Raw genomic sequence first — 57,671 nt, 5'->3', positions numbered from 1 at the left:
ACGAGGACGCGGAGGCGGGCCTCACCAATTTCGTCGACTGCCTGGCGTTGGAGATGCGCCTGCTGATCAGCTCGTTGGGCAAGTACCGGGTAGCGGAAGTGAGTGCCGAGGACATCTGGACCGAAGCGCGTTCCGGGGAGGCGTACGTCCCTCGGAACGGGTGACCGACCCACCGCCCAGGGGCGGGTGCCACCGGTCAACTCCCCGGTCGCACCCGCCCGTACGGCGTCCCGGCGCCCCGGCGACGCGACCGTCAGTGGCCGCGCACCCCGATCTCCTCCAGCAGGCTCGCCACGCGCGGCACCGGGACCGCGTGCAGCCCGGCGGCCCTCAGCACCGCCCCTCCGATCGCGTCCGTCTCCAGCGGTCGGCCGGCCTCGGCGTCGCGCTGCATGGACGACTTCGCCGCGGCGGGGAAGGCGTCGTACAGCCGCACCGTGCCGGCGGTGTCGCTCGGCGCACCGCAGGCACGGCTCACCGCGGCCACCTCCTCCACCAGAGCCAGCAGTTCGTCACGGTGCTCGGTGCGGATCTGGCCGATCGGAAGCCGGTAGCGCGTCGTGAGCAGGGCGAAGGGGGCCAGGAACGCCAACTTCCCCCACAGCGCACCGGACTCGTCGTCGCGCACCCGGGTGGTGATTCCGGCGTCCGCGAGCACACCGGCCAGCTCGTCGAGGCGTTCGCGATCCGCCGTGGCGCTCGCCAGATCGATCTCCGTGAACGGGCTGCCGTGCACGATCCGGCCCGGTGCCTGCCGGCTCGATTCGACGCGTATCACTCCCGGCACCACGAGCTCCGCCGAGTAGCGCTTGCGGAGCGTGGCGGGGTGCTCGATCCCGTTCAGGAGCGGCACGACGAGGCCGTCGCCCAGAACCTCCGACGGCACTCGGTCGAGCGCCGCCGCCAGCGCCGTTTGCTTCACCGTCACCAGGCACAGGTCGACCGGCTGCCGCAGTTCGGTGTCCGCGTCGACCCTTGCGGTGAAGGCGCCGAACTGGCCGCTGCTCACCTGGATGCCGTCACGGCGCAGAGCCTGCACGGTCTCCTCACCGGCCAGACAGGTCACCCGGTGGCCGGCTCGTGCCAGCAGGGCGGCGAGCAGCCCGCCGACGCCCCCGGGTCCGAGTACCGCCACGCTCAGGGAACGGCTGTCGGTCATCGTATTGCCTTTCGTTGGGGCAGCGCGGACGGATCCGACGGATCGCGGGTCGAGCCGGATGCGCTGCACGGAAGATCCCAGGGGCTGGTTGTCCCACGCGGAAGGGCCGCACCGTTCGGTCCGCCCTACGACGGGGCGTCAGGGCGGGTCGGGGGAATCGGGCAAGGGTGCGCGGGGTGTGGTCACGCCTCCTGGTCGAGAGTGCATGCCGGTCGTTGGTTGCCGGGCGGAGCGGTGAAAGCGCAGGTCGACGGTCGAGTGGCCGCCTGCTGGGGCCCCTCGTACCGACCGGCGCGGGGCCGCGGCGGTGGGAGCGGGTACCCGGCGCCGCTCCCAGAATGATCTTAGGAGCGGAGCCGGGGCGTGACGCGGCCGCCCGGTGTGAGTTCCGCTACAAGGCGTGTCGGAGCCGCCCAGGCACGCCGCGCCGTGCTCCGTGGGGTGTGATGTACTCCAGTCGATCAGGGTCCTCGGTAGCGTGATCACCTACTGCGTGGAGAGTGACCATGCGCCCGGTTGGCCCGTACGAGGATGCCGGCGGAAAGTAGCGAGGTTGCGATGGGTGAACTGACGAAGCCCGAGGTCGAACTTCCGGAGGGTGACGCTCCGCAGGAGCTGACGATCCGGGACCTGGTCGTCGGGGACGGCCCCGAGGCGAAGCCGGGCAGGGTCGTCCGGGTTCACTACGTCGGGGTCACCTTCGAGTCCGGAACGGAGTTCGACGCCTCCTGGGACCGGGGCGAGCCGTTCAAGTTCGCCGTGGGTGGTGGCAGGGTCATCAAGGGCTGGGACCGGGGGCTCAGGGGGATGAAGGTCGGCGGTCGGCGCGAGATCATCGTTCCCCCGCGGCTCGGCTACGGCAACCAGTCCCCCTCGCCGTTGATCCCGGCGGGTTCCACGCTCGTCTTCGTGGTGGACCTCCTCTCAGTGGTCTGAGCGGGGCCTGCTGCTCCCCGACCTCCGTGTTCGGAGCCGAAGCCGGGCAGCACCGGCCCGACGGCATCCGCGACCGACCCGGCGGGTTCGTAAGGTTCATCCTTCAAGAGGTCCTCGCGAACGATGGTGCAGGTGCACACCGTGGTGGGAGACCCGGAACGAACGGTCGGGTCACACCGCCCTAGGGCGGCGTGCGAAGGTTCGCGCCCCCACCCAAGGTCCCAAGATGCACACGCACAGCCATCACCCTAGTGTGGTTTTGGGGGAGTCATCGCACTCCGGGGGCTATTCGTGGCCGCAGCAGCCACTGCACTCCAGGGAGTACAGCATGGCCAAGCAACGCGCTGCCCGCCGTCCGGCTTCGGTCTACGCCCTGGCCGGCATCCGGCTCTTCAACGGCATCACCGGGCTACTCGCTCCCACCGTGCTCGTCCGGCGCCTCGACCCCGATCGTGACGTCAGTCCCGCGGCCGTCTACGCATTCCGGCTCTTCGGGATCCGTACCGTCCTGCTCGGTCTCGATCTGCTCACCAACCACGGCCAGCGGCTCCAGGAAGACCTTCGAGAGGGCGTGCTGATCCACGCCAGTGACACCGCCACTGCCGCCTTGCTCGGCCTCCGCGGCCAACTGCCGCCCCGCACCGCTGCCCTGACCACGCTCATCTCAGCCGTCAACACGACCCTGGCCGCCAGTGCGGCCGACTTCGGGAAGAGGAAAGGATAGTGACCGCGGAGTCCGGCGCTCCACCGGCCGAAACGGGCTTCGACTTCGTCGTCGTCGGCGCGGGCGCCGGCGGTGGCCCCTTGGCGGCCACCCTCGCGGCCTCGGGCATGCGCGTCCTCCTCCTCGACGCAGGGGGTGCCGAGGAGAACGACGACTACCTGGTTCCCGCCTTCCACGCCGACGCCTCCGAAGACCCCGTCCAGCGCTGGGACTACTTCGTACGGCATTACGCGGACGAGGAGCAGCACCGGCGCGACCGCAAGCTCGTACCGGGCAAGGGCATCCTCTATCCGCGGGCCGGGACGGTCGGCGGCTGCACCGCGCACCACGCGCTGATCACCGTCTATCCCTACAACCGCGACTGGGACGACATCGCGCACGAGACCGCGGACGCGTCGTGGCGCAGCACCGCCATGCGCCGGTACTTCGAGCGGCTGGAGCGCTGTACTTACCGCCCCCGCCCCAAGGAGCCGCCCGCCAATCGGTGGTTGGCGGCCTTGCTGGAGCTCCTTCCCTTCGCCGCTGCCCGGTACCGCAACGACTCGCGTCACGGGTTCGACGGTTGGCTGCCGACCGATCTCGCCGACCCCGAACTAGTCGTACGGGACGAGCAGTTGTTGAAGGTCATCCTGTCCGCCGCGCAGGACACGCTCGCCGACTTCATCGGCCGGCCGCTCTCCCCTCTGGAGGGGCTCGGGTCGTTCGTCGATCCCAATGACTGGCGCGTACAGACCGAGGGCCTGCAGGGGCTGTGGCAGATCCCGATCTCAACGGCTGCCGGCCGGCGCAGTGCCGCCCGCGAACGCGTGCGGGCCGTACAGCGCAGCCACCCGGACAACCTGGTCGTCCGGACGCACTCGTTGGTGACGCGGATCGTGCTGGACGCGGACGGAGCGGCGACGGGCGTCGACTACGTGCACCAGCCGCACGCCTACCGGGCCGACCCCGGGACCCAGGACGTTCGCGCGCTGCCGGTCGCGCGCAGGGTGCTCGCTGCCCGTGAGGTGATCCTGGCCGCAGGGGCTTTCAACACGCCTCAACTGCTGATGCTCTCGGGCATCGGGCCGCGTGAGGAGCTGGAACGGCACGGCATTCCCGTACGCGTCCCCCTCCAAGGCGTGGGCGCCAACCTGCAGGACCGCTACGAAATCGGCGTGGTGAGCCAGATGGACCGCGAGTTCCCGGTCATCGAGGACTGCGACTTCCACGCGCCGGAGCCCGGAGCTGTGCCGGACCCCTGCTACCGGGCCTGGCAGCTCGGCGACGGGCCGTACACGACGAACGGCGCCGTCGTCGGGATCACCCGCAAGTCCCGCCCGTCGCTGGACTCCCCCGACCTGTTCATCTTCGGCGGCCCCTTCGACTTCCGCGGCTACCACCCCGGCTACTCGCTCGACCTGACGCGTCACCGGGACCGCTTCACGTGGGTCATCCTCAAGAGCCGCACCCACAACACCAACGGCCGGGTGCAACTGCGCTCCGCCGACCCCCGGGACACCCCGTTGGTGACCTTCCACTACTTCACCGAGGGCACGGACGAGCACGGAAGGGACCTCGCCGCCGTGGTCTCCGCCGTGCAGTTCGTGCGCAGCATGAACCGCAGTGCCGGTTCCGTGATCCGCACGGAGCTGTGGCCGGGCGAGCAGGTCGGTGACCCCGAGAGCGTCCGCCGCTTCGTACAGGACGAGGCGTGGGGCCATCACGCTTCCTGCAGTTGCAAAATGGGCCGGGTCGACGATCCGTCGGCCGTCGTGGACAGCCGCTTCCGGGTACGTGGCGTGAACCGCCTGCGGATCGTCGACGCCTCGGTCTTCCCCCGCATTCCCGGCTTCTTCATCGCCGTTCCGATCTACATGATCAGCGAGAAGGCGAGCGACGTGATCCTCGGCGATGCATCGCGCACGCGACCCGTCCCGGCCGCCCCGCGGCACCCGACCTGACCCGGGAACCGATCCTGAGGAGCAGCACGATGAGCATGCAACGACGCCCCGTCCCCCGACGATCCGGCTCCGGATACCGCTCCTCCCTACCGTGGCGGATCATCACCCGCATCGCCGAGTTCGTCGACCGCCGCACCGGTTGGGACCGCCTGGCGGTCACGCCCGGTCTGCTGACCCTCTTCGGGCTGCGGGTCAAACTCCGTCAGGAGAACCTCCACGACACGTCGCGGCTGCCTTCCGTCGGCCTCCCGACCCCTGCGCCGCCCTCCGACGGGCACCGGGTCAACCGGACCGCCGACGGCAGCCACAACGACCTCGACGAGCCGCGCATGGGCATGGCGGGAACGCGCTTCGGCCGGAACATCCCGCTGGACAAGATCGCCCCGGCCACGCCCGAGAGCGTTCTTTCGCGGCCGAACCCGCGCGAGGTCAGCCGAGTCCTGCTCACCCGCCGGACACTGATCCCGGCCGAGTCGGTCAACTCCCTGGTCGCCGCCTGGCTGCAGTTCATGGTCCGCGACTGGTTCAGTCACGGAACCAGTCCCACGGAGCGGCCCTGGGAAGTTCCGCTCCTGGACGACGATCCGTGGCCCGAACGCCCGATGCGGATCATGCGGACGCCGGACGACCCGACGCGGGACCCCCGGTCGCCCGCGGGGACTCCCGACACCCGCGTCAACGTCTCGTCCCACTGGTGGGACGCATCCCAGATCTACGGCACGAACGAGGCGGAACAGTGCCGGGTGCGCACCGGCAAGACGGGCAAACTGCACCTCTTCGGCGACGAGGCGACCCCGCTCCCCTCCGACCCCGCCCGCGATCCCTCGCGCGTTCCCGGCTTCTGGCTGGGCCTCGTCATGATGCAGAACCTGTTCGCCCAGGAGCACAACTCGATCTGCGACCACCTGCACGCCGTGTACCCGTCGTGGGACGACGAGGAGTTGTTCCAGCGGGCCCGCCTCGTTAATGCCGCGCTCCTCGCCAAGATCCATACGGTGGAGTGGACGCCCGCCGTGATCAGCCACCCCACCACCGTCAAAGCCCTGCGGTCCAACTGGTGGGGCATCGCGGGTGAACGCGTCCACAACTTCTACGGCCGGCTCACGGAGAGCGAGACCGTCAGTGGCATCCCCGGCAGCAAGACGGACCACTACGGCGTCCCGTACTCCCTCACCGAGGAGTTCGTGGCCGTCTACCGCATGCACCCGCTCGTCCGCGACGACTGGCACCTGCGCTCCGCCGCCGACGACTCCACCCTCAGCGACTGCACCTTCCGCGACATCGCCGGACCTGCGGCGCTCAACGTGCTGAAGACCAAGGGAATGGCCAACCTGCTGTACAGCTTCGGCACCCTCCACCCGGGGCTCGTGACCCTGCACAACTTCCCCCGCTTCCTCCAGGACTTCGAGCGCCCCGATGGGGGGCGACAGGACCTCGCTGCCACGGACATCCTGCGCAACCGGGAACTGGGGATCCCCCGCTACAACGAATTCCGGCGGCTGCTGCGGCTGAAGCCCGCGGCGAGCTTCGAGGACCTGACGGACAACCCCGTGTGGGCCAAGGAGATGGAGCGGCTCTACGACGACGTCGAAGACGTCGACCTGACGGTCGGAATGTATGCGGAGAAGCTTCCGACCGGATTCGCCTTCAGCGACACGGCGTTCCGCATCTTCATCCTGATGGCCTCGCGCCGACTGAACAGCGACCGCTTCTTCACCGAGTACTACACACCGGAGGTGTACTCCAAGGCCGGCATGGCTTGGATCGACGACAACAGCATGGTCACCGTGTTGCTGCGGCACTATCCGGAGCTGCGTACGTCTCTCGCGGGACTCAAGAACGCCTTCGTGCCCTGGCACGTCGCCAGCGGCAGCGGGCCTTCCTGAGGGGCGACGGCCGCCAGGTGGGCCGAGAGGGAGAGGGGCTCCGAAGGAGGTGTCGCGGCCCGGCCTCGCCCCGTGCGGAGCGGGCGCTTACGATGCCGGTATGGATCAGCAGGCGACGCGCGCAATGAAGCCGCTCGGGCTGCGTTCCCCTCTCCTGCTGGTCCTGGCCGTGTTGGTGGGCCTCGTGGGCATGCACGGCCTGGGGCCGGGCGCCGTTCCGGTGTCCGCCGCCGCACCCGGGTGCGCAGCCGCCCACGGGACGGCCCCCGCGCACGGCACGCCTGCAGCCGGCGAGCACGCGGTGCAGCACGGCGGCGCCGCGCGGGCCGATGAACCGGCCGGCGACGGAAGCGGCGGGCACGCCCAACACGCGGATGCGACCTGCGCCGCCGCGGGCACCTCGGGCGCCCCCGTCCTGCCCTGCCCGGCCGCCGCCCCCAGCGGCGTTGCGGCCGTCCCGGTCGCCGGTACCGGGATCGACGTGAGCGGTGCGGTCGGCGGACGCGCGCCACCGTCACTGAGCGAATTGCAGCTCCTGCGCATATAGGGCGGTCCGAGCACTCGGACCGTTCCCTACCCCGGCACGCCCCGACGCGCGCGTGCCCTCACCGCAGGAGCAACAGCATGACCAGCAAGCGTTCCCCGATCCGCCGTGCCACGGCCGTGGCCGCGGCCGTCACCGCCACACTCGTCCTCGCCGCCTGCGGCGGCAACGGCGGCGATTCCGGCTCGGCCCACGACGGACACGGCTCCTCCGCCTCGCCGTCCACCCCTGCCCCGGCACGGCAGGGCGACCACAACACCGCCGACGCGGTCTTCGCCCGGGGGATGATCCCCCACCACCGGCAGGCCGTCGAGATGGCGGACCTCGCCGCGGCCCGCGCGGAGTCCGCAGAGGTCAAGAAGCTCGCGGAGGAGGTCAAGAAGGCCCAGGATCCGGAGATCAAGACCCTCTCCGGCTGGCTGACCTCCTGGGGCGAGAAGGTCCCGGCCACGGACGAGGACCACGGTGGACACACCATGTCCGGCATGATGACCGCCGAGGAGATGCAGCGGCTCACGGCCGCCTCCGGCAAGGCGTTCGACACCGCCTTCCTCCAGATGATGGTCGAGCACCACGAAGGCGCCGTCGCCATGGCCGAGACCGAGCAGGCCGAAGGCACGTACGGGCCCGCCAAGGACATGGCCGCAGCGATCATCACCTCCCAGAGCGCGGAGATCGCCCGGATGAACACCCTTCTCGGCAAGAGCTGACCGGCACCAGCGGCTCCGGTGCGGGCAGTCGGCCTCGGCTGCCCGCGCCCCGCTGCTGACCGCTACGGGCCCTTCAGTGCGGCGGACGGTCATCGGGCGGGGACCGGCACGACTCGGGGCGCGGCTCCATCCGGGCCACCACCTCCGCGAGCCGGCCGCAGAGCTGCTTGATCTCCTCGTACGTCCGGTCGCGTTCGGTGATGACGGCCGCGAGGAGGAGGGCCGTCAGTGCGGTCGTACCGTTGAAGGCCTGCAGCGTCACCATGTTGGCGAAGACGTCGTCGCCGACGAACGGGCCCCTGTCGCCGGCGGCCGCCAGGATCGCCAGGACCACCACGGCGAGCGCACACGGCGCCGCGCCGGCCAGCCGGAAGCGGAAGGCCGCCCAGATCAGGAACGGCGAGACGAGGAAGAGCAGGCTCGAGTCCCGCGTGCGCGTCGCCAGGAGCGTGACGAAGAGCGTGCCGAACGCCAGCGCCGCCGCCTCGAACCATCGCCCCGGGCCGGCCCCGGACGGCCACCGGGCCTTGCGCAGCACGAGCAGGAAGGGTGTGACGACGAGGATTCCCATCGCGTCGCCGGTCCACCACACCGACCACGTGGGCCAGAAGTCGCCGGCGTCCAGTGCTCCGGAGAGGACCAGTACCCCGGCGCCGATGGTCGCACTGATCGACATCCCGGCGAGCGCACCGAGGAAGACCAGTGCCAGTACGTCCCGCAGGCGGTCCAGCTCGTTCCTGAACCCGGCTCTGTGCAGCATCAGGGCGGCGCAGACCGGCGCGAGGGTGTTGCCCGCGGTGATGGCCAGGACGGAGAGCAACGACGGCCCGAGGAACACGTTGGCCAAGAACGCGCCCAGCGCGATGCCCGGCCAGACCCTGAGTCCCATGATGAGCAGCGCGGCCAGCGCGACGCCGGTCGGCGGCCACAGGGGGGTGACCTGGTCGCGCACCAGCTGCTGGAGGAGGCCGATCCGTGCGGCCGCGTAGTAGACGGCGGCGACGGCGAGGATGCGCAGCGCGGTGGACCCGAGACGTCCCATCTCCGCACTGCTCACGACAGCAGTCTGCGCTCAGATCCCGCCACCGGCGACCCCAGTGGCCCCCGTGGCCCCGTCCGTCAGCCCGGCTCCCGGGGGCCGTCGTAGCGGACGACGAGGACCGCGGCGTCGTCGCGGTGTCCCGTCAGGTCGGCCACTTTGACGACGGCGGAGGCCAGCACATCGGGGTCGGCGTCGAACCCCGCCCGCACCAGTCTGACCACCTCGGCCAGACCGGACTCCATCGGGTAGTTCGGACCCTCCACCACCCCGTCGGTGAGCAGCACGAGCACCCCGGCCTCCGTCAGACGCCGGTGGGTCACCGGGTAGCGCTCGCCCGACACGATGCCGAGCGGCGGCCCACCGCGGTCGAGTGCGATCCCGTGACCGCCTCCGGCCGTGGCCCAGACCATCGGGACGTGGCCGGCCCTGGAGACCGTCAGATCGCGGCTGACCGGGTCGAAGCGAAGGAAGCAGCACGTCGCGAAGAGGCCGCACCCCATGGCGATCAGCAGATCGTTGGCGCGGCCCAGCACCTCGCGGGTGTCGCTCGTCGTCTGTGCGAGGGCGCGCAGACTGGTCCGCACCTGTCCCATGAAGGCGATGGCCTCCACGTCATGACCCTGCACGTCGCCGACCGTGAGCCCCAGTGACCCGTCGTGCATGACGAACGCGTCGTACCAGTCGCCGCCCACCTCCAGACCGCCCCGCGAGGGCGCGTACCTGGCGGCCAGACGCAGCCCGGGCAGCTGCGGCAGCCCGGGCGGGAGCATGTGGCGTTGCAGGGCCACGGCCAGTTCGACCCTGGCCCGCTGGTACTCGATCCGGTCCAGGGCCTGATCGACGAGCTGCCCGAGAGCGACCAGGAGTTCTTGCACGTCGTCGGGCGGCTCGGGGCGGTGTCCGCGCATCACGGGCTCCTGGCTCTCCCCCGGCCTCTTCACCTCACCCTAGCCGCTGCCCCGGCATGCCTCCACAGCGGTGGATCGCGGTGAAACAGCAGGCCGGAGGCAGGTGCCGGGCCCTCGAGGGGAACTCGGGGCGTCAGGGGCCGATCTCAAACTCGGGTGCCTCGAGACCCTTCAGGCATGCGGTCTTCGGCGCAGCCGGGTCGTCGAAGAACGAGACGGTGATCTCCTGGGCGCACTTCGAGGTGGCGAACACCACGTGGGGCTCGTAGGGGACCGTGACGACCTTGGCCTTGCCCAGCGTGCTGGCGACGTACGGCCCGTTGTCGGCCCCGGTCTGGGAGTCGAACCCGCCCGACAGGGCGAGGGTCGGGATGTCACCGCGCGTGGCGTCCCGGATCGAGGGCGACGCCGCAGGGACGTTCCAGGCGTCGCAGTCCGGGTGGAGGAAGGCGAGCTGCGGGGCCTGGGCCTGTACCGAGCGGGGGAAGGACGGGAACGTCGCCCGTCCGCCCTGCAGCGCCGCGTCCTCGCTCTCGTACGGTGTCCACGCGCTGCAGAAGACGCCGTAGGAGAGGCCGTGCGCGACCCTGCCGATGGCTTGGGGGCTGAGCTTGCCGCCCGCCCACTGCTGGGCGATCCGCTGCGGCTTGCCGTGCGCCAGCTCGTCGAGGGCGGCGGGCACCTGGGGCGCCACATGGGTGGCGGAGGTCATCCAGTTGACCAGGGCTCCGCCGTCCAGGACGACCTTCACCGGCTTGTCGCTGCCGGGGAGGGTGACGGTGGTGGTGACCGGCTTGGCTTCGAGTTCGCGCACGAGCCGGTCGAAGGTGGCCGACAGATTCGGATAGCGCTCGTTGCACGCCGGCTGGTCCGCGCAGGCCTTGAACAGGCCGTCGAAGCCCTGCCGGGCGCTGCTCCAGGTCGCGGCCGACCCGGCCTTGGACGGCGGCAGTATGCCGTCGATGCCCACCGAGCGGAGCCCCTCGGGGTGCAGCCGCATGTAGGCCAGCGCCAGGTGGGTGCCGTAGGAGATCCCGAACAGGTTCCACTGCTCGATGCCCAGCGCCTTGCGCAGGTCCTCGTAGTCGGCGGCGCTCTCGGTGTCGTTGTAGGCGCCGAGGTCGATCCCGCGGGCCGCCAGTCGGTCGCGGCAGGCCTTGGTGGCCTCGACGTGCAGGCGTTCGGTGGACGGGGCGTCGTAGACGAGGCCGACGGAGCGTGCGTTGAACTCGTCGATGTTGGGGCAGAGGAGGTTCGGCTCGGCCGAGTACGTACCGCGCTGGGACATGAAGATCACGTCACGGTCGCGGTTCAAGCCGCCGTCGATCGCCATCTTCGCCTCCCCCACGGCGTCGTCACCGGGGCCGCCCGCGAGCCACACGATGGGGTCGGGTTTCGGCTCGTCGGTGGCGGCGGGCACGATCGCGACGCCGAGCTCGATCGTCCGGCCGCTCGGTTCGGCGCGGTTCTCGGGCACGGTGAGCGTTCCGCAGCGGGCGCCGTCGAGCGCTTCGATCGGTTCCGGCGTCTTCGGGCAGGGGCCCGGTTCGAAGCGGGCGTCGCCCACCGCGCGGGCGACCGTACCGATCGGCGCGTCGGGGCCGGTGCTGGCATCGGTAGGGGGCTGCGCCGGGGCAGGCGCTGCGAGCAGGCCGGTGACGAGGAGACCGGTCACCGTGCCGGCGGCCGTCGTCAGGAGGCGTCGTGCGGTGCGGCGCCGACGGTGCGCCGGGTGGAGTGCCATCTGCCCTCCCGGTCATTTCGGAATGATCGTGAATGGTTCGGGCTTCAAGTCGTTCACGCAGCTGGTGTCGGGGGCGGTCGGGCGAGCGAGGAACGATGCCAGGACGCGTTGGGCGCAGGGCGACTGCGGGACCACCCAGTGGCCGATCCCGGGGACCTGCACGGCGGTCGAACGGGACAGGTCGCGGGCCACGCCCTTCGCCCAGCTCGCCCCGGTCTTCGCGTCGAACGTGCCGGAGACGAGGAGCGCCGGCACCGGGCTGACCGTGGCCACCCGCTGGACGGAGGCGCGGTCCGGAACGTTCCAGACCCGGCACACCGGGTACTGGAAGGGAAGTTGCGGCACCTGGGCCAGGACCGTGTCCGGCCACCCGGGGAAGGCCTTGCGCCCCGCCTTCAGCACGTCGGTTTCCGAGTACCCCGGCGCCCACTCGCTGCACGCCACGGATTCGGTGAGGCCGTGTGCGAATGCGCCGACGTTCTGGACGGAGCCGGCCGCGCGGGCCCGTGCGAAGCGCTCGGGGTTTCCGCGGCTGAGCTCGTCGAGTGCCGCCGGGAGGTCTTTGGGCCGGGGGGCGAAGGCGACGATCTGGTTCAGCAGCGCGCCCCCGTCGAGGACGACCTCGACCGGCTTTCCACCGCCCGGCGGCGGGACGTGCAGCGTCAGGGGATGCGCCTCCAGCTTGCGCACCTGCTCCGTCAGCATGCGGGGGAGGTCCGGGTACCGGCTCTTGCAGGCGGGCTGCGCCGCGCACGCCGCGAAGATGTGGTCGATGCCCTCGGCTGCGCTGCTCCATCCCCACGGCAGGGTCGCGCTCTGGGGAGGCGTGACCGAGTCGATCGCCACGGCGCGGATTCCCTCGGGGTGCAGGCGCACGTAGGTGAGGGCCAGGTCGCTGCCGTAGGAGTACCCGTAGACGTTCCACCGGGGGATGTTCAGCGCCGTGCGCAGGTCGGCGAAGTCGGCGGCGTTCTCGGTGGTGTTGTAGGCGCTCAGGTCGACGCCGTCGGCCGTCAGGCGGTCGCGGCACTCCTTCACCGCCTTCAACAGGAGCTGCTGCGCCTGCTTCGCGTCGTAGCCCAGGCCAACGGCCCGGGCGTTGAAGCGGTCGATCTCCGGGCAGGCGAGGTTCGGCTGGTCGTAGAGGTTGCCGCGCTGGGCCATGACGATCAGTTCGCGGTCCTTGTTCAGCCCGGACTCGACGAGGAACGGTATGTCGTCGAACGTGTCGCCCCCGGGGCCGCCCGCCATGAACACCACGGGCTCCTGCGCCGGCGTCGCCGGTTCGGCGGCCGGAATGACCGCCGCGGCGAGCTTGATGGTCCGGCTGCCGGGGCGGGAGCGGTTCTCGGGAACTTCGAGGTAGCCGCAGCGTGCGTTGCCGAGTGCTGCGATCGGCTCGGGCGGCTTCGGACAAGGCCCGGGCACGAACCGGGACGGGGCCTGCGAACCGGTCCCGTCGGCCGCCTGGCCGGCGGACCGGGCGGCCGACCGGTCGGGCGGTGACGGGGCGCTGCTCGGTGCGGGGCCGAATGCTGCCAGGGAGACCAGAGCGGCTGCGGCGGTCACCGCGTGGATGGCGTGCTGTGGCATGGGTTCTCGTTCCTCTGCCGACATCGGCGGCGGCCCCGCCGGGCCCGGGCGCGGCAGCGGTGTGGACGGAACGCTCGCTCTCGACGCTACCGGGTGGACCGTGCGCGCGCACGCGGAGCGACCGGCCTAGACGAGGGACCCGCCGATGGGCTGCTCCGTCCAGATGGTCTTGCCGGTGCTGGTGAACCGGCAGCCCCAGCGGTCGGTGAGCTGGGCCACGAGGAACAAGCCCCGCCCGCCCTCGTCCGTTTCCCGTGCACGACGCAGGCGTGGCTGAGTGCTGCTGGGGTCGGACACCTCACAGACGAGCACCCGGTCGCGGATCAACCGGAGCCCGACCGGTCCTCCTGCGTAGCGGATCGCGTTCGTGACGAGCTCGCTGGCGACGAGTTCGGTCACGAAGCCCATTTCGTCCAGCTGCCACTCGGACAGCTGGCCCACCACCAGCTCACGGGCGTGCGCGACGAGCGAGAGGTCGGCTTCGAGTTCCCACTCGGCGACCCGGTCGGACGAGAGCGCGTGGATGCGGGCGAGCAGCAAGGCGGCGTCGTCGGCGGCCTCTTGGGGCCGCACCCCGTCGAAAACGGCCCGGCTGAACTCGTCGAGCGGCAACCTCGGGTCGGCTCCGGCGAACGAGCCCCGCAGTCTTTCCATCCCTTGCTCGATGTCGCCGCTCCGACTCTCCACGAGTCCGTCCGTGAAGAACGCGAGCATGCTGCCGGGCCGGACGTCGAACTCCGTCACCTCGAACGGCACTCCGCCCACCCCCAGGGGCGGCCCCGGCGTCACGCCGAGGAAGACCGGCTCTCCGTCCGGCGGCAGGAGGACCGGTGGCGGATGTCCCGCGGCGGCAGCAGCACACTGACCCGTCACCGGGTCGTAGACGGCGTAGAGGCACGTCGCTCCCAGCACGGCCGGCTCCGAGCGCTTCGAGCGCTCCGAGCGGGATTCGCTGGTCATCTGCTCCTCGGAGAAGCCGAGCACCAGGTCGTCGAGGTGCGTGAGCAGTTCGCCCGGATCCAGGTCGAGGTCGGCGAGGGTCTGCACCGCGGTCCGCAGGCGCGCCATGGCCGCGGTGGCGTCGAGGCCGTGGCCGACGACGTCCCCGACGACGAACGCGACGCGCAGCGACGGGAGGGGGATCACGTCGAACCAGTCTCCGCCGACTCCCGAGCCGCCGCCCGCCGGTTGGTAGACGCCCACCGTTTCGGCGGCGGCGGAGTCCAGGGCGGAGCGCGGCAGCAGGCTCCGCTGCAAGGTCACCACCGACCGGTGTTCCTTGGTGTAGCGGCGCGCGTTATCGACGCCGAGCGCGGCCCTGGACACGACGTCCTTCAGCAGTGCGGCGTCCTCCTCCCCGAACGCGGAGGGCAACTGGCTGCGCCAGACCGTGACGCAGCCGAGGATCAGGCCTCGTGCGTAGAGCGGCATGGCCAGGGACGAGTGCGCTCCGCTGGGGACGAACAACGGCAGGGCCTTCGGATCCATGCCGAGCTCGGCCTGCAGGACGGCGACGTCCGGCACCAGCACGGGCAGCCCCTTCATGAGGGGGCGCATCAACGTGCTGTCCGTCACCGGAGGAAGCGCCTCTCCCACCGCCAGCAGGTCCTCGGCGGATATCTCCGGGCTCTGTGCGGCAGAGGTCCGGCGCAGGCGGACGTCGCCGCTGGTGTGGAAGTGCGGGGGCTCGTCGCCCACCAGCACGTTCTCGGCTATGTCCACGGTCGCCAGGTCGGCGAAGTCCGGTACGAGCAGATTCACCAGGGTCTCGGCCAGCTCGATCACGTCCAGGGAGGTGCCGATGCCCGCGGCGGCGGCTTGGGAGAGCCCGGTCCGGCGTCTTCGCGCATCGCGCTCGGCCGCTTCCTCCGCCGTTTCCGCCGGGGTGACCAGGACGAGCCATTGCGTGGCAGCGCCCGCGCCGCCCGGAGCGTGGGCCGCGAGCCGGACGACCGTACAGACCAGCGGAGCCTCGTGCCCCGTGTGACCGCCGCCCGGAACGGTCATCAGGTGCCCGATCGGCCCCGCATCCGTTCCGACGCGCGGCACCATCCCCAGCAAGGGCGCACAGGTCCGGCCCGGCGGGCATTCCAGCAGCGCCGCGGCCCCCTCCGAACGGGCGATGACCACGCCTGCGTCGTCCAGGACGACCGCTGCCGTGCCGCTGACGGAGGCCGAGGCCGGCCCCGGGCCGCGATGCTCCGGTTCACGCATGTCGCCTCCACGCACCGTGACCTTCAGTATCGTCCCCGAGCGTGGCCCCGGCGACCCGCAGCGCCACCGGTTCCCGGCACCTGCGGCCCGGAAGGCCGTGGGGCCCTTGCGGGCCGCCCGGGTCGGTCAGGACGGGAGCCAGGACCGCCAGGTGGCCTCGTTCTGCTCCGCCCAGCGGGCCGCTGCTTCCTGCGGCGACAGCTTCTCCTCGGCGATCATCAGGGCGACGTCGTTTTGCATGTCGGTCGTCCACCGGAACTTCTTCAGGAAGGCCGCGGCGTCGCCCCCCTCGGATGCGAACCGGGCGTTGAGGAACTTCTGCAGCGGCGTGTGCGGGTAGGCGCAGGCCACCTTCTGCGGGTCGACGTCGCAGCCCTCCTTGTACTCGGGCAGCTCCACCTCGGTCATCGGGACCTTCTCGAACAGCCACTGGGGCTTGTACCAGTAGCTGAGGAACGGCTTCTTCTCCTTGGCGAACTGCCTGATCTGGGTGATCTGCGCCGCCTCCGAGCCCGCGAACACGACCTGGTAGTCGAGGTCCAGGTTCTTCACGAGGGCCTTGTCGTTCGTCACGTAGGACGGGGAGCCGTCCAGCAGCTGTCCCTTGCCGCCGCTCTCCGCGGTGCGGAGCTGGTCGGCGTACTTGTTGAGGTTCTTCCAGTCGGTGACGTCCGGGTGTTCCTCGGCGAAGTACGTCGGTACGAACCAGCCGATGTGGCCGGTCACTCCGAGGTCGCCGCCCCGCTCGATGGTTCCCTTGTCGTCGATGTACCGCTTCTCCTGCTCGGGGTGGCCCCAGTCCTCCAGGATGGCGTCCACCCGGCCCTGGCTGAGCGCGTCCCAGGCGGGTACCTCGTCGATCTGGACGGTGTCCACCCGGTAGCCGAGCTCGTGCTCCAGCAGGTACTGGGCGACGGCTACGTTCGCCTGCGCGCCCACCCACGACTGCACGGACAGCGTGACCGTGCGGGAGCCCTTCGCGTCGGCGTACGGGGAGGCCTGGCGGGTCATGTCGGCGGCGCCGCAGGCCGTGAGGGCCGTCAGGGTGAGGGCGGCGGCCGCGGCGAGTGCGGCGGAGCGTGTGGTGCGAGCCATGTCAGGCCCCCTTTCGTGCGGGGTCGCGGCGCCCGGTCGGCTGGGTGACGCGGTCGAGCATCAGGCCGAGGCAGACGATCGCCGCTCCGGCGACCAGGCCGGTCGCCAGGTCGCCCTGGGCGAGGCCGAAGACCGCGTCGTAGCCGAGCGCGCCGCCGCCCACGAGGCCGCCGATGACGACGACGGCGAGGACCAGCACCACGCCCTGGTTGACAGCCAGGAGCAGCGCGGGCCGGGCCAGCGGCAGCTGGACCTGGAACAGTTGCTGCCGTCCGGTCGCGCCCATCGAGCGCGCGGACTCCAGTGCGCCCGGGTCCACCGCGCGCACGCCCTGGGCCGTGATGCGCACCACCGCGGGCAGCGCGTAGACGACGGCGGCCGCGGCGGCCGGGGCGCGACCCACGCCGAAGAGGGCGACGACGGGGATCAAGTAGACGAACTGCGGCATCGTCTGGAAGACGTCGAGCACCGGACGCAGCGCGCGCCCCAGGCGGCTGCTGCGGGCCGCGGCGACGCCGAGGGCGAAGCCGATCAGCAGGGTCACGGCGACGGCGGCCAGGACCTGGGAGAGGGTGTCGAGCGCCGGGTCCCAGACGCCGAGGACACCGATCGCGGCCATCGCCAGGACGGCGGTCGCGGCGGTGCGCCAGGTTCCGATGAGCAGGGCGAGTACGCCGACGGTCAGCAGGACCGTCCACCAGGGCAGCCACTGCAGTCCGTCGCGCAGGGGGCCCAGGACCCAGGTGGTGAAGTGCCCCGCCCAGTCCGCGGTGCCGCCGACGAGGGGCACGCCGGAGTAGAGGTGGGCGGTCATCCAGTCGACCGCTCCGTTGACGGGCCCGGTGATGTCCACCGTCCACGCGTCGGGCCAGGAGAGCCGGTCGAGCAGGCGGGCTGCGACGGCGACGGCGAGGGTCACCGCCGCGGCGACGGCCCAGCGGAGCCCGGACCGGTCGGCCGGGGCCCGGCCGATCCGCTCCCCCGCGGCGGCGGTGACCCGGTCCAGGGTGATGGCGAGCAGCACGATCGGCACACCTGCGGCGAGGGCGGCGCCGACGTCGACGGAGGCCAGCGCCTGGTAGACGCGGTCGCCGAGACCGCCCGCGCCGATGACGGACGCGATCACGGCCATCCCCAGCGCCATCATGATCGACTGGTTGACGCCGAGGAGCAGTTCCTTGCGGGCCAGCGGCAGCCGGGCCGTCAGCAGTTGCTGCCTGCCGGTGGCGCCGAGGGAGGTGGCGGCCTCCACGACCCCGGCGTCCGCGTCGCGCAGCCCGAGCGCGGTGAGGCGGGCCATGGGCGGGGCCGCGTAGACGACGGTCGCGAGGACGGCCGCGGGCACGCCGATGCCGAAGACGAGGACGACGGGCAGGAGGTACGCGAAGGCCGGCAGCACCTGCATGGTGTCCAGCACGGGCCGCAGGATCCGGTGCATGCGGTCCGACAGGCCGGCGGCCAGCCCGAGGAGGCCTCCGAACAGCACGGACGCGGCGACGGCGACCACCATCAGGGCGAGCGTCTGCATGGTGGGCACCCACATGCCGAGCAGTCCGCACACGGAGAAGGCGGCGAGGGAGGTCAGCGCGAGTCGCACGCCCGCCACCCGCCAGGCGAGCAGACCGGCGGCGGCGGTGACGCCGGCCCAGCCGAGAGCGAGCAGCACCAGGTACACGGCGCGGACCGACAGGACCACGACGTTGCTGATGTGCCCGAGGAAGTAGAGGAAGAACGGGTGGCTGTCGCGGTTGTCGATGATCCAGTCGCTGATGCGCTCGAGCGGCCCCGACAGGTCGACGGTGAGCGCCGCGGGCCAGTTCCCGGCGCCCAGGAGCACGCAGCCGAGGACGAGCGCGAGCGCCGCGCAGACGCCGATGAGCCGACCGCGGTGGTGCGCGAGCGTGCGCAGCACACCGGGCCCGTCGTCGGTGGGGGACGTGGTGGTGGTCGGGGTCGTGGGGCCCGGCGGAGCGGGGGGTGCGGTGGTGGTCATCGGTTCCACCGTCCGGTGTGGGCCGGCATCGTGCTGGTGCCGGCGCCGGTGGTGCCGCACGGCGGCGGCCAGGTCGTGTGGCCGTACATCAGGCCACCGCCTTTCCCGTCTCGGCCGGTATCCCGGCGACGACACCGAGGAGTCCCGCGCGGTCGACCACGCCGAGGCACCTGCCGCCCTCGACGACCCGCGCGTTCTCGCCGGTCCGGGCGACGGCCTCGATGGCCTCGTGGACGGTGGCGGTCGGGGCGAGTGCCGGGCCGGCTTCGGACTCGTCGGTGAGTGCGGGGCGCATCGCCGAGCGAACGGTCAGCACCTGCTCGCGCGGCACGTCCCGGACGAAGTCCCTGACGTAGTCGTCGGCGGGGGCGCCGACGATCTCCTCGGGGGTGCCGAGCTGCACGATCCGGCCGTCGCGCATCAGCGCGATGCGGTCGCCGAGCTTCAGCGCCTCGCTCAGGTCGTGCGTGATGAAGACCATCGTGCGTCCCTCTTCCCGGTGCAGGCGTACGACCTCCTCCTGCATGTCCCGGCGGATGAGCGGGTCCAGCGCGCTGAACGGCTCGTCGAACAGCAGGACTTCCGGGTCCACGGCGAGCGCGCGGGCAAGGCCCACGCGCTGCTGCTGGCCGCCGGACAGTTGGCCCGGCCTGCGGTGCTCCATGCCGTCCAGGCCGACCTTGGTGACGAACTCGGCAGCCCGGTCGCGCCGTTCGCCGCGTCCCACGCCCTGGATCTCCAGCCCGTAGGCGATGTTGTCGAGCACCGTCCGGTGCGGGAGCAGCCCGAAGTGCTGGAAGACCATGGCCGCCCGGTGCCGGCGCAGCTCGCGGAGCCGGCCGCTGTCCATGGACAGCACGTCCTCGCCGTCGATGGAGATCGTGCCCGAGGTCGGTTCGATGAGCCGGGTGAGGCAGCGTACGAGCGTGGACTTGCCCGAGCCCGAGAGGCCCATGACGACGAAGACCTCGCCCTTGCGGACGTCGAAGGAGACGTCGCGGACGGCGGCGGTGCAGCCGGTGCGCTCGCGCAGCTCGGCGGCGCCGAGGGCGGCGAGCTCCTGGTCGGCGGGCACGCGGTCGGCCTGCGGACCGAAGACCTTCCACAGGTCGCGTACGGAGAAGACGGACTCCGCGGGTGCCTGAGGCCGGGTCTCGGTGTCCGGCGTCGCGGTGTGCGGCGTCTGGGTGTGCGGCAAGGTGTTCATCGGGTCGTTCCTCCCAGCAGGTCGGCGCACTTCTCGCCGACCATGAGCACGCCGATCATGGGGTTCACGGCGGTCATGGTGGGGAAGACGGACGCGTCGGCTATCCGGATGCCGTCGAGGCCCCGGATCTTCAGATCGGGCGCGACGACGGCGAGTTCGTCGTCGGCGGCCCCCATCCGGCAGGTGCCGGCGGGGTGGTAGACGGTGTGCGCGACCTGGCGGGCGTACGCGCTGAGTTCCTCGTCGGAGGTCACCTCGGGGCCCGGGCACACCTCGCGCTTGAGCCAGCCGGCGAGCGGTTCGCTCGCCGCGATCCGTCGGGCGATGCGGATCCCGTCGACGAGGGTCCGGCCGTCGTAGTCGTCCTCGTCGGTGAAGTAACGGAAGTCGAGCGCGGGCTTGACCCGGGGGTCGGCGCTCGTCAGGTAGAGCCGGCCGCGGCTGCGCGGCTTGGGAATGTTCGGGGTCAACGACACGCCGTGGGCGGGCCGTTCGTAGCCCAGTCGCTCCGGGTTGTCGGTGAAGGGGATCTGGTAGAAGTGGAACATCAGGTCCGGACCCTCCGCCTCGGGGTCCCGGCGGACGAACAGTCCGGCGTCGGAGTCCATCGCGGAGTTCTCCGGGATCGGCCCGTGCGTCTCCCACACGATGACCGACTCGGGGTGGTCGAGCAGGTTCTCCCCGACGCCCGGCAGGTCGTGCACGACGGGGATCCCGAGCTCCTCCAGGTCGGCTCGCGGCCCGATGCCGGAGTGCAGCAGCAGGCGCGGGGTGTCCACGGCCCCGGCGCACACCAGGACCTCGCGCCGGGCGCGTACGACGTGCTCCGCGCCCTCCTTGGTACGGATGTGCACGCCGGTGGCACGGGTGTCCTCCAGCTCCAGCCGGAACGCCCAGGTCTCCAGGGCTATGTGGAGGTTCGGCCGGTCCAGGAACGGGTGCAGGTACGCGACGGAGGCGGAGGAGCGCTTGTTGGTCTCCGGGTGGTAGGCGAGGTCGAAGAAGCCGGCGCCCTCGTGGAAGGGGGCCTTGTTGAAGCCCTCGACGTGCGGCACTCCGAGGGCGGTCTGCGCCGCGTCGACGAAGTCCCGGGCGATGGCGTTCCGGTCGGCCTCGCCGACGGGGACGACGTTGTTGCGCAGCCGGGTGAAGTAGGGGTCCATCGCCTTCGCGTCCCAGCCGTCGGCGCCGGCCTCGGCCCACTCGTCCCAGTCGGAGGGAAGGGGTTTGAAGGCGATGAGGGTGTTGTGCGAGGAACAGCCGCCCAGGACCCGGGCGCGGCTGTGGCGGATGTGCGAGTTGCCCCGGGGCTGCTGGGTGGTGGGGTAGTCGTAGTCGAGCTCACCGCCGAGCAGGCACATCCAGCGGCGCAGGGTGAGGACGTCGTCGCGGCCGACGTCGCTGGGGCCGCCCTCGATGACGGCGACGCTGACGTCGGGGTCCTCGGTCAGCCGGGACGCGATGACGGATCCGGCGGTGCCGCCGCCGACGACGACGTAGTCGTACACGTGGTGCTCGTTCATGTTCAGCCCTTCGCCGTCGTACCCGCGAACCAGCGCACGGGGCGCGGGGCGAGGTTCTGGTAGATGTGCTTGGCCTCGCGGTATTCGGCGAGGCCGCCGGGGCCCAGTTCGCGGCCGATGCCGGACTTTCCGAAGCCGCCCCATTCCGCCTGCGGCAGGTAGGGGTGGAAGTCGTTGATCCAGACGGTGCCGTGCCGCAGCAGGCCGGCGACCAGCCGGGCCCGGTGTTCGTCGGAGGTCCACACCGCGCCGGCGAGGCCGTACTCGGTGTCGTTGGCGAGGGCGACGGCCTCTTCCTCCGTGCGGAAGGTCTCCACGGTGAGGACCGGGCCGAAGACCTCTTCGCGGACGACGCGCATGCCGCGGTGGCACCGGTCGAGGACCGTGGGCCGGAAGAAGTAACCGGGGCCGGCCGGCCTCCCGCCGCCCGCGCGCAGGGCCGCGCCCTCGGCGAGGGCGGAGGCCACGTACGCCTCGGTCCGCGCCAGCTGGGCCGCGGAGACGAGCGGGCCGCACTCGACGCCCGCGTCGGTGCCGCGACCCAGCCTGATCAGTTCGGCCCGGCGGGAGAGCTCGGCGACGAACCGGTCGCGCAGCGGCTCCTCGATGATGAGGCGGGAGCCGGCGGAGCAGACCTGGCCGCTGTGGATGAAGGCGGCGTTGAGCGCCTGGTCGACGGCGGTGTCGAAGCCTTCGGGCGTCGAGCAGGCGTCGGCGAAGACGACGTTGGGGTTCTTGCCGCCCAGTTCGAGTGCGACCTTCTTGACGCTGTCGGCCGCCGCCCGGGCGACTTTGGTACCGCTGACGAGACCGCCCGTGAACGAGACGAGGTCGACGAGGGGGTGCTCGGCGAGCCGGGCGCCGACCGTGTCACCGGGGCCGGTGACGATGTTGGCCGCGCCGAGCGGAAGTCCGGCTTCCAGGAGCAGTTCGACCAGCACGACGGTGGTCAACGGGGTGATCTCACTGGGCTTGATCACGAAGGTGTTGCCGGCGGCGAGCGCGGGCGCGATCTTCCAGCTGGCCTGGAGCAGCGGGTAGTTCCACGGCGTGATCAGGGCGCAGACGCCGACCGGCTCGTACACGACGACGCTGCGGATCTCGTCCGAACCGGCGTCGACGGCCCGGCCGCCGCCGTTCTCGTTCTCCACGAGGTCGGCGAAGTAGCGGAAGGCGTCGCGGACGCAGTCGACGTCGACGCGGCCTTCCGCCAGCGTCTTGCCCGCGTCCCGGCTCTCCAGGGCGCCGATCCGTTCGCGGTCGCGCTCCAGCAGTACGGCGACCCGGCGCAGCAGGGCGGCCCGCTCCGCGACGGGCGTGCGCGGCCAGGCACCGAAGTCGAACGCGGCTCGCGCCGCGGCCACGGCGTCGTCGGTGTCCGGGACACCGCCCTCCGCCACGACCTCGAAGGGGGTCGCGTCGACGGGGTCGATGATCTCGCGCGTGGCCCCGGACAGGGCTGCGCGCCACTCTCCGCCCACGTGGATGGTCTGCTGTGCTGCCGTCACGGTACGTATTGCCTTTCGTTCCTTTGAGTCCCCCTGTCGGTCAGACCGACTTGATCCGGCCGCCTGCCCCGACTCCCGGAACCCATGCGCAATGCGTTGCGGAGAGTGTTCTGCTTCACGCGCGAAAATGACACAAATAGGGACATGCGTCGCAACTCGTCGGTGCGAGGTCGACGCACCGCAGCGGCTCGAGACGGTGGACGACGCGGACTCACCCGTTCGGAGTACGCCATCCCCAGGGCAACGGGGCGGGCGTTTGCGCAGGTCGGCTTCGCCGGGAGCCGGGTGCGGCAGGGGTGGGGGCGGACACGCCCGCAGGCAGCAGGCCGGGGATGCCGTTTACCTGGCAGCACGTTTCCGTGCGAACAGGAGGAAGTGCTCATGGCCAAGCAAGGCAGGAAGAAGGCCGCCTCGCCCGGAGCGGCACGTGCGAACCTGGAACGGGCCGTCGCCGACGTCGACCGCGTGCTGGGGCTGCAGGAGATCCGGACCGGCCGGAGCGGCGGCGCCGCGATCGCCGGCTTCCACAGCACCCAATCGATCGGTTGCAGCACTTTGAGCGTGGGCTGCAGCCCCGGCGGCGGAACGGTGCAGATGTGATTCCGCAGGGGCCGCTCATCCACAGGGGCCGGCCACGCCGCCCCGGCGGATGAGCACCCGTGGAACAGCGGGCGGCCGTGGCCGCCCACCATCTCTTCGGCCTCGTCGACGACCGGCACTACGAGCCGCTGTCCCGCCGGGCCATCACCCCGCAGTACCGCGACGCCCTGCAGCGGCTGCTGCCGGACGCCTGGGCCCTGGAACGCAGTGACGTGTGGCTGCACGCCCGGATGGTGGCGGGCACGACGGGCATGAGGGGCGTGAGGGGCGTGGCGGACTCCTCCCGGCGGACGGCCCCGCCGCCCGCCCAAGGCTTCAAGATCCACGTCTCCTCCGCCCCCGCACACGCCTTGCGGCTGTTCGATCTCGTCGTCCCCGTGTGCGTGGACAACGGCGTCGAGTTCAAGACCGCCGCCGATCCTGTGCTGCTGGGCGTGATCAACTCGAAGACCCAGGAACGCGGTTTCTCGGGCAAGTTCATGACGATCTATCCGCCCGACGAGGACGTCTTCGTCGAGCTGATCGAGACCCTGTACCGGCGGACGGTCGACGAGCCGGTCGACGGCCCGTACGTCCTGTCGGACCGCCGCTACCGGGACAGCAGGGTCCTCTTCTACCGGTACGGGGGCTTCCGGCCACCGCGGCGGCTCAACATCGACGGCACGCACAGCACGTTCCTGGTCTCCCCCGACGGCACCTACGTGGCCGACGAGCGGCTGCCGTACTTCCGGCTGCCCCCTTGGGTCCGCGACCCCTTCGCGGAGGAACCGGCGGAGGAACCGGCGGAGGATTCCGCTGCGCGCCCGGCCGGGGAACCGGCCGCCACCCTCCGAGACGGCCGCTACCGCATCGAGGGCGCCCTGACGTTCTCCAACGCCGGCGGCGTCTACCACGGCACGGACCGCGTCACCCGCACGCCCGTCGTCGTCAAGGAGGCCCGGCGCCTCACCAACTGCTGGACGTCCGGCAACCGCACGGTCGACTCGGTCGACATGCTGCGCCACGAGTACGAGGTACTGCGCCGGCTGGAGGGCCTGGAGTTCGTTCCGCGTCCGGTCGACCTCTTCCAGGAGTGGGAGCACACCTTTCTGGTCGAGGAGCGCGTGGACGGCATCGCCTTCCACGACTTCTGGGCACGGGACGACGTCATCCTCGCGCCGTACATCCGCCGCGAAGGGCGGGTGGCACGGTTCGTACCCCGCTTCCGGGAGGTCGTCGGCCGCCTGATCCACATGGTCGATGAGGTGCATGCGCGCGGGGTGGTCCTCGGCGACCTGTCACCGAACAACGTCCTGATCGACCCCGAGACGCTCCGGATGTGGTTCATCGACTTCGAGAGCGCGGTCCACGAGGACGACGAGGCGGCGCTCCTGGCCTACGGCACCCGCTGGGGCACCCCCGGATTCCTCCACCCGGACCGCGCCTCCCGGGACAGACTCCTTCCGTGCGACGACTGGTACGCCGCGGCCATGCTCCTCTACAGCGGCGTCGTGCCCGCCACCGCGTTCTTCGCCCTCAACCCCCTCGCGCAGGACCTCATCCTCGACGAGCTCGTCGCCCTGGGCGTCCCCGACCGGGTGAGGTCCGTCGTGTCGTGCCTGGCCGCCGGCCGGGTGGACGAGGCGAAATCCGTGCTCGCCGACTGGGAGGACGGATGACGCCGTGCGCCCCTTGACGAACGACGCCCTCGCGGCCGAAGGGGGCGCCCCGGCCCACCCGGACGCGGAGGTCCGGCGCACCCTCGCCGGCATCGCCCACACCCTGCTCCGCACCCACGACGCACGGCGCACCGACCGCCTCTGGCCCGCCGACTACCTTGTGTTCACGACGAACCCGCTGAGCGTGGCCTACGGAGCCTGCGGGCCGGCCCTGTTGCTCCGTTCCCGGGCGGGCGCCCGGGAGCCCGCCGCCGCACTGCCCGCCGAGGTGACCTCCTGGATGCTGGGGCAGCGCCTCGGCACGGACACCTATCCGCCCGGGCTGTACGTCGGGCTGGCCGGCATCGCCTGGGCCTTCCACGATCTCGGCTGGGAGGACAGGGGCGAGGCGGTAATGGCGATGCTCCAGGCGTCGCCGCTGCTGTACGACGAACCGGGCATGTTCTTCGGGGTCGCCGGGTGGGGGCTGGCCTCCCTGCGCTTCCACGCGAGGACCGGTAAGCAGGTCCACCTCGACCGCGCCGTGCAGGCGGGGGAACACCTGCTCAGGACCGCCCGTCAGGAGGGCGACTCCTGCTACTGGCGGTCCTCCCACGACGACAGCATCCACTACGGGTACGGTCACGGGGCGAGCGGCATCGCCCTCTTCCTCCTCCACCTGCACCTGATGACCGGCGACGCCCGCTTCCGGTCGTACGCCGTCAGGGCCCTGGAGTTCGATCTGGCCCACGTGAGCGAGAGCGGTCTCGGCCTTCAATGGCAGCGGGTACAGGACGACCCCGTCCTGTACCCGTACTGGATCCACGGGGGCGCCGGCGTCGGCAGCGTACTGATCCGGTTCCACCACCTGCTCGGCATCCAGCGGTACGGCGAGCTCGCCCGCCGGGTGGCGGAGGACACCTTCGTCAAGTACTCCTACGCCCCCGGCCTCTTCGAGGGCCTGGCCGGCATCGGCGAGTTCATGCTGGACATGTACTCCTTCACCGGCGAGCGGGAGTACCGGGACAGGGCTCGTGACATCGCCGGAACCATCCTGTGGTTCCGGGTCGAGAACGCGGACGGCATCGCGTTCCCCGGCCGCTGGCTCAACCGGATCGCCCACGACTACGCGACCGGCTCGGCGGGCATCGGCCTGTTCCTCTCCCGGCTCCTGTGCCCGGGCGAACGCCCCTTCGTCGACCTCGGGCGGCCTTGAGCCCGGGGCCACCTGCCTCCCGCTACTTCTCCACGATCGGATCCAGCACCACGGAACCGGGCAGCGCCCCGGCCATGTCGTGGGCGTAGACCCCGGGTGGCCGGCCGGGGCCTGCGATTCCAGCTGCCGCACGGCGGTGGCCCGCTGGGGTCACGTCTCCCGGAGCGGTGCGTACGCCTCGGCTCCGAGGCCGAACGTCCAGGCCACGCCCTGGCGGGCCGTCCGGGTCGTCGGCGGTACCCGCAGCCAGTAGGTGCGGCTGGTGCCGTCGGGCTCCGGCGTCGAGTTGACGACTTCCACCATCACGACGGCCTCGTCGTCAGGCATGGGTATGCGCCACAGGATCCCCGTCTCGTCCCGGTGCACGGGGGCGGCCCCCGACTCCCGCAGATAGCGGTCGTACCCGTAGAACTCCAGCATCACCCGGCGCAGTTCGGCGTTCTCCTCCTCCCGGATCCGCTCCGGCGTCAGGGTGTCCAGTCCCGCCAGGAATGCGGCGGGAACGGGCATGCCCCGCCACGCGTGCAGTGCGAACCCGTCGGGGAACGACAGCGCCGGACCGTCCCCGCGGTCCAGCCTGCCGGCCTCGTCGCGGTGCAGCTCCACCGGGCGCTCGCACAGCACGGCCAGCCGTTCGTAGGGCCACCACCAGCCGGCCGATCGGGCCAGCACGCCCAGTCCGTGCAGGGGCGTGCCCTCCTGCGTGTCGAAGGCGCACAGCCAGGCCGCGTCGTGCTGCCCGAGCACCGCGTCCAGGAGCAGCAGGCGCAGCGAGCGCTCCTCGGCCGCGGGGGCGGCCGCCCCGACCGTCAACTCCTCGACGAGACCGGTGCGGATCCGTTCCGCCAGGCGTTCCGTGTTCTCCCACAGGCGGCCGCCCGTCGCGCTCCAGTGCCGCCCCCAGCCCTGCGGGCCGAGCTGCCGCTGCACCCGGTCCCGTTCGGCAGCCCACGGCGCACTGCGCACCGTCTCCCGTACGCCGCGCCCGCGCCCGGCCGGCCCGCACGGCCCGTCGTCCCCGCCGAGCAGGCCCACCGCCTCCCGGGGCGAGTCCGCCCAGACGATCCGCTCCGGCTCCGCCAGGCCCGCGGCCCGGTACGCGAGGCGCACCCCGGCCTCCGCGGCCGCCCGATCGGCCGGTCCGGTGGCTGCCGCGGCCGCCCTCCACACGTCGATGTCCGTCATCACGATCCCCGTTCCCCCACTGTCCGACACGCTGTCAGTCCGCCACGATCCGCACGGATCCGGGTATGTACTCCCGCTGCCGCACGACCCGGTACCAGCCCTTGGGCAGGGGGATCGCGGCGTGCTCCTCGTGCACCACCCGCCCGCCGTCCGGGAGGTGGAGCAGCAGCGGGCCGAAGGCTCCCGCCTCGCGGACGAGCCGCCCGGGCCCGAGGACGGCGTGGGCGTGCCCGGTGACCTCGCCCAGCGCGAGGACCATCCGGCCCCGCCCGTCCCGTGGTTCCTGGTCCGCGTCGACCGCGTGCGGCGGCACCGCCGACTCGTCGAGCGGCACGATCAGCACGTCCCCCTGCCGGTACATGGGTGTCCCCTTCCCCCGCGCCGCCCGGTGCGCCGCGTTCTTCTCCGAAGGTAGGGGTCAGGTCTGACAACGGCCTCGCTCCCACCCTGCCCCTGCCCCTGCACCCGCACCCGCACCGGGCCCTGCCTCGGCCGCTGTCAGTGCCCCTTGGTACAACTTGCAGCACATCGGACGCGACAGGCGAGGAACGGCGGGAACCCCATGAGTCACCCGAGACACCTGACGGAATCGTGCGGGCTGCCCGTCTTCGATTTCCCGAGCCGGGAGGACGCTGACACGACTCCCCTGCCCGCGGCGGACTCCGTCGCCTGGCGGGTCTCCAGCGACAGCTACGACAGCGAGGAGAGCTGGACCGAGGTGTTCGCCCGGTTCCGCGCCGCGGTCGACACGACGAAGGTCCGTGCGATCGTCGTCGGTGCCTGGGAGGAGGCCTACGACAGCGGGCCCGAGGAGATCATCGGCGCCCTCCTCGACGCACGCCCGGACCTGCCCGCCCTGCGCGGCCTGTTCCTCGGGGACATGCACTCCGAGGAGTGCGAAATTTCGTGGATCAACCAGAGCGACGTCGGCCCGCTCCTCGACGGCTTCCCGGAGCTGGAGGAGTTCGGCGTGCGCGGTGGCTCCGGGCTGGTCTTCCCCGCCGTCACGCACCACAAGCTGCGCTCCCTGACCGTCGAGACCGGCGGCATGCCCGCCGAGGCGGTCCGCGGCGTCGCCGCCAGCGACCTGCCCGCCCTGGTCCACCTGGACCTGTGGCTCGGCACGAGCGAATACGGCGGTGACGCGGAGATCACCGACGTGGCGCCGATCCTCGACGGCGACCGCCTGCCGCACCTGCGTCACCTGGGCCTGCGCAACAGCGACATCCAGGACGAGATCGCCACCGCCGTCGCGTCCGCGCCCGTGGTCGCCCGTCTGGAGACCCTCGACCTGTCCATGGGCGTCCTCACCGAGCAGGGCGGCGCCGCCCTGCTCTCCGGCCAGCCCCTGACGCACCTGAAGAAGCTGGACCTGCACCACAACTACCTCGGTGGGCCGCTGCGCGAGCGCCTCCTGGAGGTCCTGGGCGGCGCCGGCGTCGCCCTCGACCTCGACCGCGGCCACGCCGAAGAGGACGAGGACGACGGCCGGGTCTGGCGCTTCGTCGCCGTCGGCGAGTAGCGCGCGGGCCATGACGGACCACGCACCACCGCCGCGCTGGGCGGTCGTCGGCAACCCGGAGAACCGGCGCGTCGCCCTGTTCTCCGGGGCGGTGCGCGATGCCGGGCTGCCCGCGCCGCGCGTCGTGCCCTGGACGGACGTCCTGCGCGGCGGCGGCGCCGCGTTCGCCGCCGACGAGATCGTACGGATCGAGTCGCCCGGGGAGAACGCCGAGGTCGACCGGCTCCTGCGGGGTGCCGGAGACCCCACCCGGGTGGAGGGCGGAGCCCGCTGGTACGCCGCCTTCACGGCGGCCGTCCGGACGCTGACCGGCGGCCGGCGCCTCGACGACCCCGACGAGCTGGCCGTCCTCTTCGACAAGCGGCTCTGCCACGAGGTCCTCGCCCGCGCCGGGGTCCCGGTTCCGCAGTCGCCGACCTCCGGCGGCACGGCTGCGGTACGCGGCTGGGACGACGTACGGGCCCTCATGTCCGCGCACGGCATGCCGCGGGTGTTCCTGAAGCCGGCCCACGGATCCTCGGCCTCCGGTGTCGTCGCGGTCGAGACGGCCGGCGGGGGCCGGATCAGGGCGACCACCTCCGTGGAGGGCGCGGAGGGCGGCCGGCTCCACAACTCCCTGCGGGTACGGCGCCTCACGCACGAACCGGAGGTCGCCGCGCTGGTCGACGCCCTCGCCCCGGACGGGCTCCACCTCGAACGGTGGTGGCCCAAGGCCTCCCTCGGGGACGGGTCGGCCGACCTGCGCGTGGTCGTCGTCGCCGGTCGCGCCACCCATGCCGTGGTCCGCACCAGCCGGACCCCCATGACCAACCTCCACCTCGGCGGCCGGCGCGGCGACCTCGCCGCCGCGGTCCGGGCCGCGGGCCCCGCATGGGCCGAGGCCCTGCGGACCTGCGAGCGGGCCGCGTCCTGCTTCCCGGGCACCCTGTGCGTCGGTGTCGACCTGCTGCCCGCCGTCGGCTGGCGCCGGTTCGCCGTCGCCGAGGTCAACGCCTTCGGCGACCTCCTACCGGGCCTGACCGGACTGCCCGGCAGCGGCGCCGAGGGCCGGGACACCTACGGCGCGCAAGTGGCCGCCGCCATCAGAAGACACGTACAGCACCACCCCGCGAGGAACCACCGTGCACCCGCCTGAGACCCCAGCGCTCCCGCTCCCCGACATGAACGAGGTCGTCGGCCGCGACGACCTGCTCCTGCTCACCCTGGACACCCTGCGCCACGACGTCGCCGTCGAGCTGGCCGCCGCCGGACGCATTCCGAACCTGGCCCGGCACCTGCCCGGGGGCGTCTGGGAGGAGCGGCACGCCCCCGGCAGCTTCACCTACGCCTCCCACCAGGCGATGTTCGCCGGCTTCCTGCCCACCCCCGCCCGGCCCGGCCCGCACCCCCGGCTGTTCGCCGCCCGCTTCGCCGGCAGCGAGAGCACCGCCGGCCGCACCTACGTGTTCGACACGCCCGACCTGGTGTCGGGCCTGGCCGCGACCGGGTACCGCACGGTGTGCATCGGCGGCGTCGGCTTCTTCAACAAGCAGGGCGCACTGGGTGACGTGCTCCCCGGCATGTTCCAGGAGAGCCACTGGGAACCGGCCTTCGGCGTCGCTTCGCCGACCTCCTTCGAGGCGCAGGTCGAGCGGGCCGAACAGGTCGTGGCCGCGCTCCCCGCCGACCAGAGGCTGTTCCTCTTCGTCAACGCCTCCGCGCTGCACCAGCCCAACTGGTTCCACCTCGCCGGCGCCACCGCCGAAGCGGGCGACACGCGCGCCACCCACGCCGCCGCCCTCGAGTACGTCGACCGGCACATCGGCCGGCTCCTCACCGCCATGAGCTCCCGCCGCCGCTGCTTCGCGATCGTCTGCTCCGACCACGGCACCACCTACGGCGACGACGGCTACACCGGCCACCGCCTCGCCCACGAGGCCGTCTGGACCGTGCCGTACGCCCACTTCTTCCTGGAGCCGTCCGCATGACCGCCCCCGCACCCGCGCCCGCCCCGCTCGCGCCCACCGCGCCGCCGTCGGGCCGCCCGTACCACGCCTACGTGTACGCCTACCCCCACAAGACCGCCTACCGGCCGCTGCCCGAGCGGCCCGCCCTGCGCGACCTGTGGCACGGCGAACGCAAGGACGCCCTCTCCCTCTACCTCCACATACCCTTCTGCGAGGTCCGCTGCGGCTTCTGCAACCTCTTCACCCGCATCGGCGCCCCCGACGGGCTCACCGGCCGCTACCTCGACGCCCTGGAGCGCCAGGCCACCGCCGTCCGCGACGCCCTCGGCGACGACGGCCCGGTCTCCTTCGCCAACGCCGCCTTCGGCGGTGGGACGCCCACCTTCCTCACGGCCCCCGAACTGGAACGGCTCTGCGACATCGCCGAACGGCGCATGGGCGCCGACCTGCGCGCCGTCCCGCTCTCCGTGGAGACCTCCCCCGCCACCGCCACCGCCGACCGGCTCGCCGTCCTCGCCGAGCGCGGCGCCACCCGCGTCAGCATCGGCGTCCAGAGCTTCCTCCCCGAGGAGGCCCGGGCGGCCGTGCGCCCCCAGCGCCGCGCAGACGTCGAGGCGGCGCTCGGCCGCATCCGCGACGCCCGCGTCCCCGTCCTCAACATCGACCTGATCTACGGGATCGACGGCCAGACCCCCGCCACCTGGCGCACCTCCCTGGACGCCGCCCTGGCCTGGCGCCCCGAGGAGCTGTACCTGTACCCCCTGTACGTCCGCCCGCTCACCGGGCTCGCCCGGCGCACCGCCGTGACCGACCGGGCCTGGGACGAGCAGCGCCTCGGCCTGTACCGGCAGGGTCGCGACCACCTCCTCGCGCACGGCTACGAACAGGTGTCGATGCGCATGTTCCGGCTGGCCGGTACGGCGCCCCGGGGCCCGGACGACCACGCCTGCCAGACCGACGGCATGATCGGCCTGGGCTGTGGCGCCCGGTCCTACACCTCCGCGCTGCACTACTCGTTCGACTACGCGGTCGACATGGGCGAGATCCGCGGGATCATCGACGACTACACCGCCACCGACGACTTCACCCGCGCCGTACACGGCCGGCCCACCAACGGCGACGAGGCGCGCCGCCGCCACCTCCTCCAGTCGCTGCTCCAGGCGCAGGGCATGCCGGTCGCCGACTACCGGGAGCGGTTCGGCGCCGACCCGCACGAGGACTTCCCGGCCGAACTGGCCGCGTTCGCCGCCCGCGGCTGGCTCGACCAAGACGGCACCGGCCCGCTCCTGCGCCTCACCCCGGAGGGCCTCGCCCACTCCGACGCGCTCGGCCCCGAGCTGTTCTCACCGGCCGTTCGGGCCGCGATGGCCGCCTACGAGGCCAAGTAGCCGCCGTGGACCTCACCCTGCTCTACCGCGGCCCGCTGGCCTCCTGCGACTACGACTGCCCCTACTGCCCGTTCGCCAAGCGGCGCGACACCACGGCCCAGCTGCGGGCCGACCGGGCCGCCCTCGAACGGTTCACCGGCTGGGCGCGCTCCCGTGCCAGGGAGGACCGGCTCTCCCTCCTGTTCACCCCGTGGGGCGAGGGACTCGTCCGTTCCTGGTACCGCCGTGCCCTCGTCGACCTCTCGCACCAGCCGGACGTCGACCGCGTCGCCATCCAGACCAACCTCAGCTGCCGCACGGACTGGCTCGCGGAGGCCGACCCCGCCACGCTCGCCCTGTGGTGCACCTACCACCCCGGGCAGACCCCGTACGACCGCTTCCTGGCCAAGCTGCGCGACCTCGCCGACCGGGGCATCCGCCACAGCGTCGGCATCGTGGGCCTCCCCGAGAACCTGGAGCACGCCCGCAGACTGCGCGCCGCACTGCCCGCCCACGTCTACCTGTGGGTGAACGCGGCCGACGGCCACACCTACACCGACGCCGAGGCCGACACGTGGACCGCCCTCGACCCGCTGTTCCCGTACAGCCGGCACCCGCACCGCTCGGCCGGACTGCCGTGCCGCACCGGCGAGTCGGTGATCTCGGTGGACGGCGACGGCACGGTCCGCCGCTGCCACTTCGTCCGCGCCGAACTCGGCAACCTCTACGACGGCACCTACCGGACCGCGCTCGGCCCGCGTCCGTGCCCGCTGACCACCTGCGACTGCCACATCGGCTACGTCCACCTGGAAACGCTGCCGCTCTACGACGTCTTCGCGGGCGGCGTCCTGGAACGCGTCCCGGCGGCCGGTACGCCACTGATACCCCTGCTCAGGAAGCCGCCGGCAGCAGGCTGACCGCCCGCACGATGCCCCTTCCTCCGTCGGTCGGGGTCGTGGTCCCCTCCCCGGACCCCACCGGAACGCTATAAACTTAGGTCAGCCTAACTCCCCCTGCCGCTAGGAGACTTCATGCCCCCGGAGACCGTCTTCGCCGCGTACGGGCTGCCCGGTGAGCCGGGGTCCGAGGAGTTTTGGGCGGCGGCCGCGGGGCCGGGGGCGGTGCCCGCCGAGGGCGGCGGCTGGACCACCCTGTTCCTGTGGCGGGGCGCTGAGGCCCGGATCGGCTTCGAGAGCTGGTCGCCGGAGGTCCCCCTGCGCCGGTGGGGCGACACGGACTGCTGGTACGCCGAGGTCCGCATGCCCGCGCGGCTGCGGGTCACCTACCAGTTCCTCGTCGACGACGCCGCGTACGCCGACCCGTTCAACCCGGTCGGAGCGGGAAGCGACCGGTCTGTCGCCGCCACCCCGGACGCTCCGGCCCAACCGCACTGGCCCGCCGTCGGGGCCGACGACGTACTGCCCCTCCCGCGGACCCGGCTCCGCTGGGCGAGCGAACGGCTCGGCGGGCGGCGGACCGTACGGGTCCACCCGGCGGGCGGCGGCGGACCCGTGGTCCTGCTGTTGGACGGGGACGACTGGCTGTACCTGCACCCGGCCGTGACCGCGTTCGACTCCGCCGTCGCCGCCGGCGAGATGCCCCCGGTCACCCTCGTCTTCCTGCCGACGAAGGACCGGGAGGCCGAGTTCGGGTGCCGGCCGGAGCTGTGGGAGGCGGTCCGGGACGAACTGCTGCCGCTGGTCGCGGAGTCCGGGGTACCCGTGGAAGGGGACCGCCTGGTGGTCGCCGGGCAGAGCCTGGGCGGGCTGAGCGCGGTGTACGCGGCGTTGGAGTTCCCGGACCTGGTGTCCCGGGTGGCGTGCCAGTCGGCCTCGCTGTGGTGGACGCCCGGCGCCGTGCGGTCGGCGGACCCCCTCGGCGGCCCGGTCGGCGGCTCCGTCGCCGCACGCCTGCGGGAGCGCCCCGACCTGTCCGGCCTGCGGATCGCCTTCGACGTGGGGGAACACGAGACGCGGATGCTCCCCCACTGCGAGCTGGTCGAGGCCCTGGCCGAGCGGTCCGGAGCGACCGTGCGGGCCTCCCGGTCGGCGTCGGGCCACGACCGCGCGGGCTGGCGCCAGGCCCTGCTCCGGGACGTGGCCTGGGCCCTCGGCTAGGCCGTGACCGGCGGGGTTCAACGGGTCAGCGGGCCACCGCCAGGCAGTATTCCTCGTCTCCGGCGAGGAGGTTGCGGTGGGTGTCCTCGGCCGTGATGACCCCGTCGTCCAGGACGAGCACGCGGTCGGCGGCGTCCAGGAGGGCCGGGCTGCTGGTGATCACGACCGTGGTGCGGCCCCGGCGCAGCTCCGCGATGTTGCGTGCGATGAGCTGCTCGGTGACCGCGTCCACGGCCGTGGTCGGATCGTGCAGGACGAGGACGTCGGCGTCGGCGGCCAGGGCGCGGGCCAGGGACAGCCGTTGGCGCTGGCCGCCGGAGAGGTTCGCGCCTCGGTCGCGGACCCCGTGGTCGAGTCCTTCGCGGTGGAGGGCGACGACGTCGGTCAGCATGGACGCCTCGACGGCCTCGGCGACCGTGCGGCTGGTGCCCGACGGGTCGATGTTCGTGCGGAGGGTGCCCGCGAAGATCTCCCCGTCGTACGGGTTCACCAGCAGGTGCGCGCGGACCGCCTCGATCGACAGGGCGGCGAGCTCCTCCCCGCTGACCCGCACCGCTCCTTCGTACGCGTGCGGCGGGACCTTCACGGCCAGGATCGCGGCGAGGTCGGCCGCCGCCCGCGGCTGGTAGACGGCGATCGCCACGAACTCGCCCGCCGGGACCTGGAACTTCAGGGCGCGCAGGGCCCCGTACCGGACGCAGTCGACCTCCAGGCCACCTCCGGCGGCCGGGCGCTCCGGCCCGTGGGTGGCCACCGGGGGCGCGCTCAGCACCAGCGCCATGCGCTCGGCCGAAGCGCGCGCCATCATCACGTACTTGGGCATGTCCGAGAACAACTTCAGCGGTTCCATGATGAACTGGGCGAGCCCGACGGCCATGACGAGCTCCCCGATGGTGATTCCGCCGTTGAAGGCCAGCCACCCGGCCGTCAGGGTCACGCCGGCGGCGAGCGCCGCGTTGAGGGCCGTCGCCGTGCCCGTGTAGGCACCGTTCACCCCGGCCACGGTGATCGCCTGGTGCTTCGCCTCCGTGCTGACCTTCCGGTAGGACCGGAAGGCGGCGTGGTTGCCGCCGAAGCCGTGCAGCGGGCGCAGGCCGGTGATCAGGTCGGCCACCTTCGCGCCCGCGCGGGCCACCCGGGCCTGCTGTTCGCGGGTGCTGGAGCCGATCCGGCGGGACATCACGCTCAAGACGGTGAGGATCAGGGCGGTGCCCACGATCACCAACAGGCCGAGCCGCACGTCGGCCAGTCCCAGGGCGACCGCCGCGACCAGCACGGCGACCAGTGAGCTGATCAGCAGCGGCACCACCTCGATGATGTCGGCCGTCTGGTCGGCGTCCTCGGTGGCGATGGTCAGCACCTCGCCGGACTTGAGGCCGGCGTCCCTGGCGACCGGCTCCAGCCCGCAGTCCGCGACCCGCACCCGCCAGCGGTGCGCCTCGGTCGTGTTGGCCTTCTGCAGGATGCGCATGCCGAACCGCCACGACAGCGACACGGTCGTGATGATCACGGCCAGCGCGCCGATCGACAGGGCGAGCGCACCGGGGCTGCGGTCCTGCATCGTGTGCTCGACGATCAGACCGAGCGCGATGGGGAAGGCGGTCTCACCGGCCTGGTAGAGGCCCATGAGGACGGTGCCCCAGGTCATGGCGCCGATGTTGCGGCGCAGGGCGGTCTTGAGGATGTCGGACCCCGGTCGGGGCCGCTGCGTGTCAGGAGTTTTCATCGAGGTGACGGGCAATCATTTCCGGAGTTCGCAACGTGAACAGATCACGGACCGTGATCACAGGACCGTACTCCCGGCGGAGCAGGCCGATCAGCCGCACCGCCAGCATGGAGTGCCCTCCCAGGGACACGAAATCGCTCAACGCGCTCACCTCGTCGTCGTCCAGGTCGAGTGCTTCGGCGAAGAACTCGCACACGACGGTCTCGGTCTCGGTCTGCGGTCCGCGCTCCCCCGCCGTGGTCAGCGTGCCGAGCGGCTTGGCCTCCGGCAAGGCCTTGGTGTCGGCCTTGCCGTTCACGGTCAGCGGGATGCGGTCCACCTGGGCGTAGTGCGTCGGGCGCAGGAAGTCCGGCAGCCCGGCTCCCACCTCGGCGGCGACCGCCGCCAGGTCACAGCCGTCGGAGCCGTCGGAGCCGTCCGGGCCCCCGAGTACGAGGTAGGCGGCCAGCCGGTAGGCGCCGTCGACCTGCGGGTCGGGCTGGGCGACCGCGGCGGTGAACCGCACGGCCGGGTGCGCGGCGAACGCGGCCTCTACCTCGCCCAGTTCGACGCGGTGTCCGCGGATCTTGACCTGTTGGTCGGTGCGGCCCAGGTACATCAGGTTCCCGTCGGGCCGCCGGGCCACCAGGTCCCCGGTGCGGTACATGCGTGCGCCGGGTGCACCGAACGGGCAGGCGACGAACCGGTCCGCGGTCTGGGCGGGCTGCCCGAGGTAGCCGCGGGCGATGCCGATGCCCGCCACGTACAGCTCGCCGGGGACGCCGTCCGGCAGCGGCCGCAGCCACGGGTCCAGGACGTACACGTCCGTGTTGTCGATGGCCACGCCCACCACCGGATCCTGGCATTCGAAGGTGCCGACGCCCAGGGTGTTGATGGTGTATTCGGTGGGTCCGTACAGGTTGTAGCCGGCCGTGCCCTCGGTCTCGGCGAGCCGCTGCCACAGGGTCGGGGTGACGGCCTCGCCGCCCAGCAGCACCAGGGCCGGCCGCCGCTCGGGGTGGTCGAGCAGGCCCTCGGCCACCAGCTGCTGCGCGTAGGTCGGGGTCACGTTGATGACGTCGATCCCGTGCTCCAGGCAGTACTCGACCAGGCGCGGGGCGTCGCGGCGCAGTTCCTCGTCGCAGATGTGCACCTCGTGGCCGTCGGCGAGCCAGAGCAGTTCCTCCCACGACATGTCGAAGGCGAAGGACACGGTGTGGGCGATGCGAAAGACCCGGTGGCCGTGGTCCGCCAGCACCGGCTCGAAGATCCGGCGCTGATGGTTGATCAGCATGTTGGTGAGACCGGCGTACTCGGTCACCACTCCCTTCGGCCTGCCGGTGGATCCGGACGTGTAGATCGTGTAGGCGGGGTGGCGCAGGCGGTCCGGGTCCTCGGGTGCGAAGGTCACGAACGGCTCGGCCCCGGGCAGGGGCCGGTCCAGTTCGATCAGGTCGCTGGTCAACCGGGGCGACACGGAGCTCACGGTGAGGGTCACCTCCGGGCGGGCGTCCGCGACGATGGCGGCGATCCGCTCGTCCGGATGGTCCAGCTCCAGCGGCACGTACGCGGCGCCCACGCGCAGTACGGCGAAGAGCGCGACGATCGAGTCGAGGGAGCGCGGGACGGCGAGGGCCACCGTCGTCTCGGGTCCGATGCCGCGTGCGGCGAGCACGCCCGCCAGCTCGCGGCTGCGGTCCCGGAGCCGCTCGAAGGTCATGGTCCGGCCGTGGGCGACGAGCGCGACCCGCCCCGGATCGCGCTCGGCCGCCAGGTCGAACCGGTCGACGACGGTGTCCGTGCCGACCTCCGTGCGTACGGCGGGCACCGGCTCGGGCCCCGCGCCCGGCAGCGCGCCCAGCGGCCCGGTGGAGCGGGCCAGCTCTCCGAGCAGGTCCAGGTAGTCGTCGAGGAGCCCCTCGGCCGCCCCGGTGTCGTGGTCGCGGTACTCCAGCTTGACCGTGAGCCGGTCGCCGGGGGTGACGACCCAGGTGAACGGGTAGTGGGTGGAGTCGTCGGCCCGTACCGCGGTGATGCCGTGCCGGGTGTTCATCTCGGCGAAGGCTTCCATGTCCAGGAAGTTCTGGAGCACGAACAGGTTGTCGAACAGGGTGTCGTGGCCGCCGGCCCGCTGGATCTCGCCGAGCCCGAGGTGCTCGTGCTCCATCGCCTCGACCCGGGCCGCCTGTACGGCCGTCAGGTACTCCCGGACGGTGTCGTCCGGCCGGGCCCTGGTCCACATGGGCACGGTGTTGAGCAGGACGCCGACGACCTCGGAGAGGTCCTCGCCCTCGCGGCCGGAGACGGTCACGCCGAACACGGCGTCGGCGCGGCCCGTGCGGGCGCCGAGCAGCAGCCCGAAGGCGCCGGTCAGCACCGAGTTGAGGGTGACGCCGTGGGTGCGGGCGAGGTCCCGCAGCAGCTGTGACGCTTCGGCGGAGAGGGTGCGCACGAGCGTCCGCGGCAGCGCGTCGACCAGGGCCGGCGTCGGCCCGGCGAGCAGCGTCGGGCCGGGGAGGCCGGTCAGGTGCTGCGCCCAGAAGCGTTCCGAGACGGCCGGGTCCTTGGCGTCGAGCGCCCGGGCGTAGTCCTCGAAGCCGGGCGTGGCCGGGGTCGGGGGCGTCAGCTCGCCCGCCACGGCCGCCTCGTAGGCGTCGAACAGGTCCCGCAGCACGATCTCGCGGGACCAGCCGTCCCACAGCAGCAGGTGGTAGCTGAGCAGCAGGCCGTCGCGGTCGCCGGGCAGCCGCACCACGGTCAGGCGGATCAGCGGCGGCTCGCCCGGGTCGAATCCGGTGTCGCGGTCGCGGGCGAGCAGGGCGTCGACCTCCGCGTCGGTCGCGAGGTCGATCGTACGGACACCGACCCGCCCGCCGGCGCCCAGGACCTGGACGGCCCTGCCGTCGTCGTCGGTGGTGAAGCCGGCTCCCACGACCGGGTGCCGGGCGATCACCCAGGCCATCGCCTCGGCCAGCGCGTCGGTGTCCAGACGCCGGTCGAAGGTGAACCAGCTCTGCGCGACGTAGTGTCCGGCCGGGCCCGCCAGCTGTGCCTGGAAGAACAGGCCGCGCTGGAGCGGGGTGACCGGGGCCGTGCGCTCGGCGGTCGTGGCGGCGACCGCGATGTGTTCCAGGGCGGCGCGCCAGTGCTCGGTGATCTCGTCGGGTACGCCCTCGACGAGGGTGAAGACCGCGTGCAGGCTTCCGGTGGCCGCGTCGGTCCAGGCGTTGACCTCGACGGCGTACGGGCCGCCCTCGTCGACGCCGGTGACGTGGAGGGCCTGCGACTCGCTGCCCCGACCCAGGTAGTTGAACAGCACCTGCGGGCGGGCGGTGAGCAGGGGGGCCGTCTGCGGGTTGAGGTACCGGAGCCCGCCGTACGCGATGTGCGCGCGCTCGTCCGGCTGGCGTTCGAGGACCTCGCGGGCCGCGGCGACGGGGTCGGTGTGCGCCGTGAGGCGCACGGGGGCGATGGCGGTGAACCAGCCGACCGTACGGGTGTAGTCGTGGTGCGGCGAGGCCGGGATCCGGCCGTGCCGCTCCAGCTCGATCGCCAGGTCGGTGGGCGCGGGCTGGATGCGGGTGAGCGCCGTGCGCAGCGCGCCGCACAGCAGTTCGGTGAGGCCGACCCCGAGTGCGGCGGGCGCGGTGCGCGTCACCTGGTCGCTGACCTCGGGCGCGAGGACGACCTTCGTCTCGCGCGGCCGCTCGGCCACGGGCAGCAGCGGGGGTGCCTGGAGGGTGGTGATCCAGTGCCCGAGGCCGTCGCTCTCGTGGGCCGCTCGGTCGGCCAGTGCCTGCGCGTACTCGGCGTAGGAGGTGGTCGGCGGCGCGAGCGGATTCCCGTGCAGGGCGGTGTCGATGTCGTCCAGCAGGATCAGCCAGGAGACGGCGTCGACGGCGAGGTGGTGCACGGTGACCACGAGGGTCCGGGTCGCGTCCAGCCAGGTGAACGCGATGACCTCCCCGGTCTCGGGGTCGAGCCGTCCGGCGGCTTCGTCCGCGGCGGCGCTCGCGTCGGGCGCGTCGCTGCGTACGACGGTGACCGCGCGGGCCGGTTCGGTGCGCAGGGCCCACACCCCGTGCTCGGTGCGCAGCCGCAGCCGCAGGGCCGGGTGGGCGGCGACGACGGCGTTCGCGGCGCGCTCGGCGTCGGCGTGACCGGTCCCCTCGGCCGTGACCAGGGCTCGGGCCTGGGCGAACCGGGCAAGGGATCCGCCGAGTTCGCGCCGGCGCAGGATGATCGGGGTCGGTGTCAGCGGGCCGTCCTCGCGGGGGGCGGCGGCGGGCGCGCCGGGCGTCGCGGGGCGCGGGGTGTGCGTCGCCAGGTGCTCGGCGAGCGCGCGCGGGGTCCTGAGCAGGAACACGTCGCGGGGGGCGATCGCGAGGCCCAGGGCCCTGGCCCGGTTGACGACGGTGATGGCGAGGATGCTGTCGCCACCGGCCCGGAAGAAGTCGCTGTCGCCGTCGACGGCGGTGCCGGGCAGGGTCTCGGTGAAGATGTCGATCAGGGCGGTGAGCGCGGACGCGGCCGTGGATCCGGTGGCGGATCCGGTCGTGGCGGCCGGTGCGTCGTGCGGTGCGGCGCGTGCGGTCAGGGCCTTGCGGTCCAGTTTGCCGTTGACCGTCAGCGGCAGGGCGTCGACGGGCAGGACCAGGCCGGGGACCATGTGGACGGGCAGCTTCGGGGCCAGCAGCGCGGCGAGGGCGGCGGTGTCGAAGGGGACCCGGGCCACGACGTGCGCCACCAGGTGGTCCGCGCTGTCGGCCACGGTGACGGCCGCGTCGATCACGCCGTCGAGTTCCCGGATCGCGGACTCCACCTCACCGAGCTCTATGCGGAAGCCCTTGAGCTGCACCTGGTCGTCGGCCCGGCCGGCGAACTCCAGCTCGCCGTCGAGCGTACGGAGGGCGAGGTCGCCCGTGTGGTACATGCGGGAGCCGTCGGCCGCGAACGGGTCCGCGACGAACCGGCCGGCCGTGAGGGACGGGCGGCCCAGGTAGCCGAGGGAGACCTGGTCGCCGGCGACGTAGATGGCGCCCACCCGGCCCGGCGGGACCGGTCGGAGCCGGTCGTCGAGCAGGTAGGTGACCAGTCCGGGGATCGGGCCTCCGATCGGGCTGGCCCCGGCGCCGGGGCGGAAGTCCTCGTCGGTCAGGACCCGGTGCGTGACGTGCACGGTGGTCTCGGTGATGCCGTACATGTTGACCAGCTCGGGCGAGGTCGTCCCGTGCCGCTCGACCCAGTCGCGCAGCCGCCCGGGATCCAGTGCCTCGCCCCCGAAGACGATCCGGCGCAGGGTGGTGACGGGTTCGTCGGCGTGCCGGTCGGCCTCGATGAACTGGTAGAAGGCCGAGGGGGTCTGGTTGAGGACGGTCACCCGGCGCTCGCGCACCAGGCGGTGGAAGTCGACGGGCGAGCGGGTCAGTGCGTACTCCGGCACCAGGAGCTCGGCACCGTGGGCCAGCGCGCCCCACAGTTCCCACACCGCGAAGTCGAAGGAGTACGAGTGGAACTGGACCCACACGTCGTGCGGACCGAAGTCCATGTCGGGTCGCGTGTTCGCGAGCAGGGTCACCACGCTGGAGTGCGGGACGACGACGCCCTTGGGCGTGCCGGTCGACCCGGAGGTGTAGATGACGTACGCGGGATCGTGCCAGTCGACCCCGGGCCCGGCGGCGTCCGCAGTGACCTGGTCGTCCCCGGTGACCCGGGCGTCCTGCGGCGGCAGCTCCCCCTGTACGAGCACGCGGGCCGGTACGCCCGCCCGGGCCAGCAGCCGCGTGAAGCGGTCCCGGTGCTCCCGGTCCACGAGCACGACCTGCGGGGCCGCGTCGGCGAGGACGTACTCCAGGCGTCCGTCCGGGTAGGCGAGGTCCAGCGGTACGTACGCACCGCCCGCGGTGACGACGGCGACGAGGGCGACGACCTGCTCGAGGGAGCGCGGGACGGCGACGGCGACCCGTTCGCCCGGCCGGACACCGGCGGCGCGCAGGGCCGAGGCCAGCTCGTCCTTTGCGTCGGCCAGTTCGCCGTAGGTCAGTGACCGGCTGCCGCCGTCGAGGGCGCACTGGGTGACGGCGGTGGCGGCCGGATCGCGGTGCGCGGCGGCGTCGAACAGTGCGCCCAGCGTCGTCGGGGTGATCGGTGCGGGGGTCCGGGTGCCGGTGGGAGCCAGGTCGTCGACGAGGTCGTCCGGCCGGCCGAGCAGGCCGGTGAGGGTGCGGGTGAAGGTGTTCAGGACCGTCCGGGCGGTCGACTCCCGCACCAGCGCGCCGTCGTAGATCAGGTTGAAGCGGGGGCGGCCGTCGAGCGCGCGCTCCACCACGAGGGTCAACGGGTAGTGCGGGGCGCCCTCGTTCACGACGTCGCTGATGACGAGCGTGTCCTCGGGCCCGCGCAGGTCCGCCACGTCGGTGGCCACGTCGAACACCACCAGGGTGTCGAAGAGCGGGCCGGCTCCGCTCAGGCGGCTGATGCGCGCCAGTGAGACGTGTTGGTGCGCCAGCACCGCGCTCTGGTGGTCCCGTACCGAGGCGAGCAGGTCGCGCGCCGGGGTGCTGGCGGCCCACCGGGCGCGCACCGGGATGGTGTTGATGAACAGACCGACCATGTCCCCGATGCCGGGCACGTCGGCGTCGCGCCCGGACACCGTGGAGCCGAAGACGACGTCCCTGGTGTGCAGGAGGCCGCCGAGCGTCGCGGCCCAGGCGCTGTGCACGGCCGCGCTCAGCGGCACACCGGCGGATCGGGCGGCCTCGTCGACGTCCCCTTCCGGCGAGGTGGCGGTGTCGGCGAACCGGTCGGACGGCGTGTGTCCCTCGGCGACCAGCGAGGGGCCGGGGAGCCCGGCGAGCTGCTCGCGCCACACCCGGTCGCTCTCGTCCTCGTCGCGTCCGGCGAGCCAGCGCACGTAGTCGGTGAAGCCGCCGAGCGGGTGCACGGTGCCCGGCGCACGGTATTCGGTCAGCAGTGCGCGGAGCATCGGTGGCACCGACCAGCCGTCGGCGATGATGTGGTGAACGGTCTGCACCAGCACGCTGCGGGCGGGTCCCGTACGGATCAGCGTGTACCGCATCAGCGGGCCGCTCGCCAGGTCGAACCCGGCGCGGCGGTCCCGCTCGGCGTGCTCGCGGATCTCCTCGTCGGTGATGCCGGGGCGGTCCAGGGTGGTGAACGGGGCCTGGACCCCGCCCTCCAGCACGGAGACCACGCGGCCGTCGGCGAGGGCCGTGAACCGTGCGGCCAGATTGGGGAAGAGCGTGAGCAGTCGGGTGGCGGCCGCGGCGAGCCGATCGGCGTCCACCTCTCCGTCCAGGGTCAGGAGCTGTTGCTCGACGTAGCTGCCCGCGGAGTCGTCGTCGAAGACCGAGTGGAAGTAGAGGCCCTCCTGGAGCGGGGTCAGCGCCAGAACGTCCCGCAGCTCCGGGCCGTCCAGCTCGTCGACGTCGGCCTGGGTGAGTGCGGGCAGGGCGAAGTCACTGGGCGAGTGGCCGCCGAGACCCAGTGCGGCCAGGTCGATGACGGCCAGTGCGGCCAGTCCGGCCAGGGCTTCGCGGAAGTACCCGCCGATGGTTTCGATGTCCTGGTCGCCGAGCAGCCCGTCGGGCCAGGAGAGGGTGGTGACCAGTTCGTACGCGCCTCCGGCCGCGGTGGGTTCGGCGATCGCATTGAACTCCAGGGCGCGCGGCAGCCGCATCCGGGGATCGCGCTTCTCGCCCAACTGTGCCGTGGTGTGGGCGAGTTCCCAGTCGCCGGCGGAGCCCGCGTCGAAGCGACCCAGGTAGTTGAAGAGCACCTGGGGTGCGGGCGCGTCGAACGCGGTGCCGTCCAGGTAGCGCAGGGCGCCGTAGGAGACGCCGTTGCTCGGCACCCGGGCGAGGTCCTCCTTGACCGCCTTGAGCGCGGCGACCAGGTAGGCGGGGGCCGTCAGGTCGTCGGCCGCGCCGGGGTCGACGGTCACCGGGAACAGGGTGGTGAACCAGCCGACGGTCCGTGACAGTTCCGGCTCGAAGCCGGCGGAGTCCGCGACGTGGCGTCCTTCGCGGCCGTGGCCCTCCAGTTCGATGTGCGCGAACGTCTGGTCCTGGCCGAGGTCGCGGCGCCACCGGGCGAGGGTGACGGCGAGCGCGGTCAGCAGCACGTCGTTGACCCCTGCGTGGAACCTCGCGGGGACCTCGCCCAGGAGCGCGGCCGTGACGTCGGGGCCGACCGAGAGGGTCGTCGTGCGTTCGCGGGCGACGGTGTCGGCCGCGGACGGCGCGCGCCGGCCCAGCGGCGCGTCCGCCCCCGGCAGGGCGCGCCGGTAGTGGTCGCGGTCGGCGTCGAATCCCGCGCGCTCCAGCAGCTGCGTCCAGCGCCGGAACGACGTGCCCACCGGGGGCAGGTCGATCGGCGCGCCCGAGACGTACCAGCGCCAGGCCGTGGAGAGGTCCTCCATCAGGATCCGCCAGGACACGCCGTCGATGACCACGTGGTGGGCGACCAGGACCAGCTGGCGCGCCCCGCGGCGCCAGACGGCGCGCAGCATCACTCCGTTCGCCGGGTCCAGCCCGTCGGTGGCGAGTGCGACGCACTCGTCGAGGGGCAAGTCGCTCTCCTGCCAGCGCTCTACGGCGTGGTCCGGCTCCGGGATCTCGAAGCTCCAGCGCTCGCCCCGCACCAGCTTGGCGCGCAGCATGTCGTGCCGTGCGACCACGGCGGCCAGGACGGCGTCGAGCGCGTCGGCCGTGAGGTTCGCCGGGGTGTTGAGCACCACCGACTGCACGAAGCCGTCGATGGCGTCCGTGGTCGCGCCGAGCCACTGCACGATCGGCGATCCCACGACCGTACCAGTGGCGACGTCGCCGTGGTCCACGGCGGCGGCTTCGCGGTCCGCGACCGCCGCCAGCGCGCCCACGACGCTGTTGGTGAAGATCTGGCGGGCCGTGACGTGCAGGCCCGCTTCGCGCAGGGCGCTCAGCAGGGAGATCGCCAGGATGCTGTCTCCGCCGAGCTGGAAGAAGTCCTGGTCGACGCCGACCGCGTCGCGCCGCAGCACCGCCGCAACTGCTGCGCACACCAGGCGCTCGTTCTCGGTGACGGGCGGGGCGAGCGCGCCCGCGCCGGTCCGGGGCTCCGGCAGCGCGCCCCGGTCGAGCTTGCCGTTCGCGGTGAGCGGGAACTCCTTCATCACGACGATGTGGGTGGGCACCATGTACTCCACCATGTGCCCGGTGGCCCACTGCTTGACCTCGTCGGCGCGCAGGTCCTCGCTGCCGGTGGCGGGTATCACGTAGCCCACGAGGTAGGTGCCGCCGGCCGTGTTCTTCTTCGCGACGACGCAGGTGTGGCGTACCGCGGGGTGCTCGGCGAGGCCGACCTCGACGTCCTCGATCTCCAGCCGCATGCCGCGGATCTTGATCTGGTTGTCGGCGCGGCCGAGGAAGTCCAGGGATCCGTCGGGGGCGAAGCGCGCGAGGTCACCGGTGCGGTACAGCCGGGACCCGTCCGTGGCGAAGGGGTTCGCGACGAACCGGGAGGCGGTCAGGCCGGGCGCGCCCACGTATCCGCGCCCGAGCAGGAACCCGCCGACGTACAGCTCGCCGCCGACCCCGACCGGGACCGGGCGCAGTTCGTCGTCCAGCACGTACAGCTGGGTGTTGGGGTTGGCCTTGCCGATCGATGTCGACAGGCGTTCCGCGGCGCCCCGGTAGATCACGTGCGAGACGCCGATGGTCGTCTCGGCCGGGCCGTAGCCGTGGTACATGGGTAAGTCGAGCCGGGTGCGGAAGCGCTCGTACAGCTCCGGGGTGAGCACCTCGCCGCCGCACCACACGTGCCGCAGGCTGTCGAGGCGTCCGGAGTCGCCCGCGATCTCCAGCAGTACGTCCAGCATGGACGACACGAGGTAGGTGAAGGTGACGCGCTGCTCGGCTATCACGCTCAGCAGGTGGTGCGGGTCGCGTTCGCCGCCGGGGCGCAGGACCACCAGCCGGCCGCCGCACACCAGCGGCAGGAAGATCTCGTTGATGGAGATGTCGAAGGACAGCGGCGCCTTGAACAGGGACGCGTCGTCGTGGCCGAAGCCCAGGATCTCTTCGACCTGCCACAGCAAGCGCTCGCTGATGGCCTCGTGGCGGATCATCGCGCCCTTGGGCCGGCCGGTCGAGCCGGAGGTGAAGATCACGTAGGCCAGCGCGTCGCCCGGGACGGTGAGGGCGGTCCCCTCGCCGGGGTAGGAGCCGAACCGCCAGTCGCCGAGGTCGACGGGCACGGCTTCCGGTTCGTCCGGGGCGTGTTCGCCCGAGTCGTTGAGCTGCAGTACGACGCGGGCGTCGGCGATGACGACGGAGCGGCGGGCGGCGGGCCACTGCGGGTCGAGGGGGACGAACGCGGCTCCGGCCTGGAGCACGCCGAGCAGGCCGATCACCATGGCGGCGGAGCGGTCCAGGGAGATGGCGACGACCTGTTCGGTGGTGATTCCGCGTGCGATCAGGTGGTGGGCCAGCTGGGCGGAGAGCTCGGCTGCCTGACGGTAGGTCAGCGAGCGGTGTTCGTCGACGATCGCGACCGCGTCCGGCCGCAGGCGGGCCTGCTCGCGGAACATCTCGACGATGGTCGGGCGGATCCGGTCGGCCCCGGTGTCGTTCCACTCGGCCAGGGTGGCGAGTCTCTGCGCGATGCCGGACGGGCCGATGGTGGCGAGGGACCGGCCCGGGAAGTCGGCCAGGTCGTCCAGGGCGAGCTGTGCGTCAGCCGGTACGACGCCTTCCGGGAGGGTGATGCTGCGGCCGTCCTCGCCGTCCGGGCCGTGCGCCCCGACCTCCCAGCCGGCGGTTGCGGCACCGCCGTTGTCCGCCCAGCCGAGGACGTCGGCGAAGAGGGTGCCGGGGGTGAGTTCCAAGCCGTCGGGACTCCGTCCCGTGGCCCAGTAGGCCAGTGCGATGGCGCAGGCCCGGGCAATGGTCGTGTCGCCGTAGTCGCCGGACCGCCGGCGCACGTCTGCCAGGCGGGTGGGGGGAAGCAGCACGAGACGAGCGGTCGATTCCGTCATCGGAGGCTCAACGCCCTTTCCAGATCGATATGTCGGCCCAACCGAAAAATGGGCTGCCTAACTGCCTTCGCGCCAGGCCCGCCACAGTCGTGCGTAGCGGCCGCCCAGGGCCACCAACTCCTCGTGCGTCCCCTGCTCCACGACGCGTCCCGCGTCCAGTACGGCGATCCGGTCCGCCGCCATCGCCTGGGTCAGCCGGTGCGCCACGAACAGCGTGGTCCGGCCCGCGCACGCGGCGAGCACGGCCCGTTCCAGCTCGGCCGCCCCCTCGCTGCCCGCCTCCGCCGTGGATTCGTCGAGCACCACGACGGGGGTGCGGCCCAGCACCAGCCGGGCCAGGGCGATGTGGGCGACCTTGGTGCCGTCGAGGCGTTCGCCGCCCTCGCCGACGGGCGTGTTCAGCCCGTCGGGCAGCGCGTCGACCCATGCGTCGGCACCGATCGTGCGCAGGGCGTCCATCAGCTGGGCGTCGGTCGCCTCCGGTGCGGCCAGGCGCAGGTCCTCGGCGAGCGGACCGGAGAAGACGTGCGTCTCCTGCGTCAGGATGCTGACCAGGGCCCGCGCCCCGGCCTCGTCGAGACCGGCGAGGTCGGTGGACCCCATGTGCACCGATCCGGCCTGCGGGGTGCCGATGCCCGCGATCAGCGCGGCCAGGGTGGACTTGCCCGCGCCCGTCGCCCCGACCAGCGCGAGCGAGGTGCCGGCCGGGATCGTGAGGTCGACGTCCCGGACGACCGGCTCCTCGGAGTCGGGATAGCGGAACGTCAGCCCGCGCACCGTCACGGGCACCGGGTCGGGCGGGTCCGCCGCACGGGCCGCGGCCAGGGCGCCCACCAGCCGGTCCTCGGAGTCCTCCTCCAGCACTCCGACCAGGCGGGTCAGGCTCGCGCCCGACTTCTGCGCCTCGTCGAAGGTGAACATGATGGAGCCGAGCGGGGTGAAGAGGCGGTGGAACAGCAGTGGGGCCGCGGAGACCTCGCCGAGGCTGGCGGCGTCGGCCTCCAGCAGGGCGTACCCCACGACGATGATGAGGACCAGTCCGATGAACTCGGCGCGGTTCTCCCGGCCGACGAAGCGGCCGAAGAGCCGGAACACCTCGATTCCGAGTTCGCGCACCCGCCACGACTCGTGGGTGACCTTCTCGCGGACGGCCCCTTCGAGGCGGTACGCCCGGACCGTGTCTATCCCGTTCAACCCGCTGATCAGGGCCTGCGCACGGTCGGCCTGGGCCGCCCGCTGCTTCTGGTAGAGCGGGGCGGAGCGGGGCAGGTACCAGCGCAGGGCCAGCCCGTACGCGGGCAGCGCGCAGGCACCGGCCAGTCCGAGCCGCCAGTCCAGGCCGAACATGCCGAGCGTGGCGATGACGACCAGCACCCCCGCCGAGAACACGGTGGGAACGGCCGTCCTGATGCCCTTGGACAGCACGGCCACGTCGTCGCCGACCCGGGAGAGCACGTCTCCCCGGCCGACCTGCTCGATCCGGGCGCTCGGCATCCCCAGCACCGCCCGGACGGCGCCTTCGCGCAGCCGTGCGAGCAGGTCCGCACCGAGGCGCCCGATGAGGTAGGTCGACAGGGCGGTGGCCGCCGCGCCGAGCAGCGCGGCGGCCACCATCAACACCCCGGTCGTGACCAGGATCGAGCGCGGTCCGCCCGCGACCACCCCGTCGACGACCCGACCGAGCAGGAGCAGCGGGAGCACCTGGAGGGCCGCCCCCGCCACCGTGGTGAACACGGTGGCGATGGTCAGCCACGGCACCTCGCGGCAGTGCGCCGCGACCCAGCGGGTGGCCTCGCGTCCGGTCGTGGTGCGCAGGGTCGACGGGGCGACGCGCGCGGCGGTGATGCTCACACTTAACCGACCGACTTGACGAGTTCGTCGATCGCGTAGGGCAGGGAGAGCAGGGTGCCCTGGGACATGGCCGCGCCGACGGCCGGGCCCTCGCTGTCGAGGAGGTAGGAGACCTTGCCGTTCTTGACCGCGTTCAGGTTGGTGAACAGCTGGAACTTCTTCAGTGCTTCCTGGTCCGCCTTGTCGGCGATGACGAAGAGGCGGTCGACGTCGACGAGGTCCATGCGCTCCGGGGAGAGCGTGGTGTAGAACTTGCCGTCCGCGATCTTGTCGATCTCGGTCTGGCCCTTGTAGCCGATGCCCGTCACCAGCCGGCCGCGGACGTCGGTGGTGGTGAACGGGGCCACCGAGTCCTTGTACCAGGACAGGGGGACGGCGGTCTGGTTCGCGAACTCGGGGTGCGCCTTCTTGGCCGTGTCGAGCTTGTCCTGGATGCCCTTCACCAGCTCGGTGCCCTTGGCCTCCTGGCCGAGCGCCTTGGCGATGTGGACGGCGTTGTCCTGCCAGGGAGCGCTGAACGGCTCCTTCTCGGCCTTGGTGCGGCCCACCGTCGGGGCGATCTTGGAGAGCTTCTCGTAGCCGGCCTGGTCGATCTCGGAGTACACGACGATGATCAGGTCCGGGCGCAGGGCCGCGATCTTCTCGTAGTTCGGGCCGGCGTCACCGTTGTTCATGATGACCTCGGGGCGGGTGTCCCCCCACTTGTCCTTCACCCACGGCCACTGGGTGTTGATGTCGGGGGAGGTGCCCGGCGGGTTCGGGTACTGGTCGACCATGCCGACCGGCTTGATGCCGAGCGCCAGGATGGCCTGGTCGTCGGTGTATCCGACCGAGACGACCCGCTTGGGGGCCTTGTCGACCTTGGTCGATCCGAAGGCGTGCTCGACGGTGACCGGGAAGGTGCCCCCGGCGGCCGGGGCGCCGTCGCTCTTCTTGTCGGCCTGGTCCGCCGAATCGGAACCGCATCCGGCCAGGAGGCCGACACCGAGGGTCGCGGCGGACACTCCTGCCGCCAGCCGCTGCCAGGGCTTCATACGTGTCGTTCGATGGAAAAGCATCCGAAATCCCTTGCTTTCGTGCCGTCCACTGCAGTTCCGCCCGAGGGCAGCCAAACCCTACCGCGCTCAAGTGAGGCTAGCCTAGCCTTACTTGCAACGTAACTTTGTTTGATCTATGGGGTGTTCACGTGGGCGCGCCCGATGGGCACGATCAGCGGCCGGTCCCCCACCGGGTCGTCGATCACCTTGGCGCGCAACCCGAACGCCTCGTACAACAGCTCCGCGGTGATCACGTCACGGGGATGCCCCTGCGCAAGGATCGAACCGGCCTTCATCACGATGAGGTTGTCGCTGTAGCGCGTGGCCAGATTGAGGTCGTGCAGCACCAGGACCACGGTGCACCCCGACTCGTGCAGGTCGTCCACGAGGTCGAGCACGTCGATCGCGTGCGCCAGGTCCAGATAGGTGGTCGGCTCGTCCAGGAGCAGCAGGTCGGTGCCCTGTGCCAGCGTCATCGAGATCCAGACCCGCTGCCGCTGCCCGCCGGACAGCGCGTCGACCGGACGGTCGGCCAGGTCGGACACCCCGGTCATGGCCAGGGCCCGCGCCACGACGTCGGCGTCGTCGGAGGACCACTGCCGCAGCCAACTCTGGTGCGGATGGCGCCCCCTGGCGACGAGGTCGGCCACGGTGAGCCCCTCCGGCGCCACCGGAGCCTGCGGCAGCAGGCCGAGCTTCTTGGCCACGTCCCTGGTCCTGAGCCGGCCGATGTCCTCACCGTCCAGCACGACCGATCCGCTGGTCGGTTTGAGCAGCCGGGACAGGGTCCGCAACAGGGTCGACTTCCCGCACCCGTTGGAGCCGATGATCGTGGTGATCACCTGCGGGGGGATCGACACGTGGAGGTCGTCGATGACCACCCGGCCGCCGTACCCGACGGTGACCCCTCTGGCCGCCAGCCGTACGGCCTCGTCCCCGTCGGACTCGATCCCGGCGATCTGCGATACGGCCACAACTCCCCCTGAAATAGGCATGTCTGAAGGGTCTGGTGTCTGAAGGTCTGATGTCTGGACGTCTACGGGGACACCGGCTAGCGGAGGTTGGCCCGCACCAGCAGGTAAATGAGGAAGGGGCCGCCGATCACGGCGGTCACCACCCCGACCGGGAGGGTGATCGGCAGTGCCGTACGGGCGACCAGGTCCGCGCCGATCAGCAGCAGGGCCCCGACCATCCCGGAGGCCGCCATCGGCGGTGTCGGGCACTTCGCCAGCCGCATCGCCACCTGCGGCGCCACCAGTGCGACGAACGAGACCGGGCCGGCGGCGCTCACCGCCACGCCGGCCAGCAGCACCGCGCACAGCAGCAGCACCGCGCGCACCCTCGCGTACCGGACGCCGAGGCCCGCGGCCACGTCGTCACCGAGGTGCAGCGGTTTGAACTGGAACGCGACCACCGTCACGACGACCATCAGGGCCAGGGTGCACCACAGCGCGACGCCCACGTCGTCCCACGACCGGTTGTCCAGGGAGCCGACCAGCCAGGCCTGGGCCCGGGCCACGTCCCTGATGTCGGCCGTGACCAGCAGCCAGGTGGTGATCGCCTCCATGACGGCGCTCACCGAGATGCCGATGAGGATGAGCCGGAAGCCGTCGATCCCGCGTCGCCACGCCAGGAAGTACACGAGGAGCCCCGTGCCGAGGCCGCCCGCGAGCGCCGCCCCGGACAGGCCCACGGAGTTGACGACCGCCGCCGCGGTCCCGCCCGACACGGTCACCAGGAACACCGCGACCGCGCCGGCGCCCCACGTGATCCCCAGGATGTCCGGGCTGGCCAGCGGGTTGCGCGCGATCGACTGGGTGATCGCCCCGGACACCCCGAGCGCGATGCCCACGACGAGCCCGGCCAGGGCGCGCGGCATCCGCAGGTCCATGATCACGAACTTGTCGACCTGCTCGCCGCCGCCCACGACCGTGGCCATCACCCGTGACAGGCCGATGGGGAAGTCCCCCACGCCGATGGACACGCAGAACATCAGGAAGGTCGCCGCCGCCAGCAGCAGCGTGACGCACACGACCCACGGCCGCCACACGAACGAGACGGGGCCGAGCCGCACGCCCGGCGTCACCGGTGCCAATGCCTTCACCTCGGTCACCTCGGTTCCGGTCATGCGCTCTTGAACTTTCCGCGCCACACCAGGGCCGCGAAGAACGGGGCCCCGAGGAGGGCCACGACGACCCCCGCGTCCAACTCCCCCGGCCGCACCAGCAGACGCCCCGCGATGTCGCAGACCAGCAGGACGACGGCACCGAGCAGGCCCGCGTACGGCACCAGCCAGCGGTAGTCCGGCCCGGTCAGGTACCGGGCCATGTGGGCCACCATCAGGCCGAGGAAGGCGATGGGGCCGCACGCCGCCGTGGCGGCTCCCGCGAGCAGGGTGATGGCGGCGATGCCGATGGTCCGGCTGAGCACGATGTTCACCCCCAGCCCCCGCGCGACGTCGTCGCCGAGGTTGAGCAGGTTCAGGGCGGGCAGGGTGATCAGCGCGAGCAGCAGCCCGACGGCGATGAACGCGATCACCGGCCAGATGACGTCGAACCCGACACCGGCCACGGAGCCCGCGTTCCAGAACCGCAGGGCGTTCAGCGAGGCCTTGTCGGACAGCGCGACCGCCGTGGTCATCGCGGCGAGGAACACCGTGACCCCTTGTCCGGCCAGCGCGAGGGTCAGCGGGTTACCGGCCCCCCGGCCGATGCTCGCCAGTCCGAAGACGACGACGCCGGCGACCGCGGCGCCCAAGAAGGCGAACCAGACGTACTGGAACGGGTTGGCGAACCCGAACAGGGCGATCACCAGCACCACGGCGAAGGAGGCGCCGGAGTTCACGCCCAGCAGGCCCGTGTCGGCGATCGGATTGCGCGTGTACCCCTGGATCAGCGCCCCGCCGACCCCCAGGGCCACGCCCGCCGCGACCGCGAGCACCGTGCGCGGCACCCGTACGGTCCGCACGATGAGGCGTATCTCGGTGAGTCGCTGGTCGGGGTCCGGCGCCGCCGATAACCCGCGCCACACCTCGGCGGGGGTCAGCGCCCGCGCACCGACGGCCAACGAGACCACCACGGCGGCCAGGAGGACCAGCACCAGGGCGAGTGAGCCCACGACCCGCCGCCGACGGGCCTCCGTCACGCCCCCGGGCACGGGGCGTTCCACTGCGATCGTGCCCATGTCGCTCTACGTCATCCCTTCGATCCACCGCCCGGACGGGTCGGCACGCCGACGCAGCCGCGACCGGAACTTAGGCAAAGCTAAGCTGATTCCATGGCGCACTGTCGATAGACAAAACGGGCACGCGGGAGTGAGGGGCCACCAACTCGCCCCGGAATATGTACTGTTGATCGATTAGATTAGCCTAACCTTACTTCAACTGATCGACGTCGCACAAACGCGCCCCGGCCCATGGCCGGGGCGCGTTCCGGTCCGTCTGCGAGGAGTCCGGGCCGTCAGGTGTGCAAGCGGCTGTTGGGGCCGTCCTGGTCCCCGGCGCTCTCGTCGTTGAACCAGTAGTCCCCGGCCGCCAGGTACCGGAAGGAGTGCGTGCTCTTGCTGGGCAGCTCGACGGTCACGGCGCGCTTGCCGTCCTTGCGGCGGGCCAGGGTGTGGACACCGGGCTGCCAGTCGTTGAAGTCGCCCACCACGCTGACCGGTCCCGGCGGGGTGTCGACGGGCAGGATGAAGGTGACCTCGGTGTGGTCCTTGCGCAGTTTGCGCTCCAGCATGGTGAGCTCCTGACAACGGCAGTGGGGGTGGTACGCCGCCCATAGTCGGCGGCGGACGCACCGGACGCACCCCGGCGCCGCCACTCCCACCACGGACCCACCACATCGAGTGACTCGCGGGCACGCGATGTCACCCTTCGTGTCGACGCCCCGGGGTACCTCCCCTCCCGTCCTGTCAAGGTACGAATGGCCGGGACTACGGCCTCGACCCGCGTCCGGGCACGGTGGACATCGACCTTCCTGCGCGAGAGCAGGAGCGAATCGCCGTCCGTACCGGAGGCATCCATGTTCCGCCGTGCAGGGGCCTTCGTGACCCGTCACCCCCGGCTCGTCCTCATCGGCGCGCTCGTCTTCCTCGTCCTGTCCGTCCTGTTCGGCACGGATGCGACCGGCCGGCTGAAGACTCAGGGGTACGACGATCCGCGGTCCGAGTCCAGCCGCGCCGCGCACCTGGCCGCCGACCGCCTGGGCGCCTCCCCGAACCTGGTCCTCGTAGCCCGGAGCGGCAGCGGTTCCGTGGACGGACCGGCCGCCCGCGGCGCGGGCGCGGAACTGACCGGACGGCTCGCCGCGCAGCCGCACGTGAGCGCCGTGACCTCGTACTGGACCGGCGGCGCGGCGGAGCTGCGCAGCCGCGACGGCCGCGCGGCGATGCTGGTCGCGCACGTGGACGGCGAGGGGGAAGAGCTCGCGGCGCGGGCCGAGCGGCTGCGCGCGGAACTGACCGCCCCGGCCGGTGCCGACGAGACCCTGACGGTGCACGTCGGGGGGAGCGCCCTCGTCGACGCCGAGCTCCAGGACATCTCGGAGTCCGACCTGAAGCGGGCCGAGTCCGTCGTCCTGCCGGGCACCCTGATCCTGCTGGTCCTGGTGTTCGGCAGTGTGGTCGCCGCGGCCCTGCCGCTGCTGATCGGGGTCCTCTCCATCGCCGGGACGCTGCTGGTCCTGAGCCTCCTCGGCCGCGTCACCGACGTGTCCGTCTTCGCGCTGAACCTCACCACGGCGCTCGGCCTGGGGCTGGGCATCGACTACGGGCTGCTGGTCGTCTCACGGTTCCGGGAGGAGCTCGCCGCCGGCTTCCTGCCGAGCACCGCCGCCGTACGGACCGTGCGCACGGCGGGCCACACGATCGCCTTCAGCGCCGCCACGGTCTCCGCCGCGCTCGCCACGCTGTTGGTGTTCCCGCCGTACTTCCTGCGCTCCTTCGCCTACGCGGGCATCGCCGTGGTGGCGATCGCGGCGGTGAGCGCCGTGACCGTACTGCCCGCCCTGCTCGCACTGCTCGGGAAGCGGGTGAACGCCTGGGCCGTGCCGTGGCGCCGCCAGGTCCGCTCCGGCTCCCGGTCCGGATTCTGGGAGGGGCTGGCGCGGATCGTCGTACGCCGCCCGCTGATCGCGGCGCTGCCGGTGATCGGCCTGCTGGTGCTGCTCGCCGCCCCCTTCGCGCACGCCGATTTCGCCACCCCCGACGACCGGGCGCTGCCGCCCGGCGCGTCCAGCCGGCAGACCGGTGAACTCGTGCGCGACCGGTTCGACATGAAGGGCTCGGGCGCGCTGACGGTCGTCACCACGGGAGGTGCCTCCCCGTCGGAGCGGGTGGAGTACGCCCGCCGCCTGTCCGCGTTCCCGCAGGTCGCCCAGGTCGCGGGACCCGACGGCGGCTTCCGGGACGGGGAGCGGTCAGCGATCCCGGGCCAGGCCTCGGCCACCGCCCGGCCCGCCGTGGACGGCCCGGTCCAGCTCTCCGTGGTGCCGCTGGTTGACCCCCAGTCGCACGCTGCCCAGCAGCTCGTCCACGACGTCCGTGCGGTCCCCGCCCCCGCGGGCACCGAGGCCCTCGTCGGCGGACCGAGCGCGGTCCTGGTCGACGCCAAGGCCACCGTGGGCGACCGGATCCCGCTGGCGCTCGCACTGATCTCGCTCACCACCTTCGCGCTGCTCCTGGGCTTCACGCGCAGCCTGCTGCTGCCGCTGAAGGCCATCGCGCTGAACGCGCTGGGTCTCGCGGCCGTCCTCGGCGCCATGGTGTGGGTCTTCCAGTCGGGTCATCTCCACCAGCTGCTCGACTTCACACCGGGGCCCCTCAGCACGACCATGCCGGTCCTGCTGTTCTGCATCGTCTTCGGGCTCTCGGTGGACTACGAGGTGTTCGTCCTCGCACGCATCAAGGAGGCGCACGAGGCCGGGCAGGACAACGCCCGCTCGATCGTCACGGGCATGGCCCGCACGGGCGGGATCGTCACCACCGCCGGCGCGCTGCTCGCCTTCACCCTCCTGAGCTTCGGCACCTCGCAGGTGTCCCTCCTGCAGTTCTTCGGGATCGGCGCGGGCCTCGGCGTCCTCCTCGACGCCACGCTCGTACGGGGGGTCCTCGTACCGGCGCTGATGCGCCTGGCGGGCGGCCTGAACTGGTGGGCGCCGCGTCCCGTCCGGCCCAAGGAACCGCTCCCTGCCTCCCGTCCGCCCCCGACGCCCGTCCGCAGGTGTCCCGCGGCCCGGCCCGCCCCGCGGACCCCGGCCCGGGCGCGCCACTGACCGTCGTCGCCCACCCGTCCCCATCTCCCCCCACATCCCCCGTCTCGACCCCGTCCCGCCCCCGTCTCACGGCAAGGAAGAACTCCCATGACCGACATCGCCATCACCGGACTCGGCTGCCGCTTCCCCGGTGCTCCCGACATCAGCGCCTACTGGAAGCTCCTGCTCAGCGGGGAACGACAGTTCTCCGCCGTGCCCAAGGAGCGCTGGAACCACGAGGCCTTCCACGAACCCGGCAATCCCTCCGCACCCCATGCCGCGTACACCGACCAGGTCGCCTTCCTGGACGACGTGGACCGCTTCGACGCCCTGCACTACGGCGTACCGCCCGCTCGCGCCCGGGCCATGGATCCGCAGCACCGGCTGCTCCTGGACGTCACCCGCGAGGCCCTGGACGACGCGGGGCTGGGCCGGGGCGACTTCGACCGGGCGAACACCGGGGTCTTCTGCGGAATGTCGGTGTCCGACTACAAGGACCTGATGTCGGCCCCCATCCGGGCCATCGCCCTGGCCGAGGACGCGCGGCAGGCCGCGGCGGACCCCGGCGGCTTCCTCGACGCCGTCAGGGACCACGCGGGATCGCTCGGCACCGTACAAGCCTTCAGCCTGCCGGGGAGCCTGCTCAACATGGCCCCCGGCACCGTCAGCCGGCACTTCGACCTCGGCGGGCCCAGCTTCGCCGTCGACGCCGCCTGCTCCGGCTCGCTCGTCGCCCTGGACCAGGCCGTGGCCCAACTGCGCCAGGGCAGCTGCCGGATCGCCGTCGTCGGCGGCGTGTACCTGAACCTCACCCCCGACAGCCTGATCGGCTTCTCCACGCTCCGGGCGCTGTCCGCCACCGGGGTGTGCCGCCCCTTCGACGAGGGGGCCGACGGTTTCGTCCTCGGTGAGGGCGCCGGCGCGATCGTCGTCCGGCCGCTCGCCGACGCGCTCGCCGCCGGCGACCGGGTGTACGCGGTGATCAAGGGCATCGGCTCGGCCAACGACGGCGCCTCCCCCGGGCCGCTGGCGCCCGCTCCCGAAGGCCAGCTGCGCGCCATGCGCCGGGCCTACGACGACGCGGGGGTCGCCCCGTCCACGGTCGGCTTCCTGGAGGCCCACGGGACCGGTACCGCCACTGGCGACCGCGCCGAGGTCGAGGCGCTGCGCCGGCTGCGCACCGAGTACCCCGACGACGACCCCTCGCTGTGCTACGTCGGTGCGGGCAAGGCCCTCATCGGACACTCGCTGTCCGCCGCGGGCATCGCCGGACTGATCAAGACGGCCCTGGTCGTCCACCACCGGACGATCGTTCCGCAGCCGCGGACCGCCCCGCACCCGGGCCTGGGCATCGACGCCGCGGGTCTGCGTCTCGCCGACGCGCAGCGGCCCTTTCCGGACTCCAGTGCTCCGCGCCGGGCCGCCGTCAGCTCGTTCGGCTTCGGCGGGACGAACGTCCACGTGGTTCTGGAGGAGCGG

39 protein-coding genes (2 of these 39 cut by a window edge) are annotated in these 57,671 nt (G+C 72.2%); 18 read left to right on the top strand and 21 right to left on the bottom strand.

Annotation, left to right across the window (positions count from 1 at the left end):
* A protein-coding gene (locus ACIQK6_RS32240; protein WP_329104868.1) for a glutamate synthase-related protein crosses the window boundary here: on the top strand, positions 1 to 164 show its 3' end. Its footprint begins 1,111 nt before the window's first position; only the last 164 of its 1,275 coding nucleotides appear in the window; the start codon falls outside the window, past its left edge; its stop codon occupies positions 162 to 164.
* A gap of 89 nt (positions 165 to 253) precedes the next feature.
* Here the strand turns inward: ACIQK6_RS32240 and ACIQK6_RS32235 are convergent, their stop codons facing one another.
* On the bottom strand, positions 254 to 1,159 hold the full coding sequence (locus ACIQK6_RS32235; protein ID WP_329104866.1) for a 2-dehydropantoate 2-reductase: 906 nt from the start codon (positions 1,157 to 1,159) through the stop codon (positions 254 to 256).
* Positions 1,160 to 1,717: 558 nt separating this feature from the next.
* Here ACIQK6_RS32235 and ACIQK6_RS32230 point away from each other — a divergent pair.
* The 6 genes from ACIQK6_RS32230 (at position 1,718) to ACIQK6_RS32205 (ending at position 7,899) form a co-directional block, all read left to right on the top strand.
* Complete coding sequence (locus ACIQK6_RS32230; RefSeq protein WP_329104864.1) at positions 1,718 to 2,095, top strand: FKBP-type peptidyl-prolyl cis-trans isomerase; 378 nt, start codon at positions 1,718 to 1,720, stop codon at positions 2,093 to 2,095.
* Between the two features lie 328 nt (positions 2,096 to 2,423).
* On the top strand, positions 2,424 to 2,819 hold the full coding sequence (locus tag ACIQK6_RS32225) for a hypothetical protein (RefSeq protein WP_329104862.1): 396 nt from the start codon (positions 2,424 to 2,426) through the stop codon (positions 2,817 to 2,819).
* On the top strand, positions 2,819 to 4,759 hold the full coding sequence (locus ACIQK6_RS32220) for a GMC family oxidoreductase (protein WP_402696183.1): 1,941 nt from the start codon (positions 2,819 to 2,821) through the stop codon (positions 4,757 to 4,759). The genes ACIQK6_RS32225 and ACIQK6_RS32220 overlap by 1 nt, the downstream gene beginning before the upstream one ends.
* A gap of 29 nt (positions 4,760 to 4,788) precedes the next feature.
* The gene (locus ACIQK6_RS32215) at positions 4,789 to 6,645 is read left to right on the top strand and encodes a peroxidase family protein (protein WP_329104860.1); all 1,857 of its coding nucleotides are present in this window, start codon (positions 4,789 to 4,791) and stop codon (positions 6,643 to 6,645) included.
* Positions 6,646 to 6,745: 100 nt separating this feature from the next.
* Complete coding sequence (locus ACIQK6_RS32210) at positions 6,746 to 7,192, top strand: DUF6153 family protein (RefSeq protein ID WP_329104859.1); 447 nt, start codon at positions 6,746 to 6,748, stop codon at positions 7,190 to 7,192.
* Positions 7,193 to 7,269: 77 nt separating this feature from the next.
* Positions 7,270 to 7,899, top strand: coding sequence for a DUF305 domain-containing protein (locus ACIQK6_RS32205; protein ID WP_329104858.1), 630 nt, complete (start codon positions 7,270 to 7,272; stop codon positions 7,897 to 7,899).
* Between the two features lie 73 nt (positions 7,900 to 7,972).
* Here the strand turns inward: ACIQK6_RS32205 and ACIQK6_RS32200 are convergent, their stop codons facing one another.
* The 10 genes from ACIQK6_RS32200 to ACIQK6_RS32155 all read right to left on the bottom strand — a co-directional run bounded on the left by ACIQK6_RS32200 (position 7,973) and on the right by ACIQK6_RS32155 (position 22,726).
* Entirely contained in the window at positions 7,973 to 8,941 is a 969-nt protein-coding gene (locus ACIQK6_RS32200) for an MASE1 domain-containing protein (protein ID WP_402696234.1), read from the bottom strand.
* A 77-nt stretch (positions 8,942 to 9,018) separates the two neighbouring features.
* Positions 9,019 to 9,849 (bottom strand): PP2C family protein-serine/threonine phosphatase, encoded by an 831-nt coding sequence (locus tag ACIQK6_RS32195; RefSeq protein ID WP_402696182.1) that lies wholly within the window; start codon positions 9,847 to 9,849, stop codon positions 9,019 to 9,021.
* 133 nt (positions 9,850 to 9,982) lie between these two features.
* Positions 9,983 to 11,593, bottom strand: a complete 1,611-nt coding sequence (locus ACIQK6_RS32190; protein ID WP_402696181.1) for an alpha/beta fold hydrolase — start codon at positions 11,591 to 11,593, stop codon at positions 9,983 to 9,985.
* Positions 11,594 to 11,605: 12 nt separating this feature from the next.
* On the bottom strand, positions 11,606 to 13,186 hold the full coding sequence (locus ACIQK6_RS32185) for an alpha/beta fold hydrolase (RefSeq protein WP_402696179.1): 1,581 nt from the start codon (positions 13,184 to 13,186) through the stop codon (positions 11,606 to 11,608).
* 126 nt (positions 13,187 to 13,312) lie between these two features.
* Positions 13,313 to 15,400: a SpoIIE family protein phosphatase gene (locus ACIQK6_RS32180; RefSeq protein WP_329104849.1), complete on the bottom strand. Its 2,088-nt coding sequence runs from the start codon at positions 15,398 to 15,400 to the stop codon at positions 13,313 to 13,315.
* A 126-nt stretch (positions 15,401 to 15,526) separates the two neighbouring features.
* Positions 15,527 to 16,495, bottom strand: a complete 969-nt coding sequence (locus ACIQK6_RS32175) for an ABC transporter substrate-binding protein (RefSeq protein WP_402696176.1) — start codon at positions 16,493 to 16,495, stop codon at positions 15,527 to 15,529.
* 1 nt (position 16,496) lies between these two features.
* A complete protein-coding gene (locus ACIQK6_RS32170) occupies positions 16,497 to 18,488 on the bottom strand; it encodes an ABC transporter permease (protein WP_402696175.1) in 1,992 nt (663 codons plus the stop codon).
* Positions 18,489 to 18,576: 88 nt separating this feature from the next.
* Entirely contained in the window at positions 18,577 to 19,695 is a 1,119-nt protein-coding gene (locus ACIQK6_RS32165; protein WP_402696174.1) for a glycine betaine/L-proline ABC transporter ATP-binding protein, read from the bottom strand.
* Positions 19,692 to 21,218, bottom strand: coding sequence for a GMC oxidoreductase (locus tag ACIQK6_RS32160; RefSeq protein ID WP_329104840.1), 1,527 nt, complete (start codon positions 21,216 to 21,218; stop codon positions 19,692 to 19,694). Before ACIQK6_RS32160 ends, ACIQK6_RS32165 begins: the two co-directional genes overlap by 4 nt.
* A gap of 2 nt (positions 21,219 to 21,220) precedes the next feature.
* A complete protein-coding gene (locus ACIQK6_RS32155) occupies positions 21,221 to 22,726 on the bottom strand; it encodes an aldehyde dehydrogenase family protein (protein ID WP_402696172.1) in 1,506 nt (501 codons plus the stop codon).
* Positions 22,727 to 23,107: 381 nt separating this feature from the next.
* On the opposite strand from ACIQK6_RS32155, the gene ACIQK6_RS32150 reads away from it, so the two are divergent.
* From ACIQK6_RS32150 to ACIQK6_RS32140, 3 genes are read left to right on the top strand one after another with little or no spacing between them, the layout of a single operon-like run.
* Positions 23,108 to 23,326, top strand: coding sequence for a hypothetical protein (locus ACIQK6_RS32150; RefSeq protein WP_402696171.1), 219 nt, complete (start codon positions 23,108 to 23,110; stop codon positions 23,324 to 23,326).
* Between the two features lie 59 nt (positions 23,327 to 23,385).
* Positions 23,386 to 24,984 carry an RIO1 family regulatory kinase/ATPase gene (locus ACIQK6_RS32145; RefSeq protein WP_402696170.1) on the top strand — a complete coding sequence of 533 codons (1,599 nt, stop codon included), beginning with the start codon at positions 23,386 to 23,388 and terminating at the stop codon, positions 24,982 to 24,984.
* 4 nt (positions 24,985 to 24,988) lie between these two features.
* On the top strand, positions 24,989 to 26,179 hold the full coding sequence (locus tag ACIQK6_RS32140; protein WP_329104830.1) for a lanthionine synthetase C family protein: 1,191 nt from the start codon (positions 24,989 to 24,991) through the stop codon (positions 26,177 to 26,179).
* A gap of 150 nt (positions 26,180 to 26,329) precedes the next feature.
* Here ACIQK6_RS32140 and ACIQK6_RS32135 read toward each other — a convergent pair whose 3' ends face one another.
* Positions 26,330 to 27,364: a DUF6745 domain-containing protein gene (locus ACIQK6_RS32135; RefSeq protein WP_402696168.1), complete on the bottom strand. Its 1,035-nt coding sequence runs from the start codon at positions 27,362 to 27,364 to the stop codon at positions 26,330 to 26,332.
* A gap of 34 nt (positions 27,365 to 27,398) precedes the next feature.
* Positions 27,399 to 27,725 (bottom strand): hypothetical protein, encoded by a 327-nt coding sequence (locus ACIQK6_RS32130; protein WP_329104825.1) that lies wholly within the window; start codon positions 27,723 to 27,725, stop codon positions 27,399 to 27,401.
* A gap of 201 nt (positions 27,726 to 27,926) precedes the next feature.
* On the opposite strand from ACIQK6_RS32130, the gene ACIQK6_RS32125 reads away from it, so the two are divergent.
* From ACIQK6_RS32125 to ACIQK6_RS32100, 6 genes are all read left to right on the top strand, one after another.
* Positions 27,927 to 28,886, top strand: coding sequence for an STM4015 family protein (locus ACIQK6_RS32125; RefSeq protein WP_402696166.1), 960 nt, complete (start codon positions 27,927 to 27,929; stop codon positions 28,884 to 28,886).
* 10 nt (positions 28,887 to 28,896) lie between these two features.
* Positions 28,897 to 30,021 carry an STM4014 family protein gene (locus ACIQK6_RS32120; protein WP_329104821.1) on the top strand — a complete coding sequence of 375 codons (1,125 nt, stop codon included), beginning with the start codon at positions 28,897 to 28,899 and terminating at the stop codon, positions 30,019 to 30,021.
* Positions 30,022 to 30,046: 25 nt separating this feature from the next.
* On the top strand, positions 30,047 to 30,853 hold the full coding sequence (locus ACIQK6_RS32115; RefSeq protein WP_329108141.1) for an STM4013/SEN3800 family hydrolase: 807 nt from the start codon (positions 30,047 to 30,049) through the stop codon (positions 30,851 to 30,853).
* On the top strand, positions 30,850 to 32,220 hold the full coding sequence (locus ACIQK6_RS32110; protein ID WP_329104819.1) for an STM4012 family radical SAM protein: 1,371 nt from the start codon (positions 30,850 to 30,852) through the stop codon (positions 32,218 to 32,220). Before ACIQK6_RS32115 ends, ACIQK6_RS32110 begins: the two co-directional genes overlap by 4 nt.
* Before the next feature lie 5 nt (positions 32,221 to 32,225).
* A complete protein-coding gene (locus tag ACIQK6_RS32105) occupies positions 32,226 to 33,116 on the top strand; it encodes an STM4011 family radical SAM protein (protein WP_402696163.1) in 891 nt (296 codons plus the stop codon).
* A gap of 114 nt (positions 33,117 to 33,230) precedes the next feature.
* Complete coding sequence (locus tag ACIQK6_RS32100; RefSeq protein ID WP_329104815.1) at positions 33,231 to 34,316, top strand: alpha/beta hydrolase-fold protein; 1,086 nt, start codon at positions 33,231 to 33,233, stop codon at positions 34,314 to 34,316.
* Positions 34,317 to 34,341: 25 nt separating this feature from the next.
* Here ACIQK6_RS32100 and ACIQK6_RS32095 read toward each other — a convergent pair whose 3' ends face one another.
* The 8 genes from ACIQK6_RS32095 to ACIQK6_RS32060 all read right to left on the bottom strand — a co-directional run bounded on the left by ACIQK6_RS32095 (position 34,342) and on the right by ACIQK6_RS32060 (position 53,678).
* Complete coding sequence (locus ACIQK6_RS32095) at positions 34,342 to 36,042, bottom strand: ABC transporter ATP-binding protein (protein WP_329104813.1); 1,701 nt, start codon at positions 36,040 to 36,042, stop codon at positions 34,342 to 34,344.
* Positions 36,029 to 47,056 (bottom strand): amino acid adenylation domain-containing protein, encoded by an 11,028-nt coding sequence (locus tag ACIQK6_RS32090; RefSeq protein WP_402696161.1) that lies wholly within the window; start codon positions 47,054 to 47,056, stop codon positions 36,029 to 36,031. The genes ACIQK6_RS32095 and ACIQK6_RS32090 overlap by 14 nt, the downstream gene beginning before the upstream one ends.
* 57 nt (positions 47,057 to 47,113) lie before the next feature.
* Positions 47,114 to 48,907, bottom strand: coding sequence for an ABC transporter ATP-binding protein (locus ACIQK6_RS32085; RefSeq protein WP_329104808.1), 1,794 nt, complete (start codon positions 48,905 to 48,907; stop codon positions 47,114 to 47,116).
* A gap of 2 nt (positions 48,908 to 48,909) precedes the next feature.
* Complete coding sequence (locus ACIQK6_RS32080; RefSeq protein WP_329104806.1) at positions 48,910 to 49,965, bottom strand: iron-siderophore ABC transporter substrate-binding protein; 1,056 nt, start codon at positions 49,963 to 49,965, stop codon at positions 48,910 to 48,912.
* 113 nt (positions 49,966 to 50,078) lie between these two features.
* Entirely contained in the window at positions 50,079 to 50,939 is an 861-nt protein-coding gene (locus ACIQK6_RS32075; protein WP_402696159.1) for an ABC transporter ATP-binding protein, read from the bottom strand.
* 56 nt (positions 50,940 to 50,995) lie between these two features.
* Positions 50,996 to 52,072 carry a FecCD family ABC transporter permease gene (locus tag ACIQK6_RS32070; protein WP_402696157.1) on the bottom strand — a complete coding sequence of 359 codons (1,077 nt, stop codon included), beginning with the start codon at positions 52,070 to 52,072 and terminating at the stop codon, positions 50,996 to 50,998.
* Positions 52,069 to 53,127 (bottom strand): iron ABC transporter permease, encoded by a 1,059-nt coding sequence (locus ACIQK6_RS32065; protein ID WP_329104799.1) that lies wholly within the window; start codon positions 53,125 to 53,127, stop codon positions 52,069 to 52,071. The genes ACIQK6_RS32070 and ACIQK6_RS32065 overlap by 4 nt, the downstream gene beginning before the upstream one ends.
* Positions 53,128 to 53,402: 275 nt before the next feature.
* The gene (locus tag ACIQK6_RS32060; RefSeq protein ID WP_030009921.1) at positions 53,403 to 53,678 is read right to left on the bottom strand and encodes an isoamylase early set domain-containing protein; all 276 of its coding nucleotides are present in this window, start codon (positions 53,676 to 53,678) and stop codon (positions 53,403 to 53,405) included.
* A 309-nt stretch (positions 53,679 to 53,987) separates the two neighbouring features.
* Between ACIQK6_RS32060 and ACIQK6_RS32055 the strand changes: the two genes are divergently transcribed.
* Together ACIQK6_RS32055 and ACIQK6_RS32050 are read left to right on the top strand one after the other, a co-directional pair.
* Positions 53,988 to 56,213, top strand: coding sequence for an MMPL family transporter (locus ACIQK6_RS32055; RefSeq protein ID WP_402696155.1), 2,226 nt, complete (start codon positions 53,988 to 53,990; stop codon positions 56,211 to 56,213).
* An 87-nt stretch (positions 56,214 to 56,300) separates the two neighbouring features.
* Positions 56,301 to 57,671, top strand: the 5' portion of a protein-coding gene (locus ACIQK6_RS32050) for a type I polyketide synthase (RefSeq protein WP_402696153.1). Its footprint extends 3,390 nt past the window's final position; only the first 1,371 of its 4,761 coding nucleotides appear in the window; its start codon is at positions 56,301 to 56,303; its stop codon lies beyond the right edge, outside the window.

The organism is Streptomyces sp. NPDC091682 (assembly GCF_044756625.1).
Taxonomy (GTDB): domain Bacteria; phylum Actinomycetota; class Actinomycetes; order Streptomycetales; family Streptomycetaceae; genus Streptomyces.
The sequence above is the reverse complement of the archived record's forward strand: the minus strand, read 5'-3'. Positions and strand labels throughout refer to the sequence as shown.

Coding starts and splice junctions, on each gene's coding strand:
- ACIQK6_RS32235 (WP_329104866.1), bottom strand. CDS start 1,159: ATGACCGACAGCCGTTCCCTGAGCGTGGCGGTACTCGGACCCGGGGGC.
- ACIQK6_RS32230 (WP_329104864.1), top strand. CDS start 1,718: ATGGGTGAACTGACGAAGCCCGAGGTCGAACTTCCGGAGGGTGACGCT.
- ACIQK6_RS32225 (WP_329104862.1), top strand. CDS start 2,424: ATGGCCAAGCAACGCGCTGCCCGCCGTCCGGCTTCGGTCTACGCCCTG.
- ACIQK6_RS32215 (WP_329104860.1), top strand. CDS start 4,789: ATGAGCATGCAACGACGCCCCGTCCCCCGACGATCCGGCTCCGGATAC.
- ACIQK6_RS32210 (WP_329104859.1), top strand. CDS start 6,746: ATGGATCAGCAGGCGACGCGCGCAATGAAGCCGCTCGGGCTGCGTTCC.
- ACIQK6_RS32205 (WP_329104858.1), top strand. CDS start 7,270: ATGACCAGCAAGCGTTCCCCGATCCGCCGTGCCACGGCCGTGGCCGCG.
- ACIQK6_RS32200 (WP_402696234.1), bottom strand. CDS start 8,941: ATGGGACGTCTCGGGTCCACCGCGCTGCGCATCCTCGCCGTCGCCGCC.
- ACIQK6_RS32195 (WP_402696182.1), bottom strand. CDS start 9,849: ATGCGCGGACACCGCCCCGAGCCGCCCGACGACGTGCAAGAACTCCTG.
- ACIQK6_RS32190 (WP_402696181.1), bottom strand. CDS start 11,593: ATGGCACTCCACCCGGCGCACCGTCGGCGCCGCACCGCACGACGCCTC.
- ACIQK6_RS32185 (WP_402696179.1), bottom strand. CDS start 13,186: ATGCCACAGCACGCCATCCACGCGGTGACCGCCGCAGCCGCTCTGGTC.
- ACIQK6_RS32180 (WP_329104849.1), bottom strand. CDS start 15,400: ATGCGTGAACCGGAGCATCGCGGCCCGGGGCCGGCCTCGGCCTCCGTC.
- ACIQK6_RS32175 (WP_402696176.1), bottom strand. CDS start 16,495: ATGGCTCGCACCACACGCTCCGCCGCACTCGCCGCGGCCGCCGCCCTC.
- ACIQK6_RS32170 (WP_402696175.1), bottom strand. CDS start 18,488: ATGACCACCACCGCACCCCCCGCTCCGCCGGGCCCCACGACCCCGACC.
- ACIQK6_RS32165 (WP_402696174.1), bottom strand. CDS start 19,695: ATGAACACCTTGCCGCACACCCAGACGCCGCACACCGCGACGCCGGAC.
- ACIQK6_RS32160 (WP_329104840.1), bottom strand. CDS start 21,218: ATGAACGAGCACCACGTGTACGACTACGTCGTCGTCGGCGGCGGCACC.
- ACIQK6_RS32150 (WP_402696171.1), top strand. CDS start 23,108: ATGGCCAAGCAAGGCAGGAAGAAGGCCGCCTCGCCCGGAGCGGCACGT.
- ACIQK6_RS32135 (WP_402696168.1), bottom strand. CDS start 27,364: ATGACGGACATCGACGTGTGGAGGGCGGCCGCGGCAGCCACCGGACCG.
- ACIQK6_RS32130 (WP_329104825.1), bottom strand. CDS start 27,725: ATGTACCGGCAGGGGGACGTGCTGATCGTGCCGCTCGACGAGTCGGCG.
- ACIQK6_RS32125 (WP_402696166.1), top strand. CDS start 27,927: ATGAGTCACCCGAGACACCTGACGGAATCGTGCGGGCTGCCCGTCTTC.
- ACIQK6_RS32120 (WP_329104821.1), top strand. CDS start 28,897: ATGACGGACCACGCACCACCGCCGCGCTGGGCGGTCGTCGGCAACCCG.
- ACIQK6_RS32115 (WP_329108141.1), top strand. CDS start 30,047: ATGAACGAGGTCGTCGGCCGCGACGACCTGCTCCTGCTCACCCTGGAC.
- ACIQK6_RS32110 (WP_329104819.1), top strand. CDS start 30,850: ATGACCGCCCCCGCACCCGCGCCCGCCCCGCTCGCGCCCACCGCGCCG.
- ACIQK6_RS32100 (WP_329104815.1), top strand. CDS start 33,231: ATGCCCCCGGAGACCGTCTTCGCCGCGTACGGGCTGCCCGGTGAGCCG.
- ACIQK6_RS32095 (WP_329104813.1), bottom strand. CDS start 36,042: ATGAAAACTCCTGACACGCAGCGGCCCCGACCGGGGTCCGACATCCTC.
- ACIQK6_RS32090 (WP_402696161.1), bottom strand. CDS start 47,056: ATGACGGAATCGACCGCTCGTCTCGTGCTGCTTCCCCCCACCCGCCTG.
- ACIQK6_RS32080 (WP_329104806.1), bottom strand. CDS start 49,965: ATGCTTTTCCATCGAACGACACGTATGAAGCCCTGGCAGCGGCTGGCG.
- ACIQK6_RS32075 (WP_402696159.1), bottom strand. CDS start 50,939: ATGCCTATTTCAGGGGGAGTTGTGGCCGTATCGCAGATCGCCGGGATC.
- ACIQK6_RS32070 (WP_402696157.1), bottom strand. CDS start 52,072: ATGACCGGAACCGAGGTGACCGAGGTGAAGGCATTGGCACCGGTGACG.
- ACIQK6_RS32065 (WP_329104799.1), bottom strand. CDS start 53,127: ATGGGCACGATCGCAGTGGAACGCCCCGTGCCCGGGGGCGTGACGGAG.
- ACIQK6_RS32060 (WP_030009921.1), bottom strand. CDS start 53,678: ATGCTGGAGCGCAAACTGCGCAAGGACCACACCGAGGTCACCTTCATC.